55 protein-coding genes and 1 other RNA gene (1 of these 56 cut by a window edge) are annotated in these 56802 nt (G+C 42.5%); 33 read left to right on the top strand and 23 right to left on the bottom strand.

What is annotated here, in order from left to right; translation table 11 throughout:
• Positions 1-177: the 3' portion of a hypothetical protein gene (locus FPL27_RS15585; RefSeq protein WP_143962024.1), read on the top strand. 30 nt of this gene lie to the left of the window's left edge; the window shows 177 of its 207 coding nt (coding positions 31-207); its start codon lies beyond the left edge, outside the window; the stop codon is at positions 175-177.
• A 262-nt stretch (positions 178-439) separates the two neighbouring features.
• The gene (locus FPL27_RS15580; protein WP_143962023.1) at positions 440-1381 is read left to right on the top strand and encodes a fasciclin domain-containing protein; all 942 of its coding nucleotides are present in this window, start codon (positions 440-442) and stop codon (positions 1379-1381) included.
• A gap of 142 nt (positions 1382-1523) precedes the next feature.
• Here FPL27_RS15580 and ssrA read toward each other — a convergent pair.
• Positions 1524-1931: a transfer-messenger RNA gene (gene ssrA, locus FPL27_RS15575) on the bottom strand.
• 125 nt (positions 1932-2056) lie between these two features.
• Here ssrA and FPL27_RS15570 point away from each other — a divergent pair.
• From FPL27_RS15570 to FPL27_RS15560, 3 genes are all read left to right on the top strand, one after another.
• Entirely contained in the window at positions 2057-2845 is a 789-nt protein-coding gene (locus tag FPL27_RS15570; protein WP_143962022.1) for a DUF481 domain-containing protein, read from the top strand.
• A 90-nt stretch (positions 2846-2935) separates the two neighbouring features.
• Positions 2936-4081: a DNA polymerase III subunit gamma/tau gene (locus tag FPL27_RS15565; RefSeq protein ID WP_143962021.1), complete on the top strand. Its 1146-nt coding sequence runs from the start codon at positions 2936-2938 to the stop codon at positions 4079-4081.
• A 221-nt stretch (positions 4082-4302) separates the two neighbouring features.
• On the top strand, positions 4303-4641 hold the full coding sequence (locus FPL27_RS15560) for a hypothetical protein (protein ID WP_235893457.1): 339 nt from the start codon (positions 4303-4305) through the stop codon (positions 4639-4641).
• Positions 4642-4679: 38 nt separating this feature from the next.
• On the opposite strand, the gene FPL27_RS15555 is transcribed toward FPL27_RS15560, so the two are convergent.
• The 4 genes from FPL27_RS15555 to FPL27_RS15540 form a co-directional block, all read right to left on the bottom strand.
• Positions 4680-5633 (bottom strand): DUF3078 domain-containing protein, encoded by a 954-nt coding sequence (locus FPL27_RS15555; protein ID WP_143962197.1) that lies wholly within the window; start codon positions 5631-5633, stop codon positions 4680-4682.
• Between the two features lie 88 nt (positions 5634-5721).
• Entirely contained in the window at positions 5722-7305 is a 1584-nt protein-coding gene (locus FPL27_RS15550; RefSeq protein ID WP_143962019.1) for a LysM peptidoglycan-binding domain-containing protein, read from the bottom strand.
• Between the two features lie 4 nt (positions 7306-7309).
• A complete protein-coding gene (locus FPL27_RS15545) occupies positions 7310-7954 on the bottom strand; it encodes an O-methyltransferase (RefSeq protein WP_143962018.1) in 645 nt (214 codons plus the stop codon).
• A 5-nt stretch (positions 7955-7959) separates the two neighbouring features.
• On the bottom strand, positions 7960-9189 hold the full coding sequence (locus FPL27_RS15540) for a M16 family metallopeptidase (protein ID WP_143962017.1): 1230 nt from the start codon (positions 9187-9189) through the stop codon (positions 7960-7962).
• A gap of 128 nt (positions 9190-9317) precedes the next feature.
• On the opposite strand from FPL27_RS15540, the gene FPL27_RS15535 reads away from it, so the two are divergent.
• On the top strand, positions 9318-10607 hold the full coding sequence (locus FPL27_RS15535) for an aminopeptidase P family protein (protein WP_143962016.1): 1290 nt from the start codon (positions 9318-9320) through the stop codon (positions 10605-10607).
• A gap of 218 nt (positions 10608-10825) precedes the next feature.
• Here the strand turns inward: FPL27_RS15535 and FPL27_RS15530 are convergent, their stop codons facing one another.
• On the bottom strand, positions 10826-12010 hold the full coding sequence (locus FPL27_RS15530) for a dicarboxylate/amino acid:cation symporter (protein WP_143962015.1): 1185 nt from the start codon (positions 12008-12010) through the stop codon (positions 10826-10828).
• A gap of 605 nt (positions 12011-12615) precedes the next feature.
• Between FPL27_RS15530 and FPL27_RS15525 the strand changes: the two genes are divergently transcribed.
• From FPL27_RS15525 to FPL27_RS15515, 3 genes are all read left to right on the top strand, one after another.
• Positions 12616-13269, top strand: coding sequence for a DUF6266 family protein (locus FPL27_RS15525; RefSeq protein WP_143962014.1), 654 nt, complete (start codon positions 12616-12618; stop codon positions 13267-13269).
• 186 nt (positions 13270-13455) lie between these two features.
• Positions 13456-13749 (top strand): nucleotidyltransferase family protein, encoded by a 294-nt coding sequence (locus FPL27_RS15520; protein WP_143962013.1) that lies wholly within the window; start codon positions 13456-13458, stop codon positions 13747-13749.
• The gene (locus FPL27_RS15515; RefSeq protein ID WP_143962012.1) at positions 13736-14080 is read left to right on the top strand and encodes a HepT-like ribonuclease domain-containing protein; all 345 of its coding nucleotides are present in this window, start codon (positions 13736-13738) and stop codon (positions 14078-14080) included. Before FPL27_RS15520 ends, FPL27_RS15515 begins: the two co-directional genes overlap by 14 nt.
• Before the next feature lie 238 nt (positions 14081-14318).
• On the opposite strand, the gene tsf is transcribed toward FPL27_RS15515, so the two are convergent.
• The 5 genes from tsf to FPL27_RS15490 form a co-directional block, all read right to left on the bottom strand.
• Positions 14319-15143 (bottom strand): translation elongation factor Ts, encoded by an 825-nt coding sequence (gene tsf / locus FPL27_RS15510; protein WP_143962011.1) that lies wholly within the window; start codon positions 15141-15143, stop codon positions 14319-14321.
• Positions 15144-15424: 281 nt separating this feature from the next.
• Entirely contained in the window at positions 15425-16186 is a 762-nt protein-coding gene (rpsB, locus tag FPL27_RS15505; protein ID WP_143962010.1) for a 30S ribosomal protein S2, read from the bottom strand.
• Positions 16187-16234: 48 nt separating this feature from the next.
• Positions 16235-16621: a 30S ribosomal protein S9 gene (rpsI, locus tag FPL27_RS15500; protein ID WP_143962009.1), complete on the bottom strand. Its 387-nt coding sequence runs from the start codon at positions 16619-16621 to the stop codon at positions 16235-16237.
• 11 nt (positions 16622-16632) lie between these two features.
• A complete protein-coding gene (rplM, locus tag FPL27_RS15495; protein WP_143962008.1) occupies positions 16633-17076 on the bottom strand; it encodes a 50S ribosomal protein L13 in 444 nt (147 codons plus the stop codon).
• Between the two features lie 144 nt (positions 17077-17220).
• A complete protein-coding gene (locus tag FPL27_RS15490; RefSeq protein WP_143962007.1) occupies positions 17221-17934 on the bottom strand; it encodes an RluA family pseudouridine synthase in 714 nt (237 codons plus the stop codon).
• A 270-nt stretch (positions 17935-18204) separates the two neighbouring features.
• On the opposite strand from FPL27_RS15490, the gene FPL27_RS15485 reads away from it, so the two are divergent.
• Complete coding sequence (locus tag FPL27_RS15485) at positions 18205-18387, top strand: hypothetical protein (protein WP_143962006.1); 183 nt, start codon at positions 18205-18207, stop codon at positions 18385-18387.
• A gap of 309 nt (positions 18388-18696) precedes the next feature.
• Here the strand turns inward: FPL27_RS15485 and FPL27_RS15480 are convergent, their stop codons facing one another.
• The 4 genes from FPL27_RS15480 to FPL27_RS15465 all read right to left on the bottom strand — a co-directional run bounded on the left by FPL27_RS15480 (position 18697) and on the right by FPL27_RS15465 (position 22228).
• Positions 18697-19440, bottom strand: coding sequence for a PKD domain-containing protein (locus FPL27_RS15480; RefSeq protein WP_143962004.1), 744 nt, complete (start codon positions 19438-19440; stop codon positions 18697-18699).
• A gap of 91 nt (positions 19441-19531) precedes the next feature.
• On the bottom strand, positions 19532-20566 hold the full coding sequence (locus FPL27_RS15475; RefSeq protein ID WP_143962002.1) for a sensor histidine kinase: 1035 nt from the start codon (positions 20564-20566) through the stop codon (positions 19532-19534).
• 1 nt (position 20567) lies between these two features.
• The gene (locus FPL27_RS15470; protein ID WP_143961999.1) at positions 20568-21257 is read right to left on the bottom strand and encodes a response regulator transcription factor; all 690 of its coding nucleotides are present in this window, start codon (positions 21255-21257) and stop codon (positions 20568-20570) included.
• Between the two features lie 182 nt (positions 21258-21439).
• Positions 21440-22228 carry a DUF3108 domain-containing protein gene (locus FPL27_RS15465; protein WP_185974391.1) on the bottom strand — a complete coding sequence of 263 codons (789 nt, stop codon included), beginning with the start codon at positions 22226-22228 and terminating at the stop codon, positions 21440-21442.
• Between the two features lie 183 nt (positions 22229-22411).
• Here FPL27_RS15465 and recA point away from each other — a divergent pair, with 183 nt between their 5' ends.
• The 3 genes from recA to FPL27_RS15450 all read left to right on the top strand — a co-directional run bounded on the left by recA (position 22412) and on the right by FPL27_RS15450 (position 25590).
• Entirely contained in the window at positions 22412-23446 is a 1035-nt protein-coding gene (recA, locus tag FPL27_RS15460) for a recombinase RecA (RefSeq protein WP_143961997.1), read from the top strand.
• A gap of 268 nt (positions 23447-23714) precedes the next feature.
• Positions 23715-24410, top strand: a complete 696-nt coding sequence (locus tag FPL27_RS15455) for a PKD domain-containing protein (RefSeq protein ID WP_143961995.1) — start codon at positions 23715-23717, stop codon at positions 24408-24410.
• A gap of 154 nt (positions 24411-24564) precedes the next feature.
• Complete coding sequence (locus FPL27_RS15450; RefSeq protein ID WP_143961993.1) at positions 24565-25590, top strand: polysaccharide deacetylase family protein; 1026 nt, start codon at positions 24565-24567, stop codon at positions 25588-25590.
• A gap of 154 nt (positions 25591-25744) precedes the next feature.
• Here FPL27_RS15450 and FPL27_RS15445 read toward each other — a convergent pair whose 3' ends face one another.
• Both FPL27_RS15445 and FPL27_RS15440 read right to left on the bottom strand, forming a co-directional pair.
• On the bottom strand, positions 25745-27196 hold the full coding sequence (locus FPL27_RS15445; RefSeq protein WP_143961992.1) for an SLC13 family permease: 1452 nt from the start codon (positions 27194-27196) through the stop codon (positions 25745-25747).
• Positions 27197-27206: 10 nt separating this feature from the next.
• Positions 27207-28451, bottom strand: a complete 1245-nt coding sequence (locus FPL27_RS15440) for an ABC transporter permease (RefSeq protein ID WP_143961990.1) — start codon at positions 28449-28451, stop codon at positions 27207-27209.
• A 128-nt stretch (positions 28452-28579) separates the two neighbouring features.
• Here FPL27_RS15440 and queA point away from each other — a divergent pair, with 128 nt between their 5' ends.
• The 5 genes from queA (at position 28580) to FPL27_RS15415 (ending at position 33104) form a co-directional block, all read left to right on the top strand.
• Complete coding sequence (gene queA / locus FPL27_RS15435; RefSeq protein ID WP_143961987.1) at positions 28580-29629, top strand: tRNA preQ1(34) S-adenosylmethionine ribosyltransferase-isomerase QueA; 1050 nt, start codon at positions 28580-28582, stop codon at positions 29627-29629.
• A 151-nt stretch (positions 29630-29780) separates the two neighbouring features.
• Complete coding sequence (locus FPL27_RS15430) at positions 29781-30470, top strand: 2-C-methyl-D-erythritol 4-phosphate cytidylyltransferase (RefSeq protein WP_143961985.1); 690 nt, start codon at positions 29781-29783, stop codon at positions 30468-30470.
• 99 nt (positions 30471-30569) lie between these two features.
• Positions 30570-31340: a LiaF transmembrane domain-containing protein gene (locus tag FPL27_RS15425; protein WP_143961983.1), complete on the top strand. Its 771-nt coding sequence runs from the start codon at positions 30570-30572 to the stop codon at positions 31338-31340.
• Position 31341: 1 nt separating this feature from the next.
• Entirely contained in the window at positions 31342-32373 is a 1032-nt protein-coding gene (locus tag FPL27_RS15420; RefSeq protein WP_143961980.1) for a sensor histidine kinase, read from the top strand.
• On the top strand, positions 32370-33104 hold the full coding sequence (locus FPL27_RS15415) for a LytR/AlgR family response regulator transcription factor (protein ID WP_143961978.1): 735 nt from the start codon (positions 32370-32372) through the stop codon (positions 33102-33104). The genes FPL27_RS15420 and FPL27_RS15415 overlap by 4 nt, the downstream gene beginning before the upstream one ends.
• Positions 33105-33138: 34 nt before the next feature.
• On the opposite strand, the gene FPL27_RS15410 is transcribed toward FPL27_RS15415, so the two are convergent.
• Both FPL27_RS15410 and FPL27_RS15405 read right to left on the bottom strand, forming a co-directional pair.
• Positions 33139-33360 (bottom strand): DUF2795 domain-containing protein, encoded by a 222-nt coding sequence (locus tag FPL27_RS15410; protein WP_010855875.1) that lies wholly within the window; start codon positions 33358-33360, stop codon positions 33139-33141.
• An 87-nt stretch (positions 33361-33447) separates the two neighbouring features.
• Positions 33448-34686: a DUF349 domain-containing protein gene (locus FPL27_RS15405; RefSeq protein ID WP_143961975.1), complete on the bottom strand. Its 1239-nt coding sequence runs from the start codon at positions 34684-34686 to the stop codon at positions 33448-33450.
• Positions 34687-34831: 145 nt separating this feature from the next.
• Here FPL27_RS15405 and ettA point away from each other — a divergent pair, with 145 nt between their 5' ends.
• Positions 34832-36511 (top strand): energy-dependent translational throttle protein EttA, encoded by a 1680-nt coding sequence (gene ettA / locus FPL27_RS15400; RefSeq protein WP_143961974.1) that lies wholly within the window; start codon positions 34832-34834, stop codon positions 36509-36511.
• A 475-nt stretch (positions 36512-36986) separates the two neighbouring features.
• Entirely contained in the window at positions 36987-37433 is a 447-nt protein-coding gene (locus FPL27_RS15395; protein ID WP_143961972.1) for a hypothetical protein, read from the top strand.
• A 7-nt stretch (positions 37434-37440) separates the two neighbouring features.
• Here the strand turns inward: FPL27_RS15395 and FPL27_RS15390 are convergent, their stop codons facing one another.
• On the bottom strand, positions 37441-38385 hold the full coding sequence (locus tag FPL27_RS15390; RefSeq protein WP_143961970.1) for a zinc dependent phospholipase C family protein: 945 nt from the start codon (positions 38383-38385) through the stop codon (positions 37441-37443).
• A gap of 239 nt (positions 38386-38624) precedes the next feature.
• Here FPL27_RS15390 and rpsT point away from each other — a divergent pair, with 239 nt between their 5' ends.
• The 8 genes from rpsT (at position 38625) to FPL27_RS15350 (ending at position 45947) form a co-directional block, all read left to right on the top strand.
• Complete coding sequence (rpsT, locus tag FPL27_RS15385) at positions 38625-38879, top strand: 30S ribosomal protein S20 (protein WP_143961968.1); 255 nt, start codon at positions 38625-38627, stop codon at positions 38877-38879.
• A 119-nt stretch (positions 38880-38998) separates the two neighbouring features.
• The gene (gene radC / locus FPL27_RS15380; protein ID WP_143962195.1) at positions 38999-39694 is read left to right on the top strand and encodes a RadC family protein; all 696 of its coding nucleotides are present in this window, start codon (positions 38999-39001) and stop codon (positions 39692-39694) included.
• Between the two features lie 8 nt (positions 39695-39702).
• The gene (locus FPL27_RS15375) at positions 39703-40320 is read left to right on the top strand and encodes a DUF1684 domain-containing protein (protein WP_143961966.1); all 618 of its coding nucleotides are present in this window, start codon (positions 39703-39705) and stop codon (positions 40318-40320) included.
• Positions 40321-40448: 128 nt separating this feature from the next.
• Complete coding sequence (pheT, locus tag FPL27_RS15370) at positions 40449-42860, top strand: phenylalanine--tRNA ligase subunit beta (RefSeq protein WP_143961964.1); 2412 nt, start codon at positions 40449-40451, stop codon at positions 42858-42860.
• Between the two features lies 1 nt (position 42861).
• The gene (locus FPL27_RS15365; protein WP_143961962.1) at positions 42862-43146 is read left to right on the top strand and encodes a hypothetical protein; all 285 of its coding nucleotides are present in this window, start codon (positions 42862-42864) and stop codon (positions 43144-43146) included.
• Position 43147: 1 nt separating this feature from the next.
• On the top strand, positions 43148-43432 hold the full coding sequence (locus tag FPL27_RS15360) for a cell division protein ZapA (protein ID WP_143961960.1): 285 nt from the start codon (positions 43148-43150) through the stop codon (positions 43430-43432).
• Between the two features lie 70 nt (positions 43433-43502).
• Entirely contained in the window at positions 43503-45065 is a 1563-nt protein-coding gene (gene rny, locus FPL27_RS15355) for a ribonuclease Y (RefSeq protein ID WP_143961958.1), read from the top strand.
• 81 nt (positions 45066-45146) lie between these two features.
• Positions 45147-45947 (top strand): zinc-dependent peptidase, encoded by an 801-nt coding sequence (locus tag FPL27_RS15350; protein WP_235893456.1) that lies wholly within the window; start codon positions 45147-45149, stop codon positions 45945-45947.
• Positions 45948-45955: 8 nt separating this feature from the next.
• On the opposite strand, the gene FPL27_RS15345 is transcribed toward FPL27_RS15350, so the two are convergent.
• The 3 genes from FPL27_RS15345 to sucD all read right to left on the bottom strand — a co-directional run bounded on the left by FPL27_RS15345 (position 45956) and on the right by sucD (position 49625).
• A complete protein-coding gene (locus tag FPL27_RS15345; RefSeq protein ID WP_143961956.1) occupies positions 45956-47587 on the bottom strand; it encodes an ABC-F family ATP-binding cassette domain-containing protein in 1632 nt (543 codons plus the stop codon).
• Between the two features lie 231 nt (positions 47588-47818).
• Positions 47819-48631, bottom strand: a complete 813-nt coding sequence (locus tag FPL27_RS15340; RefSeq protein ID WP_143961954.1) for a glucose 1-dehydrogenase — start codon at positions 48629-48631, stop codon at positions 47819-47821.
• A 109-nt stretch (positions 48632-48740) separates the two neighbouring features.
• Positions 48741-49625: a succinate--CoA ligase subunit alpha gene (sucD, locus tag FPL27_RS15335; RefSeq protein WP_143961952.1), complete on the bottom strand. Its 885-nt coding sequence runs from the start codon at positions 49623-49625 to the stop codon at positions 48741-48743.
• 127 nt (positions 49626-49752) lie between these two features.
• Here sucD and FPL27_RS15330 point away from each other — a divergent pair, with 127 nt between their 5' ends.
• Genes FPL27_RS15330 through FPL27_RS15310 form a run of 5 tightly spaced genes read left to right on the top strand, consistent with a single transcriptional unit; the run spans position 49753 to position 56725 of the window.
• Positions 49753-53229, top strand: coding sequence for a sensor histidine kinase (locus FPL27_RS15330; RefSeq protein WP_143961949.1), 3477 nt, complete (start codon positions 49753-49755; stop codon positions 53227-53229).
• A 9-nt stretch (positions 53230-53238) separates the two neighbouring features.
• Positions 53239-54417 carry a hybrid sensor histidine kinase/response regulator gene (locus FPL27_RS15325; RefSeq protein ID WP_143961947.1) on the top strand — a complete coding sequence of 393 codons (1179 nt, stop codon included), beginning with the start codon at positions 53239-53241 and terminating at the stop codon, positions 54415-54417.
• A 1-nt stretch (position 54418) separates the two neighbouring features.
• Entirely contained in the window at positions 54419-55048 is a 630-nt protein-coding gene (locus FPL27_RS15320) for an ABC transporter ATP-binding protein (protein ID WP_143961945.1), read from the top strand.
• Complete coding sequence (locus FPL27_RS15315) at positions 55045-56268, top strand: ABC transporter permease (RefSeq protein WP_143961944.1); 1224 nt, start codon at positions 55045-55047, stop codon at positions 56266-56268. Before FPL27_RS15320 ends, FPL27_RS15315 begins: the two co-directional genes overlap by 4 nt.
• A gap of 16 nt (positions 56269-56284) precedes the next feature.
• Positions 56285-56725, top strand: a complete 441-nt coding sequence (locus FPL27_RS15310; RefSeq protein ID WP_143961942.1) for a hypothetical protein — start codon at positions 56285-56287, stop codon at positions 56723-56725.
• The last annotated feature ends 77 nt before the right edge of the window (positions 56726-56802 follow it).

Genomic DNA, 56802 nt, shown 5'->3' with positions numbered 1-56802 from the left:
GGGGTTGATTTCGAAATCAATACGGAGGCTTCCAACGAAAGAGAAGCAAAAGACATTATGTGGGAAACCATTAGAAAGAGCACAGCAATCCGTGCCATTGATGTAGAGCCCGTTGCTAACGGTAAAACGATGAGTAGTAGGTTTGTTGATGGACTTAAAAGTGCCTTGTTATTGTAAGAACTTTACTTTTTCATGATACTTTTTAATAGGCGGTTATAATTGGATTTTTTGTCACGAGAGAAAATTGCCCCGAACCTTAGAGGTTCGGGGCATTTTTTTTTTAATAAAATGGTTTTTTAAAAACGCCCTAAAAACGATCTCTGAGGGTATTTTCCATTTTTTTTATAAAAATGTTTAACTTTTTTTAATTATTATTAAACAAATGGTAGTCTTTTCGGATTTACTCTATAATATCAAGTAATTCAAAATAAAAAGAATCATGAAAGCACAGACCTTAAAAAATTTGATGTTAGCTCCTTTGCTAACTTTCGGATTGGTGGCATGTAACGACACTACCCCAACCGACCCGATGCCCGATGTAGAGCGGGATATTGTAGACATTGTATTGGAGAATAATGATTTCAATACTTTGGAGGCGGCCTTAATACAGGCTGATTTGGTGGCGACACTGCAGGGACCGGGACCGTTTACGGTATTTGCTCCTACAGATGCAGCTTTTACCGCATATCTAGGGGACAATGATTTGGAGGCTAATGACCTTTTGAATAGTCCAGCATTGGGTGATGTGCTTACTTATCATGTGGTATCAGGAGCCGTAACTTCAGGGCAACTTTCAGCAGGAGCTCAAGGAACGGTTAATGGAGCCGATTTTTATCTAAGTGAAGATCCCGAAGGCAGCTGGTGGATAAATGGAAATACAAGAATTATCGATGCTGATATTACGGCTTCAAACGGTGTGATTCACGTACTTGATTATGTGATTGTGCCGCCAAGCCAGACCATAGCTGGAATTGCAGTAGATGCAACTGAAGGGGATGACCCTGAGTTTACACAATTGGTGGGAGCATTGCAGCGTGCTGATTTGGTTGGTGCTGTAAATGATAGTGAAGCAAATTACACTGTATTTGCTCCTACCGATGCAGCTTTCCAGGCGCTATACGATGCCTTAGGCGTGAATGGATATGAGGATATCGACATTGAAACATTGACTGCGGTATTGACGGCACACGTAGTTCCTTCGAGAGCATTTTCTCAAGATTTGAGACAAGGTGATGAGTTGGCAACTTTAAATCCTGATGCAACATTGACAGTTGATTTGAGTGCTCTGACTGTAGGAGGTGCTAATCTAAATGCTGATATGTTAAATATCCTAGCGACTAACGGAGTTGTTCACGTGATCAATGATGTGATTGTCCCATAAATTATACAATTGGTTTAAAAAGATTAAAGTAGGTTAAGGGAAAGTAAAAAGGCTGCCGGAGCGTTTCGGTAGTCTTTTTTGGTTTTAATATAGACATAAAAAAACCTTGCAAATATCTCGCAAGGTTATTTTTCAATTGTTTCGGTGGAGCTGGCGAGAGTCGAACTCGCGTCCAGATAGGGAAACACCGTACCGTCTACATGCTTAGTTACCTTTTAGATTTTCGACACCGGACTGCTGGGTAACACACCTATCCAAGTGCTTAGCTATTTAATTTCGCGGCTATTTAATAGCATCATAACCACTAGCTCTGTCTTATCGACACCTCATATACTGCTCCGACAAGGCAAAAAGCAGCGAGATGATGGCCGGGGAATTCTCTTGAACTCGACCCTAAAGCCTGTAAATTATACTCTAAGAGTGATAATTAGGCAGCCATGGCGTAATTAGATTCGCCAAGTATAGTTCGTATGAATTATTCAAGGGCGTACATACTCCACCCTGCATGCGAGCCCAATCTTCACACCTACTGTCAAAACCAGTCAGCCCCATTCAATCAATAGACAAAGATAAAGGAATATTTGTTCCCAAAAAAGGTCAAAGGGTTCTCAACCCTGTCCTTTTTTCTGAAAGCAATCTTTGTTAATTTCGCTTTGAAACTAAATCAAGCCTGTTTTGAAGAAACTCATTCTACTGTTTTTATTAATCATTCCTTTTTTTGCTAAATCCCAGATATTGAACATCGAGAGACTTAGGATGGAGAAAGATACCGCCAAAGCCTTCATGATGAAAACCACTTTCGGCTTGAATGTATTTAATCGAAGTGCCGCAGCAGACGAGCCGGTTAACCTTTTTGGTTATAATCTGGACATTAACGCCATTTACTATCCCTCAAAACATGCCACAATTTTAGTGTCCAAGTTTGACTATTTAAGAATCAATGATTCTGATTTCCTTAATTTTGGATTTGTTCATGGTAGAGTAAATTGGTATAGGGATAGGAAACTGAATTATGAGACGTATGCGCAATATTCCTTTGATAATTTTCGAAGACTGGATCCCCGTTGGGTATTTGGAGGGGGGATTCGAAACAGATTAGTTGATTCTAATAAGCTCTCTTTAACGTTGGGAGTAGGTTTACTATATGAGTATGAGCGTTGGCAGCATCCAGAGAATGAACAATATGTGGAGGTAGATTTTGTCAAAAGTTCTAACTACGTGGCTTTTCGATACACGATTAATCAATATGTGGATATCAATATGGTGAACTATTATCAGGTGGGCTATGATCAGTCCATAAACAGACTGCGCAATAGGGTAAGCAGTTCCACCATCCTAAATACCAAATTCACTGAAAAACTGTCTTTTACCAACACGTTCGATGTTTCCTATGAAGACAGGCCTATCATCCCAATCACCAATGTGATCTTCTCATTTCGGACAGGTTTGTCATTAGATTTTTAAACAGGCAGACAATCAGGTAAGTATGAGTTAAAGGGTAGGAATTTAAAATTCTTTGGTCCCTGTATTAGAATAATTTTATATCTTGCGGTGATGGAAAATTTCGTAGTTTCTGCCAGAAAATATAGGCCTTCCAATTTTAAAAGTGTAGTCGGACAACAGCACATCACGACCACTCTCAAAAATGCGATCAAAAACAATCATTTAGCGCAAGCTTTCTTGTTTTGTGGTCCAAGAGGGGTGGGCAAGACTACGTGTGCCCGTATTTTGGCCAAAACTATCAACTGCGAAAGCATCACTTCTGATTTTGAAGCCTGTAATGAATGCGACTCTTGTAAAGCATTCAATTCTAGCGCCTCATTTAATGTTCACGAGCTCGATGCTGCCTCTAACAACTCTGTGGAGGATATTCGTAATCTTGTGGAGCAGGTCCGCTATGCGCCTCAAAAAGGCAATTACAAGATCTACATCATTGATGAGGTTCACATGCTTTCCACAGCGGCTTTCAATGCGTTTTTGAAAACCCTAGAAGAACCGCCAAAGTATGCCATTTTCATTTTGGCTACTACAGAAAAGCATAAAATTATCCCTACCATCCTTTCTAGATGTCAGATTTTTGACTTTAACAGGATTCAGATTCAGGATATAGGTGAGCATCTCAAGTATATTGCTTCTGAAGAATCGATTGATTATGAAGAAGAGGCCTTGAGATTGATCGCAACAAAAGCCGATGGTGCCCTTCGGGATGCCTTGTCAATTTTTGACCTTATAGTAACTTATTCGGCAGGTAATAAATTGACCTACCAGGAGACGATCGACAATCTCCATATCCTTGATTACGATTATTATTTCAAGGTGACGGATGCTTTGTTGAATGAAAGTATTTCCGAGACGCTTTTAATTTTCAATGAAATTCTGAAAAAAGGCTTTGACGGTCACAATTTTATTGTAGGTCTAAGCGAGCATTTTAGAAATTTGATGGTCTGCAAAGACCCAGCGACAGTAACCTTACTGCAGGTTTCAGAAAGTGCACAAGAACGCTATGTTCAGCAAAGTGCTGCTGCAAATCTTTCTTTTATCCTTTCAGCCTTGAATGTGTTGAACCAGTGCGACATTCATTATAAGTCTAGCAAAAACCAACGTTTGCACGTTGAATTAGCCCTGATGAAGTTGGCCAAATTGCCTCAGGCAATTAATTTGGCAGCAGTGGCACAGGAAGACGCAAAAAAAAAAGACTGAGTAAATCAGCTCCAAGCACTGCATCCAAGCCCGTAACAGATACTCAACCTACCGGAAACAAAGCCCAGGTAAAGAAAACTATTGCCATTCCTACGAGCCTTTCTGCCGTACAGCAGACTATTAAGGATCGACCCGTAGAGGTCAAGACCACTAAGACGGAAACAACCGTTCAAGACTCATCGAATCTTCGGAACCCATTTGATAAACCCACCTTACAGGGAGTGGTCAATGATATCATAGAAGAATATAAGCAAAGTGGGAAGTCCATGGAGGTGGCGGTGCTTAAGCAACCGTTGCAGTTAATTGATGAGGAGGTTACTTTCTTGCTGAGTGGAGATCTTCAAAATGATATCTTTCAAAAAGTAAAGCCAGAGCTAACTGGACTATTGAGAAGAAGACTTCAAAATTACAAAGTGGATGTATTTTCAGAAATCAAAGAGGACGCAGCGAGTTCCGGCTCAAAGCTTTACACCTCTACGGACAAGCTTAATTACTTAAGAGAAAAATCGCCAGCTTTGAAGGAGTTGCAAAAAAGATTTGGGTTGGAGACTGATTTTTAGAAATTTTAGGGTTCAACGTTCACCACAGATTTCTCCACTTAAAAATCTATTCCAATCCCGAAATTTATCAAGTTCTGCAACTGAATTGCTCTGGAGGAGGTACCGTCTTCCATTTCGATAAATACATTCTCATCGTAAATAAGAACAGTTTCTATTCGGGTGGTGATAAACCTGTTTACCCTCATGGAAAGGATGGAGTTGAAATTGACCACGGTGTTGCCCAGGGTTTCATAATTGGAAAAGAGGTTGAGATCTGCTCTCCAATTGACATTTTCCATCAACGTCAAATTGGTTGAAGAACTTATAGAAATACCAGCTTCGGCTCTGACCCGCTCCCCGGGAATAACCCCAAAAGCTCCTGCTCTACTCAAAGAATCATCCAATACCACCGTAAAACGGCCAGTGAATGGGGAAATGATGGCAGAAAACCTATCTTTCTCCCTGAAGGTCTTTTGATAATTCAGACCCGTGGAAGATTGGATGTAACCAGGGCTTAATAGATCTGAAATGACATTTCGTTGTTCCCGTTCCGAGCCGGCTGGTCTAAAATAACGGTAACCTTTCAATAATTGGGTCCTTGCATCGATCTGGGTAGAAAGATATAGCTTCGGTGTTAGTTCTCGACCATATTTACTTATGAATACGAAATTGTCGTTAGTTTTTCTTGTTGCAAATGCCCGGTCAGATTGCCGCATAAAGCCATAGTTGATCGTAAGCTTAGTATCCCAAATCCGATCATCCTTTTCATAATTGGCAAAAAGGGTAAGGCCAGTATTGAGCGCCAAAGAACTTTGCCCCCCAGCAGCCCAATTAGTAAGACTTACTTGCTGTACGCTTAGGTTGAAGTTTCCCCCCTGTTGCCAGTAAACAGGCTTCTCCTCCGGGGTTACGATCAATGAATCCCCCAATACTACAAGGGTGTCTCCGTCGATAAAAACTGTATCAGCCTTTATAACATCCTGCGCCCAGGCTACTTGTGTGCCCAAAAGCATCAGGAAAACCAATACTCCAAAGGCTTTTCCCAAAATCTTATGATCAATATGCGTCAAGGTTCAATAGTTGGTTTGCGAGGCAAAGTTATTACTTTCTTATGATTAAATCCTGACCAATACTCAAAATGCTTTCGGGTCCAAGATTATTCCAGTTTCTTAATTCGTCAACTGTTACTTCATATTTTCGGCTAATAGCAAAAAGCGTTTCGCCCGCTGTAACCTTATGAACAGTTGTGCTTGACCTTGATTCAGCCGGCTTGACTGGCTGAGTTTGGGAAGCAGGTGCTGTATGGTTTGGTGCACTTTGCTGTGGCGGTGCCTGCTGAGTTTGTTGTTGAGCCACATGCCTTGCAGGAGGATTCTGGGGGGGAGGGGAGGCAGGCCGTACGATTCGGATATCCTCGTTTCTTTTTCTGTAGTCTTGCAGTTTTAAAACCATCCCAGGTTTCAAATCCTTATCTCTGGATATTCTGTTTTTTGCTTTCAAGGAATTTAGTCTGATGCCATGCATCTGAGATATTTCCCATAAGGTTTCACCTGCTTTTACTACGTGCTCTTCAGCATGCTTAGCTTTTGATTTTTTCCTCTTTGTGTAATAATAGGAACCAGCTTCAATACGATCCCTCTTCTTAAGATCATTCACACGCCTAATTTTCCGCTCTCTTTTACCGATTCGGTCTGCAAATGCTTCAATGCTGGAATTCTGAGCAGCTTGTACAGCTTTGATGTTGTTGACTTTGATCTGGCCTGGCTGGGTAGCTTTGTTTGTGTTGCCGGTTACCCTTGGATAGGCGCTTTGGTTGTTTCGGTAAATGTCCACATCTGTTTGTCCCTGATTGCTTGCCAAGGCCGGTCTAGGAGGTGTACTACCATCGCGGACGTAAACCACGGTATATGTTCTGTCCCCTGGGATTTTCCCACTGGTCGCCCACTTATTATATTCTTTAAGGTGTGCTTCAGTTACTCCAAGTTGTCTGGCTACGGTGCTGAAATCTGTAGGACCGTTTACTCTAAATTCTTCTAGGTAAGTTCCGTTGCTTACAAGTTTGCCTACTTGATTCTCAAAAGCTATTTTATGGGCCAGGAATTTTTTAAAGTACCAATGCGTGTTTTTATCGATGTCCACAACCTTTTTTCCATGCATAGAAGTGCCGTAATAACCTTTGGCCCCTCCAAGCCCCATTAAGTAGGACACCACCGTAGTCATCCAGTTGTCTAGGTGACCATGATGTTTTTTCAAATATCTAGCTGCCCCACGGGTGGAACTGACCACATTTTTTCTTTCATCAATCTGGTTGTCAACTCTTAAAAAAACCTCTTCTGCCGTTCCCTTTTTAAATTGCCAAAACCCTACAGCATTTGAAGTAGAAACTGCATCGGGTATCAAGCTACTTTCTTGGATGACCATATATTTTACATCCATGGGCACGCCTTCTTCCCTCAAAACTCTCTCAATTGTAGGCATATATAGGTTTACCCTATCCAGCTTCATTTGAAAATAATGTTGACTCCTATAAAGAGCGTCAACATCCTGTTGGATTTCCCGCTGAGCATGGGCATTCAGGCGCAGCGTCATGTCGGCAAACTTGATCTCCCGGGGAACCTGTGGGGTTTGGGCAAAAGCCAATTGACTGAAAAGGATTAGGGCAAAAAGTAAAAGTCTTACTCTCATAATATTAAAGTTTTCTGGCCATCATGATACCATCACGTATGGGCAAAAGTACGTTTTCCACTCTGGGGTCTGCTTGGACCATTTTATTAAAATTTATTAGGGCTTGGGTATCCTTATCAATCTTTTTACCCGTGTTACCCAATATTTTTCCTGACCATAAAACATTATCGGCTAAAATAATGCCTCCCTTGTTCATCCTGTCAATGACTAAATCATAATATAGGCCATAATTTATCTTGTCGGCATCTATGAAGACCATGTCAAAATTTCCTTCAAGCTGAGGAATCAGTTCGAGTGCATTGCCTAATTGAAAATCTATCTTGTCAGTAAGACCAGCCTTTTCAAAAAAGCCGCGGACCATTTCCTCCAGTTCATCATTGATGTCTAAAGTTATCAATTTGCCTTTTTCCGACAAACCTCTAGCCATACATACGGCGGAATAGCCTGTATAGGTGCCGATTTCCAGAATAACGCTGGGATTGAGCATTTTAGTGAAAAGTTCTAAGGTTTTTCCCTGAAGTTGCCCGGAAAGCATTCTAGGCATCAATACTCGGGCATGGGTTTCCCTATCAATGTGCTTTAAAATTTCGTCCTCGGGTGAAGTATGGTCCTGGCAGTAGGCCAGCAATTCTGGGCTGATAAACTCCATGATTTTTATTTTGGTAAATAAGTAAGGTAACTGAATTCCTCTGGGGCCAACTGTTCTACAGCCAACTCCTGAAGCTCTTCGGCGGTGGTTTTTTGAATGATGTTGAAAATGGTGTCCAAGTCATCAATTTTGCCTTTATCCAGCAAGGTTTTTCCCAAGACTAACATTAGGGCCGCATGGTTTTCTTCTGCCATGGCCATTTGCCCAATAGCCTGTTCTTTGGCCATGTGAAGCTGCATGGTGCCCAGTTTTTGGTTTCTGAGTTTTTCCATTTCCTTCAAGACCAACTTTTTGGCTCGATTGGCATTTTTGGGTTCCGTACCATAAAATATTCCCAAAAACCCTGTGTCCGTATAAGCCTGATAGGTGCTTTCCACGGCATACACATAGCCATGTTTTTCCCGAAGGGCCAAATTCAAACGGCTATTCATACTTGGTCCTCCCAAGATATTATTGAGAAGGTGAAGCTTGAATCGGTCCGTATGGTATAGATCCAGTGAAGGTTTGCCAATGGCGTAAAGCGACTGTGATATGTCCTTTTTTACAGTTTTCACAGTTGGCTGATAGGTGGAGAAAGAACTCCTTTCGTAAAGTCGCTTTTTGATGGGGATTTCCAAAAGGTATTTTTCTACCTGCTTGATTACTTTGGAAAAACTAATATTGCCTACCACGGAAAAAATTATCCGGGAGGTATCCAATCTGGTGGCCAGAAAATCAAAGAAGTCCTGTTGGGTAAATGAGCTTACAGTTTCTTCTCTACCTAAAATATTTCTGCCCAAAGCATGGTTTTCGAAAATCTGTGCATCAAAATCATCTTGAATGGCATCTTCCGGACTGTCCCGATACATGGCCATTTCCTCTAGGATTACATGTCTTTCCCGCTCAATCTGCTTTTCCGGAAAAACGCTGTTGAATGTGATGTCACAAAGCAACTCAGCAGCTTTGTTGAAATGCTCCTTTAAAATAGTGCTGTAAAAGCAAATCTTCTCCTTGGTGGTATAGGCATTGAGCTCCCCGCCCACAGAGTCCAGACGATTGAGAATATGAAAGGCTTTACGCTTCTTGGTGCCCTTGAAGGCCATGTGTTCCCAGAAATGGGCAATTCCTTCCTGCTCCTTAGTTTCGTCCCGACTCCCGATGTCCAACACAAACCCACAATGAATTAATCTAGTGTAGGTGACTTGTTGATGAACTATTCGGATGCCGTTGGGCAATTCTTTTATATTATATGACATTTTGTACTTCTTACCGCGATCAATGTACAAAAATAACAGACTTTCGCGGGATATTTTCTAATTTAGAATTTAGATTGAAATCAGGTTTTTGTCCTTGTGACAAAGCTAAAAACTTAAAACCAACATTTATGAGATACCGTCCTTTAGACAAATCTTTATATATCCGGAACCGGGAAAAGCTGGTGGACATGCTTAAGCCTAATTCCTTGGCTATTTTTCACGCCAATGACATCCTGCCCACCAATGCTGACGGGACTATGCCGTTCAGACAAAATAACGATCTTTTTTACCTCAGCGGAATCGATCAAGAGGAGACCGTATTAGTTATTTGCCCAGATTTCCCCAATGAGGACATGAGGGAGATCCTTTTTATCAGAGAGACCAATGAGCATATTGCTGTCTGGGAAGGGCATAAGTATACCAAAGATGAGGCTTTTGAAGCTTCGGGTATCAAGAATATCCAATGGGTAGAGAATTTCGATGGGGTGGTTAATACCTTGGCTGCTTTGTCGGAAAACATTTACCTTAACACCAATGAGCATCTAAGGGCTTCTGCACAGGTAGAAAGTCGCGATGCCCGACAGATGAAAATGATTAAGGAGAAGTTTCCTCTCCATAATTATCATAGGGCTGCACCGCTTATGCATCAGCTAAGAGCAATCAAGGAAGATCTTGAAATTACCCAGTTGCAGGTTGCTTGCGATATCACGGAAAAGGCTTTTAGAAGAGTGCTTCAATTTGTGAAACCAGGTGTGAAAGAGTATGAGATTGAAGCGGAGTTTATGCATGAATTTTTGCGTAATGGCAGCAGAGGATTTGCCTATACGCCAATCATCGCCTCTGGTGCCAATGCCTGCGTTTTGCATTATATCGAGAACAGCCGCCCTTGTAATGATGGTGACTTGATTCTTTTTGATGTTGGCGCTGAATATGGAAATTACAATGCAGACATGAGCCGTACCATACCGGTTAACGGTAGGTTTACACAGAGGCAGCGCCAGGTTTATGATGCCGTTTTGCGGGTTCAACGTGGAGCTTTCGATATCTTAAAACCAGGTACCAATATTCAGGATTACCACAAGGAAGTGGGAAGAATCATGGAAAGTGAGTTGATAGGTCTTGGTTTGTTGGATAAAACTGATGTTCAAAATCAGGATCCAAAGCAGCCACTTTATAAAAAGTACTTTATGCACGGGACCAGTCATCATATTGGTTTGGATGTGCACGACGTTGGAACCATGTATGAGCCGATCCGTCCAGGAATGGTGTTCACCGTGGAGCCGGGTATTTACATCCAAGAGGAAGGCCTAGGGATCCGTTTGGAAAATGATATTGTGATAGAGGAAGATGGATTCTTTGATCTCATGCGCAACATCCCGATCGAGGCTGAGGAGATCGAGGATTTGATGAATCGATAATCTACAAGGGGACACGGAGTTTCGCAGAGTTTTAATTGAGTTTCGCAGAAGCCTAAGTCCAGGCCACTAAGTCCCGGAAGTAAAAAGAAGTCGCACAAAGTTTTTTTGTGCGACTTCTTTTTTGCTATTGTAGCATATTTGGTCAGGTCGTCCAATTTTTTTTCGTAGGAGAGGCTCTGTGGAACTCTTTTTAAACTCCTTTAACTCTGTGTCCCATTTTACGCCGCCACAGCCTCTTTTTTCTCCTTTTTCGTCAGCTTATCCATGATGACTGCTATGGCCCCGTCGCCAGTGATGTTGGTGGCTGTGCCGAAGCTGTCTTGGGCTAGGTAGAGGGCGATCATGAGGGAAATCAATACGTCATTGAAGCCCAGCATGGTCTGTAGCAATCCCAAAGCTGCCATTACTGCGCCACCAGGTACTCCAGGTGCAGCAATCATGGTCACGCCCAATGCCAATATAAACGGAAGAAAATCCATTAGCTGCACGTCCATACCGTTGACTACCATGATGGCTAGGGCGCAGGCTGTGATGGTGATGGTGGAGCCCGACAGGTGAATGGTGGCACAAAGCGGTACCACAAAGTCAGCAACAAAGCCTCTAACCCCGTTCTTTTTGGTTTGCTCTAAGGTTACGGGAATAGTAGCCGCCGAGGATTGCGTTCCCAAAGCTGTAAAATACGCTGTCATCATGTTGCGGATCATGGTGAAAGGGTTTCTTTTCGATATACTTCCTGCGATAAAATACTGGGTGGTAATGACCGTAAACTGCAGGAGGATGATGACGATAAAAACTTTAAAGAAAACTCCCATGATCTCACCCACCTGACCTGCAAAGGCCATGTTTGCGAATATTCCCATCACATGGAAAGGAAGAAGTGGGATGATGATGGCTGTGATCATCTTGGTGATGATTTGCTGAAACTCGTTCATGACCTTTTTAAGCCCGTTGCCTTCAATGGCAGCTATGCCTATCCCTAAGGTAAAAGCGATCAGCAAAGCTGTCATCACCCCCATAATAGGTGCCATTTCCACTACAAAAAGCGGTTCCACCAAGGAATTTTCAGGATTGTCCATGTTTCCGATGGAAAGTGAGCCCGGGGTAAGGATGTATTGGAACATACTTGAGCCAGCTCCAAAAGTCAACAAGCCCGAAAAAACTGTAAATCCATAGGCAAGCAATGCGGTAAGTCCGAGGGTTCGGCCGGCCCCTCTTCCAAGGTCACCGATGCCAGGGACGATAAAACCGATGATGATGAGTGGGATGGCAAAGCCGAGGAAGTTTCCGAAGATGCCGTTGAAGGTGGCAAGGACGGCGGTGAACATTTCGGGGAGATAAGAGCCGATAAGGATACCGACAATGATGGCTAAGATCAGGCGGGGCAAAAGGCCTATTTTCTTCATGAAGTCAAATAATAGATTTTACTGAATTGGTAAAAATAAGGGAAGTAGGGGAGGGGAGAAAGGAAAAGTTGAGAAAAGACCGAAGACCGAAGACGGAGGACAGAAGAGCCACCAAGGCGCGAGGGCGCAAAGAAAGTTGTTACACTCTAAATTCTTTGGGTCTTCAGGCCTTTGGGGTATATAAAAATTGATTTGAATTCAAATCAAAATAGAGTAAAATTGATTTGAGTTCAGATCAAAGATTAATTAACTGCCACAACTGTGGGAATGGTCAGTGACTCCTGACCTGGTGGGAATTGCCTCGAATGCACGAATTTAAATGGAGTCAGAGACTCCTGACTCAGGGTTCCAGGTCAGAGACCTGGAACAACCAAGAGTGATATCATTAGTGTAGGATTATAATATTGGGTAATATCCCATATGATTTTCAGATTTTCTTCGGATTTTAATCGGAAGGGAACTGATGATGTAATGAAATGGGATGCTGAATTGTGTAATTTTATGCAAATTTTGTTGGATAGTGCGTATTCATTTGTAAGTGGTCGGGTGTAAGAGTATTTTCGGTTGTATTTATACTATAATCAAAATAACCTAAAACACTTTATATGGGAAAAAACATAGGTTTCACAGCAGGCTTTCAGGGCAAAGTCGATGGGTTTGTTTATTACAAAGTGAATAGTGTCAGTTACGTAAGAGCTAAGCCAAATAAGAGTGGAGGGAAGCGACCTTCCTCCCAAGTTCAGAAAATCAATCAAAGCAAATTTGGAGTTGCATCAACTTTTATGAAAAAATTTGCTCCGATAGTTCGGTTTGGGTTTCAGAATGAGGTGCTGGGCATGCGCTCTGCAATAAATGTGGCTGTGGGGTATGCCCAAAGCAATGCCATAATTGGATTGACAAGTTACTATAGGATAGACCCTCAGAGGGTCTTGGTAAGTAAGGGGAATCTGGAAGGGCCAATGGAAGCCAAAGTGGCCTGGAAGGATGATGCTACCGTCTTCTTCACCTGGAAAAATAATTCTTTTATGGGCTCAGCCAAACCTATTGATAGAGTGATGTTGGTATTGGTGCACGAGAAGGAAAACTGGCAGGAGTATGTCTTGGAGGGGAATGGAAGGCTTGAAGGTGCCCAAGAACTCAAACTTCCTTATCCCGGCAAGTGGCAAGGTCAGACCTATGCCTATATTGCTTTCAGTAGGTACAGTCCGGGAAAAAAAAGGTACTGGATTTCAAATAGCGAATATTTGGGGATGATATAGAAGAAGAGAAAAGAGAAAGGGGGGGTAAAAGCCACGAATGCACGAATTTATAATGAAGTCTGAGACTCCTAACTCAGCAGTTCCAGGTCAGAGACCTGGAATAACCAGAACTTGAAGGTAATCAGGATGTAATTAGCCCCAACCATTTTTACTCGTAATCTGTTTAATAAGTAAAATTAAATTGCGATGATTTCTGAAACTCAGAGAGATGCTATCATTAGGGTGCTGCAACCGCTGGGCCCTAAATCCATCAGTGTTTTTGGTTCCTACGCCAGGAATGAAAATCACAGTGGAAGTGATCTTGATGTTTTGGTTGAATTTCAAGGCACTGTAAATCTTTTGGATATCATCGGTGCTGAAATGGAATTGACGGAAGTACTAGGTGTGCAGGTGGACCTCTTGACCAAGCAGGCTATTTCTCCTAGACTTATGGGCCATATTAATGAGAGCATCCACGAAATTTTTTATGCAGAAAAATGATTTGATTTTTTTATATCACGTCCAAGGGAGCATTCATAAGATTCAAGCCTATACAAATGGAATTTCCGAAGGGGAGTTTCTAAGCAACTCTCTTATTCATGATGCCGTAATTAGAAATTTTGAGATTATTGGGGAGGCTAGTAAGTATCTTTCCGAAGAACTAAAACGCAAGCATCCACAAGTGCAATGGAAAAGAATTGCAGGAATGAGAGATAAACTAATTCACGGTTATTTCGGCGTGGATCTGCTGGCCGTTTGGGCGGTGGTGACTGACATCCTTCCAGGTCTTGATAAAGAAATAAGCCAAATTATTAATCAGATTCGACCGTAGTGTTTGTGAAAAATACTGCCTGAATAGTTAAGGAGGGATTCAGAGACTCCTGACTCAGTGGTTCAGGTCAAATTGCCACGAATGCACTAATGTTTAATGGAGTCAGGAACCTGGAACAGCTGCAACCCATCTCTTTGCGCCTTAGAGTCTTAGTGGCTATTTTAAAACACAACCAAAAAAAACAAAACCCCGGACTTTACAGCCCGGGGTCTTTAATTATGGTATTTCCTAAAGGAAATTATCCGATAGAGATTCTCTTAAAGTCTACTACGGTCAATCCTTTGGATACGCTGTCAAGGTATTGAGCGATGGTCTTGCTGTTGTCTTTCACAAAAGACTGGCTCAACAAAGTGTTTTCTTTGTAGAACTTCTGCAATTTACCCATGGCGATTTTCTCAAGCATTTCTTCAGGCTTGCCTTCTTGTCTTGCTTGGTCTTTACCCACTTCGATTTCTCTTTCTACAGTAGAAGCGTCCACGCCGTCCTTATCAACAGCTACAGGGTTCATGGCTGCAATTTGCATAGCCACGTCTTTGCCTGCTTCTTCTACATCAGAACCGTTTACGTTAGTCAAAGCTACCAATACACCTAATTTACCGTTAGAGTGGATATATGGAACTACAGCTTCGCCTTTTACGATTTCGAAGTGGCTGATGTCGATTTTCTCACCGATTTTACCAGTCATTTCGATGATTTTTTCACCTACTGTAATAGACTCGTAAGGAAGGGCCATGATTTCTTCTTTGGAAGAAACGTTGTTTTGCTCAGCCAGATCAGCGATTGAATTGGCGAAAGCGCCGAATTCTTCATTTTTAGCAACAAAGTCAGTTTCGCAGGTCAAGGAAAGGATGATACCTTTGTCGCCGCTCACTTTAGTCACTACTACACCCTCTTTGGTTTCACGGTCAGCTCTGGAAGCAGATACTTTTTGACCTTTTTTTCTAAGGATATCTACAGCTTTGTCGAAATCGCCTTCAGCTTCGGTAAGGGCTTTTTTACAGTCCATCATACCGGCTCCGGTCATTTGTCTTAGTTTGTTTACCTCTTGTGCAGTAATAGCCATTTTTATAGGAGTTAAAATGTGATATTAAATTTCTTTATGGGCCGCTTGTTGCCATTTTCCCTAACTTTCCTGTTGGTGGGTTAGGAAGACCGAAGACCGATGACCGAAGAGGGCTTGAAGGGAGACTTTACCCACCTTTTCTATGGTCACAGGACTTACTGGCAATTAAGCGGGATTTAAGGCCTGTGGGGCAGGGCCGCCACAGGGGGTAATAACGAAAAATTGAACATAGGTAAGCTTACCGTATGTTCAATTTTTCATTATCAAATAATCATAGTGGATTACTCTTTGGTGTCAGCGTCAACGGCTCTTTTTGCCTCTTCTTCTTCGGCAAGTTTAGAATCGTCCTTGTCTTTCTTTCTTTCAGATAGACCTTCTTCGATTGCAGAACCGATAGCTTTCACTAGCAAAGAGATGGATTTATACGCATCGTCATTGGCTGGGATAGGGAAATCCACCTCGTTAGGGTTGGAGTTTGTATCTACCAATGCGAATACAGGGATACCAAGCTTTTTTGCTTCTGAGATAGCGATGTGTTCTCTTTTGATGTCCACTACAAATAGGGCCGCAGGAAGACGGGTAAGGTCGGCAATACCGCCCAATACGTTTTCAAGCTTCTCTCTTTGTCTGGAGATCATCAAACGCTCCTTCTTAGCAAGGTTTTTATAAGAGTCATCCTTTGACATTTTGTCGATGGTAGACATCTTCTTCAAAGACTTGCGGATAGTAGCAAAGTTGGTCATCATACCGCCCAACCATCTTTCGGTGATGAATGGCATGTTGAGTCTTTTTGCTTCTTCAGCTACTAAGTCTTTCGCCTGCTTTTTGGTAGCAACGAACATGATTTTCTTTCCTGATCTTACGATCTGCTTGATTGCGTTGGATGCTTCTTCAAGGCAAACGAGCGTTTTGTTTAGGTCGATGATATGGATGCCATTCTTCTCCATGAAGATGTATGGCGCCATTCTAGGATCCCACTTTCTTGTTAAGTGTCCAAAGTGAACACCAGCATCCAGTAAGTCTTTATATTCTATATTAGCCATTATTGATATATAAGTATCTTAAAATATATGTTGAAACAAGCTTCCAGATTAACGCTTGGAGAACTGGAATCTTCTTCTTGCTTTTCTTCTACCTGGCTTCTTACGTTCTACCATTCTTGGGTCACGAGTAAGGAAACCTTCCTTCTTCAATGCGCCTCTGTGCTCTTCGTTGAACTGGCAAAGGGCTCTAGAGATGGCCATACGAACAGCTTCCGCTTGTCCTTTGATACCACCGCCGTCTACATTGATATTGATGTCATAGGCATCGTTCTCGTTCACTAGAGCGAGAGGTTGCTTCACAACAATTTGATGCAGGTCGAAAGGGAAGTAAACTTCAAGAGATCTGTTGTTAACAGTGATCTCACCTTTACCAGGCTGCATGTAAATTCTTGCTACAGACGTTTTTCTTCTACCGATTGTATTGATAACTTCCATTAGGTGCAGAATTAAAATTTAACTTCTTTTGGTTGTTGCGCTTCATGAGGGTGCTCGCTTCCGGCATATACGTGCAGGTTGCCGTAAAGCTTTCTGCCCAATCTGTTTTTAGGCAACATACCTCTTACTGCTTTTTCAACTAGGATGATTGGAGATTTCTCCATCAACATCTTTGGAGTAGCAATACGCTGACCTCCTGGGTAGCCAGTGTGACGAACGTATACTTTCTCGTTCCACTTTCTTCCGGTTAGTCTAACTTTGTCTGCGTTGATGACAATCACATTGTCGCCGCAGTCTACGTGAGGGGTAAAGTTTGGTTTGTGCTTACCTCTCAAGATTTTTGCTACCTCACTTGCAAATCTACCAAGTACTTGGGACTGGGCATCCACTACGATCCAGCCTTTCTGTACAGTAGCGTCGTTTGCCGATATGGTCTTATAACTTAAAGTATCCACTGTGTAAATGTTTAATAATTAGCTTGTTAAATACATTTTTCCCTCAAAAAGGGACACAAAGATAGAAGCTTTTCAATTCTAATGCAAAAGAATTGGAAGTTTACTGCCTAATTTTCACCGAAATAGCTAAAAAAGCCTTCGGGTTTATCGTGCGGTTTTTTCCAACTGCTTGATCAATACAGCGAAATCCTTCGGGTAGGGGGCCGTCACCTCTATTCGGGTGCCGTCTGTGCCATCAAACCCAATGGCGTACGCATGTAAGGACACTCTTTGCATGATTGGAAGCTCATCGGTGCCTTTTTTCAGGTTGAATCGTCTTTTTAGGTCTGAAAGGTATAGGTTCTTGCCTCCATACGTCTCATCACCGCAGATGGGGCTCTTCAGGTGGGCAAGATGCACCCGTATCTGATGGAGTCTCCCGGTGACCGGCTTGCACTCTATTAAAGTGTGTGCATAGTAGGTCTTTAGGGTGTTGAAGTAAGTGGTGGCTTGTTTGCCTTCCTTGTTTACCTTGGCGATTCCTTTATTGGTGGCGACCAGGTTGCGGTCCACGAGCAAGTTGTCGTACTCATGTATGCCCTCTGCCACGGCATGGTAGATTTTGTCGACTTTTCTGTGTTCAAACTGTATCGCAATATTTCTATAAGCCTCCTGGTTTTTGGCTATTACCAGGCATCCCGAAGTTTCCTTGTCTAATCGATGACACACCTGGGCATCAGGGGTGTACATCTTGGCCAAATGCAGGATGTTTTGCGCTTCATGTCTATCGTCTAAGGTCGATAGATAGGGAGGCTTGTTGATTACCAGGTAATCGTCGCTTTCAAACAGGATAAGGTCCTCAAAATCTATTTTCTTCATGCAGCTCGCGCCATTCCAATTAAGGCGCAAAATTAAGGGGAAAAGAAATGGAATCAAAATTATATTTTGGAAGAGACGAGTTTAAAATGGGACACAGAGTTTAGACAGAGTTTTAAAAGGAGTTTCGCAGAGGCTGCTCTTCGCGGAGGTTCTTTACCACAGATAACACGGATTGGCAAAGATCATATAATTTCACGCGGCGACCGCAAAGGGATTCGTAACGGGCGCAGCGGGAAACATGGCTTCGAGGAGGAATAGTTTAAAAAGTCGATGGTTGATTCCGGAATCCCATCAATGATTTTTCGCCCATCTTCAGCATACTTGGTAAATTATGGAATTGAGCTTGGGCATCAAGTCGCTAATTTTGACCTTGGACTTTCCATTACCAACAATTCCGAACTGGCCCTCAACAGAACTTTTCATACTGTAATAGTAGGACTCAAGACAGTCTAAAGGATTAGATTATAGATCGATTGGATGAACATGCTTAATCCATGCTTTCAGGATTTGATGTTGAAGAAGGGGGATGGGCCTTTCTGGAGATGAAACAATAATAATAGTTAAAGAAAATAGCTCAGGAAAACACCCGAGCCATTTTTTTTAAACCATACAAACAAATGAGTACTTTATTAAAGTCTATTGTTATTAAAAGTTTTCTAGCGATAAATTGTTTTTGGGATGTTGGTTTTTCGAGGAATTTTTGTTTAAAATAATTAATCTAATGACCTCTGGAACTAAAGTATATGCTTTTACAATCCCTTCTTAAGCCGGGAATTCTACTCTAAACTTCACCTGTACTCTGGAAAACATGGGTATGCCTTCACTTCCGGGCTCTGGATAAATTGTCCCGCCTCTACTATATAGTATAGACCCTTCTTTGTCCTCCTTATTGAAAACCCATTCATCAGAAGTTGCAAATTCATTTGTTGCTATGATTCTACCGTCTTTATGGTCATAGAAATGGATGATTTTGGTTAATGGAAAGCTTTCCGTTTCCCAGGTCAAGGGAAGATCGTTTTGCTCTACATTTGGGGTTACCTCACTTTGGTAATGGATTTTATATTTCTCTTCCTCATTGTCATGATCGTATTCAACTATCCGATAAAATACATCAGCACTGCCTTGCCGGGGATCTGTAATATTTCCGCCTTGTAGCCAATGGTTTTCCAAAAAATTGAGTAACTGCACTTCGTAGATCATAAACTGACCAATTCTGACATCTTGTTGTACTACCCTTTCTTGGGCTGAAGGCCCTATGGTCAAGCTGATAGTGTATATTCCCGGTTCGTCATAAGAAATACTTGGTTCGCGCAGGTTGGAAGTTTGGCCATTGCCGAAGTCCCATTGGTAATTGGTCTCCTGGCTTACATGGGCAAACCTGATGGCTTCTCCTACAGTAAAGTATTCATCCTGTAGGGTGAATTCGGGTGCTGATGGTGTTTCTTCAGGGTTACAACCTGAAATGAGGAAAATGATGAGAAAGCTTAAAAGTAAAGAAGGTTTCATCCTATTAAAATAATTTAATGAAACGGGAAATTAAGGGATTAATTAAAACTATCCAATTAATTTAGGCCATCTTTGGGAAACTAGAAAAGATTTATGCCCCAGGCAGAGAAAAACTAAAAGTCGATCCCTTGCCAATCGTACTTTCCACTTTAATCTTACTTTTGTGGCCTTCGAGGATATGTTTGACAATGGCGAGGCCAAGACCGGTGCCGCCGCCTTCCCGGCTACGGGACTTTTCGACGCGATAGAACCTTTCGAAGATGCGCTTGAGATCTTCCTCAGGGATGCCCTTGCCATTGTCCCTGACGCTCACATGAAGCTTGTTCTTCTTTTTCTCTAATTTTATCACGACTTCCCCTCCGTCATGGTTATACTTTATGGCATTGGAAATAAGGTTTTGGCAGACACGATAGACTTTGTCCTTGTCGGCATGGGTGATGAACTTATCGTTTTTGTCAAAATAGAATCTGACTAGGACATCTCTACGATCGGCCTTATTCTCCAATTGTTCGATGACCTCAAGGATCATGTTCTTGAGATCGAAGTTCTCGAAATGGAACTTCACCACTCCATTCTCCATACGGTTGAGGGTGAGTAGATCCTGCACAAGTTTGTCTAGAGAGTTGAGGCTTTTGGCAGCCCTTTTCAAAAACTTATATCTTACTTCCTCATCCTCCACTGCTCCGTCAAGCAAGGTGTGTACATAGCCCTGGGCGGCAAAAATTGGCGTTTTCAGCTCGTGGGAGATGTCGGCAATGAATTCTTTCCGGAAAACAGCGTTTTTTTGCAGGGTCTCGATTTCCTTGTTTTTGGAAATCGCATAACTGTTGATCGTCTGGTTAATCTTGCGCAGCGGGGAGATGGATGTTCGGTAGGAGTGTTCGGAGATATCCGAAAGGTCTTTTTTCTGCACCTTTTCCAGCAGATGGTAGATATTGGAAATTTCCTTGAAAATGAGGAATTCCAAGGTGATGTAGGTCAGTATGTAAGGCAGGGAAAAGGACAACACGCCCGCTACCACCAGAAGGGTGGGCGTGGCGTCGTCCAATAAGGATAGAAAAGCAACCGTCAGGGCTGCTATGGCCAAGGCCAACAGGAAGGAAATCCCCCTGGAAGTGGTCAGCATTTTAGTTCAATTCAAATTTGTACCCTACTCCTTTTACAGTAGTGATGTAGTCGTCCCCGATTTTTTCCCTTACTTTTCGGATGTGTACGTCCACGGTACGGGCAAGTACAAAGACATCAGCTCCCCAGATGTTCTGCAAGAGATCATCTCTACTGAAGACCATATTAGGGTTTTTGGCTAGAAAATACAATAGTTCGAATTCTTTTTTGGGCAGGGTGATGGTTTTGCCGCTTTGGTCAATGGTATAGCTGGTGCGGTCAATGACCAAATCTTTAATCTTGATCTGGGAGACTTCTTTCTCCTTTTTGGATTCCCTTCTGAAAAGGGCTGCTATACGGCTAAGAAGTGCACGAGGTTTAATAGGTTTGGTGATGTAATCATCTGCTCCCACGTCGAAGGCTGCCACTTCGGAATACTCTTCCGATCGAGCAGTAAGAAATATGATGAAGGTGCTTTTTAGGTCAGGTATCTCCCTGAGCTGCCTGCAGGTTTCAACCCCGTCTTGTAGGGGCATCATGATGTCGAGAAGGATTACTTCAGGTTTGAAGCGGATGGCTGTTTTGACTGCTTTTACTCCATCAGAGGCGGTCTCTACTTCATAGCCTTCTTTTTCTAAATTGTATTTCAATAAATCAATGATATCAGGTTCGTCATCTACGACTAAGACCCTGACCTTGCTTTTTTCGCTCATTGGTGATTGATTAGTGTGTCATGTTAAACCTGCCAGTTTTGGTATCTTGGCAGGTTTTCAGGTTTGAATACAATGCTAATTTAGAAAAAAGAATGGCAATTATAATACTAAACCAAAAGCCAAGGGCTTCCTGTCTTAAGGTGCGGAGGGTTAATGTTAAAGTAATGTTAATGGAAGTTGAATTAATTATTACGCAATCCGCGGGCTTCGGTTATTTCCATGTCCAGGGCACCTACCACGAGGTTGGCTTTGATCTTCACTGGAATTTTGTTTTTGTCGTCTGTTATCCAGACTTTAATGGGATTGTCGCCACTGAATAGCTTGTTATTTGGCATTATTGGCGAAAATTTATAGGTCTCATAGGACCCGATACGAGTGTCCAGCTTTTCTTTGCCCTCGAATATTAACTTTAGGTTATATATTTCTTTATCGAAAAAACCCTTGATATTAACAGTCTCTCCCGGCTTGATCCTGGACAGGTCCATGGTCCTGAGCTGGTAGAAGCCGCTGACCATGTCTTGCACATTCGGAGGGATCTCGTAAGACTGAGTTTCGACCACATTCTTGTTTTCTCGGTCAAAAAGCTTCACGTTAGCTTTTTTGCCCCTATGATCAAAATCCACAATTTCGTGTTTTCGATAATTTCCTTCTTCTATATGTCTATAAGACCGGTGTGGGATAAGTTTGGCGGTATCCAATAGGGTTCCCCAATTGTCCTTGACCTTAAAGATTTTGAAGATGCTCAGGGTTTTACCATACACATCGATCTTATAGGCCGGTCTGTTGTTGATTTGCTGAATTTCGGGGCTGGTTACCATCTTGGCCTCTGCGGCATTGAAAAAGAGGTATTTCACCTTGAAGGTGAGCTCTTCCCCATGAGAAAAAGCCTCGTTTCTGGCCATTGACCCGGTATCGGCCCCTGTCAGCATGATCAAAGAAATAAAAAAGAGAAGTGTTATTCTTATTTGCATGTTTTTTATTTCAATTGCTCTTTCTAACTCCAATGTTAATGGAAATGGTTCGCAATGTCACGTATCTCAGTGTTAAAATTACTAAATAAGTTTCGTTCAACAATGCTTATTTTCTATTGATAATCCCCTTGCGAATGTTTACTTTCACATAATATTTATACGTCAAAAACTACAAAATCATATATGAGCGCAAACGCAGAAAAATTAAAAGCTCTTCAACTTACCATTGATAAGCTTGAAAAGACCTACGGCAAGGGTACGGTGATGAAACTTAGTGATAATCACGTACAAGATGTGCCTGCGATTTCCACCGGTTCCTTAAGCCTTGATATGGCTTTGGGTGTAGGGGGGATCCCTAGGGGAAGGATTGTTGAGATTTATGGACCGGAATCTTCCGGTAAAACGACCCTTTCCATGCACTGCATAGCCGAGGCGCAAAAGGCCGGCGGTCTTGCGGCATTCATAGATGCCGAACATGCTTTCGACAAGTCTTATGCCGAAAAGCTTGGAATCGATACTGAAAATCTCTTGATCTCTCAACCTGACAGTGGTGAGCAGGCATTGGAAATCGCTGAACACCTGATCCGTTCGGGTGCTATTGATATTATTGTGATTGACTCCGTGGCAGCATTGGTGCCAAAAGGAGAACTGGAAGGCGAAATGGGAGACAGCAAGATGGGCCTTCAGGCGCGATTGATGTCCCAAGCGCTTAGAAAACTTACTGGTGCCATTCATAAGACAGGTTGTTCCTGTATCTTCATCAACCAGTTGCGAGAGAAGATCGGGGTGATGTTTGGTAATCCAGAAACCACTACCGGTGGTAATGCCTTGAAATTCTATGCATCAGTGAGGTTGGATATTAGAAGAATCGGTCAGATCAAGGAAAGTGCTGACAACATTTTGGGTAACCGTACCAAGGTAAAAGTGGTGAAAAACAAAGTTGCACCTCCGTTCAAGGTTGTTGAATTCGACATCATGTACGGTGAAGGTATCTCCAAAGTCGGTGAAGTAATTGACCTGGGTGTGGAATTTGAAATCGTCAAAAAAGCCGGCTCATGGTTCTCTTATGAAGGTACAAAGTTGGGACAAGGCCGTGACGCGGTGAAGAATCTACTTTTGGACAATCCTGACTTGATGGAAGAATTGGAGAAAAAGATCAAGGAGAAAGCTGGTATATTGGCCGGAAAAGAAGTGAAAGAAGCTCCTGTGGAGGGGTGATTTAAATAATCTTTAATGAATGGGCACAGAGGTAGTCGAGTATTCGACTGCTCTGTGCCTTTTTTCGTTGTAAAGTTATAAGAACAACTACCTGTTCAAAGGAAAATGCGGTTAAAGGTAAGGAGGAATATTTAGCTCTATATGATAGGAGTTCTATCACCTAATTCTTTTGTTTTGGATATTTTTTTGTAACTTAATTTCCTTAAAGGATCTTTTTACTCACTGGTAGGTTTGCGAATAATAAACTGCCAGATTAAAAAAAATAGGTATGAAGTTAAAATTACTTTTCGTAGCCGTCTTCGCAGTTGGTTTTTTGTCTTGCGACACGGGTGAGAATGTACCCGCTACTCCGGCAGACTTTGAGTTTGCCCAAGAAATGTTTATGGTAAGAGAGGAAATTCGATTTGCGGATGTCCCGGCAGGGGCAGTGGAATATAACTGGGAATATGGGGAAAGAGGAATATCAGAGGTTAGATTGCCACGTTTCTCTTTTAACAACCCTGGTTCGTATCCAGTCACCTTAACAATTAAAACGCCTGGGCCTCAAACCCATACTGTAACAAAAGAAATTAAAATAGGCCAATATTACATTCATCAGTTATCGATTGAGCGGGTTCAACAGGACTACGAGCTTAGAGAAGAAGGAGATACGGAATTGTATATTGTCGTTTCCAGAAGAACGGAGGAGATAGAGGAAGTGGATAGGGTGACGGGGCTTACTGCTGATTTAAATAATCTGCCTGTCACTTTTGATTTGGATGGATTAAAATATGATGCGGGGCCAGAACACAGTATTGTAAGGATTTATGATGCTTCGAATAACTCCCTTATTGCTGTGCATGATCAATTTGGAGCTGCTTCGGCGTTTGGAGATGTGGAGCCAACAGGGGAATATGACCATGAAATTAGGTCCTCAAGTATTTTAGGGACCAGAATGTTACTGAGGTATAATGAAGGGGAATAAATTAAACCCTCATTTAATATTAATAGAAGCGCAAATCTAAGTTTGCGCTTTTTTTATTTTGGATGGGCTGATCTCTCAAAAAATGTTAATGCCGTAATAATCAGTTGTTTTAAGGAGTTGAGATAATGTGACTATAGCATTTATCATTAAGGTTATGATCAGAACATTATTTATAGCAGCGGTTGCTGTGATGATTACCTTTGGCGTGCAGTCCCAGGACAAAGAGACTTATGCCGAAAAGCTTGGGTGGGAAAAAGGGGACAGGGTGCTGATCCTCCACATCGACGATGCAGGCATGTCCTATGATTCGAACCTAGGCACCATCCGGGCGCTGGAAGAAGGCGCGGCCAATTCGGTAAGCGTGATGATGACCTGTCCCTGGGTTCCAGGGTTTGTGAAATATTTGAAGGAAAACCCCGCAGTTGACGCAGGTTTGCACCTGACCATGACTTCGGAATGGGAGGACTACAGGTGGGGGCCTTTGGTGGGCAAGCCGGCTGCTCCCGGCCTGGTGGACGAGGAAGGTGCCATGTGGCGCAACAAAAGGCTGTTGAAGGAAAATGCCTCTGGGGATGAAGTGGAAATGGAAATCAGGGCCCAGATCGAAAGGGCAAGGGAGATGGGCTTTGAGCCTACCCACCTGGATTCCCATATGGGCGCATTGTTTTCTTCTCCCAAATTCATCAAAAAATATGTGGAGCTGGGAATAGAGTACCAGATCCCAATCATGTTGCCCGGCGGCCATAGTACGGCCCTGAGTAAGCAGTTGATGGATGAAGGTTCGAAAAGCGTATTCTCCGTGCCGGTGGAAGTGCGGATGGCCAGGATGGTAGGCAAACGTGTTTGGAACAAAGGATTACCGGTATTGGATGACCTTCACAGCGTGAGCTACGGCTGGAAGTTGCCCGAGGGTGTGGAGGCTACGGACGAGAACCTTCAGAAGATGAAAACCGAGCGGTACATGGAAGACCTTCAGGAACTTCAGCCTGGAGTGACCATGGTGATCATGCACTGTACGGATACTTCAGAGAACTTCGACAAAATTTCTGCTTCTGGAGATTCCAGAAGAGGAGATCTGCTGGCCATGCGGGACCCTAAATTCAAAGAGTTTATTGAAGATGAGGGTTTTATCCTTACCACCTGGAGAGAGCTGAAGGAAAGAAGAGATAGTGTGAAGTGAATTTGAATGGATGTCAGATGTCGGATGACCGAGGTATGACATAATGACCAAGATGTGATTCGTAAAGCGCCCTTACTTTGACCGAAGCGCAGCGGAGGGGAGAAGTCTCAAATGTGCCATCATACAACACCCGATCCGTCATCCAGCATCCGATCTACAAATAAACCCAATTTACCAAGGTATAGGTAAGTAGGCAAATAATTAATACGGAGATCAGGTTGAGGATGATACCGGCTTGGATCATGTCTTTCATTTTGATAAAGCCACTTGAAAACACTATGGCATTTGGGGGAGTGGCGATGGGTAGCATGAAGGCAAAACTGGCCGAAAGAGTTACAGGAATCACCAATAAATGAGCGGGGATATTCAATCCGGAGGATATCCCAATTACTATTGGGATAAATAAGGTCGTTAGAGCTACATTACTCATCAATTCGGTCATAAATAGTGACATGAATGTCAGCCCGGCAATAAGCACCCAAAGGTGGAGCTGATCAAAGTTGCTTACTAAAATACCCACCTGCTCTACTATCCCTGATGCTTCCATGGCTTTTGCCAAGGATAATCCGCCTCCAAAAAGCAAAAGTATACCCCAGGGGAGTTTGTCCATCTGTTTCCAGGTGATCAGCTTTTGAGCGCCTTCTTTGTCAGCCGGTACCATAAACATGAGCATTCCACCTATTAAGGCGATGTTGGTGTCATTGAGAAAAGTGATGCCGAGTTGCTGGTTGATCAGACCTCGGAAAATCCAGGCGGCGGCAGTGAGGACCACGATCAAACTCACCCGCTTTTCGGCTTTTCTCATGGGGCCCAATTCCATCAGCTGTTTGTTGATCATTTCTCCCGATCCGGTAAGGTTTTTCATTCTGTTGGGAAATAGCAGATAATTCATTAAGAAAAACATCAGGGCTAGCATAGTCACTCCTAGGGGTATGCCAATGAGCAACCATTGGTTGAAGCCCATTTCTATTTGGAGAAATTGGCGCATCATGCCTACCATCACGACATTGGGAGGGGTGCCGATGATGGTCATCACTCCACCAATATTCGCCGCATAGGCAATTCCCAACAAGAGGCTCAGACAAAAGTTTTTGAAGCCTTTTTCCTCCATGAGAAAGGGATTTTGGGTCTTCATCAGTTGGATGATGGAAAGAGCTACCGGCAGCATCATTACAGCAGTGGCGGTATTGCTGATCCACATACTCAATATGAATGTGGCAAGGTAAAAGCCTAAGATTATGCCATTAGGTTTAGTGCCTGTAAGGTTTATAAGCTTCAGAGCAATTCGCTTGTGGAGCTGGTTGTGCTCCATGGCCAAAGCAATGATAAAGCCGCCCATAAAAAGAAAAATAACAGGGTCGGAATAAGGTGCTGCAGCACTGGAAATGTTAAAGATCCCTATGGCAGGAAAAAGAATGATGGGCAATAAAGAAGTCGCGGGAATAGGTACAGCCTCGGTAACCCACCAGCTTACCATCCATGCTGCTACTCCCAGCACCCGAAGCATGTTAGGCTCCTGAACCTGGAGACTGATCATATAGAAAAGTAGAAATAGTGCCGGCCCCAAAAGGAGCAGGACTGTTCTGGAAATTCTTGACCGGGACATTCAAATAATTTTAAGCCGAACGTATTGCCTCTACTGGGTCAAGCTGAGCTGCTAAGGTTGCAGGCACAATCCCCGAGACTATGCCAATGGCCGATGATAAGCCTACGCCGAGCATGATGTTTTTGAATGACATGGTGACCTCTAAAGTCCCCAGCGGTACAAATGTGAGCAGGAAGACGATAAAAATCCCCGCCATCCCGCCAAAAAGGCTCAAGAAGGTGGCCTCAAACAAAAACTGAAGCAGTATAAAGTAATTTTTAGCCCCGAGGGATTTTTGAATTCCAATGATATTGGTCCTTTCTTTCACGGAGACAAACATGATGTTAGCAATGCCAAAGCCACCGACCAGAATCGAAAAGCCTCCAATGACCCAACCGGCTATACCTATCACATCGAATATTGACCCAATGGCATTTTGTATGAATTCAGACTTGTTGAGGGCGAAATTGTCTTCTTGAGTGGGTTTAAGACCTCTTTTGCTCCTCATCAGTCCGCTCATTTCGTTTTCCAGGGCAATCAAACCGATATCCTCGTCTCGTCCTTTAGCGGCAATAGTGGGTTCTATTCCAAACTGTCCCACGTTATACATCTTGGTAAAGGCACCAAACGGGACCAAGATGGCCTCGTCTTTGGAGGGCATGTCAAACAAGCCTTCTCCTTCCTCTTTGAACAATCCTACAATGATAAACTTGTTGCCTTTGACCTTAATCTCTTTGCCTAAGGCTTCCTGTCCGGGGTAAAGAGCCCTGGCAATTTTTACCCCGACCAATGCCACGTTTCGGGCTGAATTGATCTCCAATTCGGTAAAAAAGCGGCCATTGTCAACGGGTACCTCATAAACATCTTTATAGTCGAAAACGATGCCTTCCAAGTTGGCCCCCTGGTAGGAGTTGCTACCAGCTTTGATAGTGGCGCTGGCAGAAGCGGAGATCGTGACCCCGTCAGCGTTTTTGATACGTTGCTTCAAAAACTGATATTCCTGAAAATTTGCTGTGGGACGTTGGAAGTATTTCCACCATGGGTATTCGCCGCCTCCGCCGAATGGAAACCGGTCCACTCGGATTACATTAGTACCAAGGAACGAAAAGCTCGATTTGATGTTTTTCTCCAAGGAGTCAACGAGTGTGAAAACTGCAATGATGGCAAAAATGCCAATGGTTACCCCTAAGAGGGACAAAACCGTACGGGTAAGATTGGATTTCAGGGCTTGAATCGCAAACCTGAAACTCTCCCATATAAGTTTGATTATTATCACCTTAAATTACTTTACTTGAAAAACTATTTGCCAAGATAGGTAGAAATGGGCATAAATCTTATTATATTTGCAGTTTTTACGGCAATTGTGCTTTAAAGAAAATACACGCAAACATTTCAATCCAATATATGAAATTATCAGATTTCAAATTCGACGTTCCCCGAAAACTTATAGCCTTATATCCAACCGAAAACCGTGACGAATGCAGATTGATGGTGGTCCACAGAAAGACCGGCGAGATCGAGCATAAGTTTTTCAAGGATATAATTGATTATTTTGAAGAGGGAGACGTATTTGTAACTAATAATACGAAAGTTTTTCCTGCCCGACTATATGGCAACAAGGAAAAAACCGGTGCGAAGATCGAGGTTTTCCTTTTGAGAGAGCTTAACCAGGAACTGAGGTTGTGGGATGTGTTGGTGGATCCTGCTAGAAAAATCAGAGTAGGCAACAAGCTATATTTTGGTGACAGTGATCTTGTTGCTGAGGTAATCGACAACACCACTTCCAGAGGTAGAACTATCCGTTTCCTTTTCGACGGTACCGATGAAGAGTTCTATAAGGCCATCGACGAATTGGGTGAAACCCCAATCCTGAAAGACCACATCGAACGTGCGGTTGAACCTGAGGACAGAGAGCGTTATCAGACTATCTATGCCCAGCACGTGGGTGCGGTAGCAGCCCCGACTGCTGGGATGCACTTTACTCACCATTTGTTAAAGAAATTGGAGATCAAAGGTGTGGAGGTTAGTCCTATCACCCTTCATATCGGTTTGGGTACTTTCAGGTCAGTGGACGTGGAAGACCTTACGAAGCATAAAATGGATTCAGAGAATTATGATATTCCTGAAGAGACCGTTGATTTGGTTAACCGTGCTTTGGACAGCAAAAAAAGAGTAGTATCGGTGGGAACCACATCATTAAAAACCGTCGAGTCCTCCGTGACAGCTAATGGCAGACTTAAGAAGAGTGCAGGTTGGACTGATAAGTTTATTATCCCGCCTTACGAATTTAAGATTGCTAATGCTTTGGTGACCAACTTTCACTTGCCTGAGTCTACTTTGCTAATGACTACAGCCGCGTTTGGAGGCTATGATTTGATTATGAAAGCATATCAGGAAGCTATTAAGGAGAAGTATAAATTCTTTTCCTATGGTGATGCGATGTTGATATTGTGATGATGTTGGGTGTCGGATGACAGATGTTGGATGACGGATGTCCGATGTCGGTTGTCGGATGACTGATGTTATAATATAATAGGAAAGAGCTCTTTTGGGCTCTTTTCTTTTTTTAGAAGTATCCGTAATTTAATATCCCTATTTTTGGAGCATGAAAAGATTTGCCGTAATTGTGGCAGGAGGAAGCGGCACCCGCATGGGGGCGCCTATTGCCAAACAATACCTTTCCATCGGTGAAAAGCCTGTGCTTATGCATACTTTGATGAGGTTTTATGAAACTGACACAAGCATTTCCATCATTTTGGTGTTACCTCCCAGGGATCATGATTTTTGGAAAAAGCTGTGTGAGGAGAAAGGATTTTTAATTGAACACAAACTAGTATCTGGAGGTGAAAGCAGGTTTCAGTCTGTGAAAAACGGGTTGGATGTCATCAGTGAAGCTGAGGGCTTGGTTGCTATTCATGATGGTGTTCGTCCTATTGTAACTCAAGAAATAATCGAAAATAGCTATCAGCAAGCCAGGAAATCAGGTAGTGGTATAGTAGTAGTCCCCCTTAAAGATTCCATTCGTAAAATTGAGCCCGACGGTGTATCCAAATTCGAAAACCGCGATCTGTATAGACTTGTGCAAACTCCACAGACTTTTCAGCTGGGTAAAATAAAGGAAGCCTTTAAAGTTGAGGAATCTACTGCCTTCACCGATGATGCCACCGTGTATGAATACCAAGGCTGGCCTGTGAGCTTGGTGGAGGGTGACCCGTCCAATATTAAGATTACCACTCCCGAGGATCTGGATTTTGCCGAATACATTTTAACCAAGAGGAAACTTTTTACCGAATAAATAGTGTCATTTACCGATTATGCCGAGGGCTTAGTGGAGTGATTGTAGGGGGAGAAAAATTCCTTGTGTAGTTTTGATCATAATCTTATTCTAAAAGCTATGAAAAGGACAAATAGAAGTAACAGCAACCTTACCCTAGGGATGCTTTTTTTGATAATAGGGTTGATTCTGCTCTTGAGAACCATGGGTTTTCTATTCCCATCCTGGGTGCTTACCTGGCCAATGATCTTGATAGCCATAGGTGTTATCAATTTGGTAAGGCATGAATTCCAAAGCGGGTTTGGTTTTGTAATGGTTTTAATTGGTGGGTTCTTTTTACTCAAAAGAGAAATTGGAATTCCTGTGGAGGTGGAGCCATACATCTTACCTGCCGTCTTTATCCTCATCGGGTTTTTCTTTATCCTCAATCAGAGTCGGAGGGGAGCTCTTCCCTTTTATGATTTTGAAAGTTTTGGACAAACCAAAAGAGCAGGCGTTGAGGATGCAACATATGCAAAGCCCCATCCCGATAATGTGAGTGGGCGGACCATGGAAGATTACATTAATGCTCAGGCCTTGTTTTCATCAGTAGAAAAGAGGTCCTTTACTAAGGGTTTTCTTGGTGGAAAAATCTCCGCAATCTTTGGCGGGGTGGATGTTGACTTTTCCAACGCAGACTTAGAAGGGGAGGCAATAATCAATATAGAAATAGCCTTCGGGGGTGTTAAGCTAATTATACCTCCCCATTGGGATGTAGACATTAATGTGAGCAATATTGCTGCTGGCATAGAGGATAAGAGGTCTTTTCCCCATACAAAACCTGATCCAACAAAAGTGTTAAGAATTAATGGCTCCATGATTTTTGGAGGCTTGGAACTTAGGTCTTTTTAATATGTTGAGGTTGTTGCCCAAAGACTGGAGTGGGTGGCTTACCTTCTCCGGTTTTTTGGTTTTAGTTTGGTTCGGGCTGGTTTATCTGTTACAGCACTATGGGTTGGCCTGGAGGTTTGCTATTTATGATGTTGCGCTCCATTTAGGGCTTTTGGCCTTATCTGCTGTGGTATTGGAGAATATTTTCAGATTTTATCGTCCTCAGCAGGGCAATCAGTGGTTGGTGATTTTGATCCCGGTTATTTTAAGTGGAGCTGGGTTAATGTTGGGGAGCTGGTTTCTGAAGTGGATATTTCAACATCAGGAAGCCAGAATATTTTGGAATCATATCCTTCCTGTGAGAGGGATCATCTTTCTGCTGGTCTTGATTTTTGTGAGTAGGATGTTGTTACTTGGGTCAAGATTGATGGAGGAACAGGCACTCAGGCAACACGAGGTATGGCTGGACAAAACCGCAAAGGAAGCAGAACTTTATCATTTGCGCCAACAGCTACAGCCCCATTTTCTATTCAACAGTCTTAATTCCATAAACGCCATGTTAATGTCTCAGCCTGAAAAGGCTAGGGAAATGATTCTCCAACTTTCAGATTTTTTGAGAAACACTGTCAAAAAAGATCATAAACAGTGGGGAACGGTGGAGGATGAAATAATTTACTTGAGACAATATCTTGACATAGAAAAGGTAAGATTTGGACATAGATTAGAGGTACAGGTAAAAGTGGAGGAGGATGCAAAGGTGGGGCGCTTGCCACAATTGTTGCTTCAGCCTCTGATAGAAAATGCCGTCAAGCATGGGCTTTATGGGCTTGTGGATGATGTGACTATTGAAGTAAAGGTAAAAATGGAAGGACAATACCTTACCTTTCAGGTCAGCAACCTATTCGATGGATCTCAAAAGAATTCCAAAGGGACGGGTTTTGGGTTGGATGGAGTGAAAAGAAGACTGTTCTTGATTTTTGGAAGGCACGACCTTTTGCGTACTGATATTGTGGAAGATAACTTTATAGTGACATTGAAAATACCACAACCATGAAAGTGATTTTAGTTGATGATGAGCCATTGGCCATTTCCCTTATGCAGGAATACTTGGAAAGGTATTCAGAGATAGAGGTGATCAAAACCTGTCAGAATGGTTTTGAGGGTTTGAAAGCTATTCAGGAACTAAAGCCTGACTTGGTTTTTCTCGACATACAGATGCCCAAGATTACCGGGTTGGAGATGCTGGAGCTATTGGAAAATCCTCCAGCCATAATTTTCACTACTGCATTTGATGAATATGCGGTGAAGGCATTTGAGGTAAATGCGGTGGATTATCTTTTGAAGCCTTTTTCTCAAGAAAGATTAGCTGCTTCTATTGAAAAGGCTAAAGCCAAAATGGAGAATGGAAACTCAAATAAAGAACTGAAGGATTTGGTTGACCAGAGTTTTAAGGAGAAGGTATCGAGGGTGGTGGTCAAAACAGGTAATCATATCAAGGTGATTCAAGTAGGGGAGGTGCATTATGTGGAAGCTTCCGACGATTATATCTGCATTCATACGGCGGAGGGGCAGTTTTTAAAAACCCAAACCCTAAAGTCTTTGGAAAAGAGGCTGGATGAAAACCAGTTTGTAAGAACACACCGTTCCTTTTTAGTCAATGTGCAGGAAGTGACTAAGTTAGAGCATTATGAAAAGGAAGGGTATTTGGTCGTCTTGAAGAGCGGGGCCAAAATCCCAGTCAGCAAAAGCGGTTATCCTCGCTTAAGGGCTGTCTTGGGAGGATAAAAAAAACTGTCCCGGAGAAACCAGGACAGTTCAGTTAATATTCGTCTTCGTTGAAGAAGAAGTCATCTTTAGTAGGATAATCAGGCCAGATTTCCTCAATATTTTCATAAGGCTCACCGTCGTCTTCAAGTTCTTGAAGGTTTTCTACAACTTCAAGAGGAGCTCCAGAGCGGATCGCGAAGTCAATCAATTCATCTTTGGTAGCCGGCCATGGAGCATCTTCCAAGTAAGACGCTAATTCTAATGTCCAATACATAGTCTTAATAATTTTATGTTGTCCGCCTTAACGGATTGCAAAAATATAAATTCTTTTAAGATTTTAAACTTTAACGGATAAATAGTTTTAAAGGTCTCGCAGAATATAGTTTTTAACGTCCACCTTGCGTTTGTAGGAGGCTATTTTGCGTTGAAGCATAGCGTCAAAACGGTCTTCCGAAGTGCGGAAATTTTCCGAATTGCCTTTTATTGTGTCAAGTTCACGTTGGTCCCTATTTATCAGGTCCTTCAAGAGATGGCTTTTGAGTTGGTTCTGCTCAGCCTGGTCTTTACTTTCAAAATTCTCATGCTTAGACCGGATGAGTCTTTCCAAGAAAGCCTTTTCAAAAACCACATCTGCAAAAAAGACGAAGCTATTAGCAGATTGTTGCGCATCTCTGGGTTTTTTTATTGGAAGTTTTTTCCAATCTAACTGAAGCTTTTTAGCAGCCTCCAAGTTTTCCTTGCTGGTCGGCGCTTTGGCGAGTTTCTTCATTTCGGTAGCCATACTATCCACTTTCTGGATCACCTCTCTTGGGGGGATATACGACTCGGCTTGTGCGACCCTTTTGTATTTGCTGAAAATGCGATTGTTGATCTTGGAAAACTCATCCCAAAGGGGCTGTCTTTTTTCCGCTGGGACTTTTCCCGCCGCTTTCCATTCTTTTTGGATACGCTTACTTATTTCAAAAGCCTGCTTAACATCACGGAGTTCAAACGCTTCCCGGGCCTGGTTTAGCAACGCCTCATAGTCTTTTATGTTTTCCTCTGCCTGTAGAGCCAACCCATCAAAGTAGTCTTTTCTGTTGGCAAAGAAATGCTCAACTGCTTCATTGAATTCTGCTTCGATTTCCTCCTCAAGCTCTTTTGCAACGGGTCCGGTTTTGATCCAACGTAACTTAAGGTTTTTAAACGCTTCAGTCGTTTCCTTCCAATCCGTATTGTTTTTCAAAGCTTCAGCCTCAAGAATCAGTCCTTTCTTGATTTCAAGGTTTCGGGCCCGGTTGGATTGGATGATTTCTTCCAGATATGTTTCCAGGTGATTAAGTTCTTCAATCAGGGGCACAAAATCGCCCAATGCGTCATATTGCATGAGGGAATCCCTCAGGTGTATGAGTTTCATCAGGAAGGAACCTTTGTTTTGGTTCTCTTCAATGTCCTTCTTAAGATTGGCGACCTTTTCTTTGACCAATTCAAAGCGGTCCTCAAAATATTTAATTGTGGAAGCTTCGTCTTCTTTCACCTCGCCGATGACCCTGTCTTCCTGATTTAAAAAGCCCTTAAGATAGACTTTGTCGTCTTTTATGTATCCGTATGGATGCTCCATTGTGATCTAATAGGTTGGTGGTTAGTCTTTATTCCAAAAGTGGATTTCTTGCAAATTAATTAATTCAAAAGCATTTATCCTAAGAAAGCGCTATTTTTGCCATCTTTGTTAGAATTAATTGGAACATAAGATAAAAATAAATTCTATGAGTTCAGAAAAAATCATTTTTTCAATGGCCGGGGTGTCAAAGATATACCCCCCTCAAAAGAAAGTGTTAAAAGATATATATCTATCCTTTTTCTATGGAGCCAAGATCGGGGTGCTCGGTCTCAACGGGTCTGGGAAAAGCTCCTTGCTGCGTATTATTGCGGGTACGGATAAGGAGTTTCAGGGTGAGGTGGTATGGTCGCAAGGCTATTCCGTAGGCATGTTGGAGCAGGAGCCGCAGTTGGATCCCGACAAAACGGTGAAAGAAGTGGTTGAAGAGGCAGTTGCAGAGACGGTAAACCTGCTCAAGGAATTTGAGGAGATCAATGAGAAATTCATGGATCCAGCCTTAATGGAAGATCCCGATGCCATGGATAAACTGATCCAAAAGCAGGGTGAGGTGCAGGAAAAGCTGGATGCTGCCAATGCTTGGGAACTGGATGTGATGTTGGACAAAGCCATGGATGCTTTGAGGCTTCCTCCAAGCGATGCAAATGTGAAAAACCTTTCTGGTGGTGAGAAAAGAAGGGTAGCCCTTTGTAGGTTACTGCTTCAAGAACCAGATGTTCTTTTACTTGATGAGCCTACCAACCACTTGGATGCGGAGTCTGTGCATTGGTTGGAACAACACCTGAAAAATTATAAAGGTACCGTAATCGCGGTTACTCACGATAGATACTTCCTAGACAATGTTGCCGGATGGATTTTGGAACTTGACAGGGGAGAAGGTATTCCTTGGAAGGGTAACTACTCCAGCTGGTTGGATCAAAAGCAGCAGAGATTGAAGCAGGAGGAGAAAACGGAATCCAAGCGCCAAAAAACTCTCGAAAGGGAATTAGAATGGATCCGCATGTCACCCAAAGCCAAGCAATCCAAAGGGAAAGCTCGTCTGAATGCCTACGACAAATTGGTGGGCGAGGAAGCCAAGGAAAGAGAAGCGAAGTTGGAGCTTTACATCCCACCGGGGCCACGTTTGGGTGCCAAGGTGATTGAGGTGAACAATGTTTCCAAAGCTTATGGTGACAAATTGCTATTTGACGACTTATCCTTCAACCTGCCTCAGGGTGGTATAGTTGGTATCATCGGTCCAAATGGTGCAGGTAAATCTACATTATTTAAGTTGATTACCGGTCAGGAAAAGCCAGATGCTGGACATTTTGAAGTGGGTGAAACAGTGAAACTGGCCTATGTGGATCAGGAGCATGACAGCTTGGACGCTGACAAATCTGTTTACCAGCTTATCTCTGAAGGAAGTGAGTTTGTCAAATTGGGCAACAAGGAGATGAATGCCAGAGCCTATGTAAGCAAGTTCAACTTCAACGGTGCTGACCAAGAGAAAAAGGTTGGGGTGCTGTCCGGAGGGGAGCGCAACAGGGTGCATTTGGCTATGACCTTGAAAGAGGGCGGTAACCTTCTCCTGTTGGATGAACCTACCAATGATCTTGACGTGAACACTTTGAGGTCACTTGAAGAGGCACTTGAAAACTTTGGTGGCTGTGCGGTAATCATATCTCACGACAGATGGTTCCTGGATAGAATCTGTACGCATATCCTTGCATTTGAAGGGGATTCGCAGGTGTACTGGTTTGAGGGGAACTTCTCTGATTATGAGGAGAACAAGAAAAAACGTCTTGGGGATGTGACGCCGAAGAGGATCAGGTATAAGAATTTGAAGTAGGAGAAGACGGGTGACCGGGTACGGAAGACCGAAAATAAATGAATGAAGTACACCACCCTCAATTCTTAGAGTTGGGGGTGGTTTGGTTTTTAAGTGATTGCATAAGTTATGGGTGAAAAGTTGATGCAGATTGCGATGTACAGCGTGTCCATTGTGTTTTGGTTATATTTGATAAATAGGTTTTGGTGGGGTATTGAGGTGCCGAGATTTGTTTTGCCAGTCTTGATTATACTGGCTGCTGGGTTGTTCGTTGGGCGAATGATAATGGTAAAGAGGAAGATGTGAATTCATTCTGTGAAAACTGAAGAAAAGCACAGCTTTTGTCATGTTTTGCTGTGTATTAAATAAATATGAGTGCGAAACTAACTTTTTGGCCTTTTAAATGTAGGTGTTATTACGTAAACTTTAGAGTTGATGAGAAAGGGGTTTCGGACTTTTTTCTCCACTATGCTTTTTTACCCTAATGTTATTTTTTATGAAAACCCAACTAGTTTTAATTGCCCTTGTGTCAATTGTTTTTGGTTCATGTTCTTTGGGTGAATCCAAATGTGATGAGGTGTTTGTCAGCACAGTTCCTTTGGATTACCTTAGGCGAAGTTGCACACTGACTGAGGTGGATCAAGAATCAGATGAGGTCTTGGTGGTGATTCGCAATCAAGCCGATCTCAACCGACATATTGATTGTAGTAGTCTCACCATGAATATTAATTTTGAGGAAAGCTTTCTAATCGCTGGCAGAGTGAGGTCATACAATTGTGGATACCTCACTGAGCAGAGTACCATATTGGATTGTGGTAAGTTGGTGCACAGGGTTCAAATACAATCTGAAGACTGTCCGGCTGTCACGGATGTTCCTTTTCTGGTGGTAATTCCAAGGACCCTCCTGGAATATGAGGTGGTCTTGGAGGCTGAGTTTCTATAGGTGTCCGTCAGTTTTCATGTTCTCTGGTTTGGATGGCTCTTTCGGTTGGGATAACTTCCTCCGCTGGAGTGGAGTGCTGAATCAATGAGTCCAGGTCTGGTTGGCCTGCATCTACCCAAGCGGTGTACCAAAAATCAGCTATCATCTTAATAGACCTTTTCATGTGCCTTTCGACTTGGCCATCAAGCATGTCATGGTAGGCTTTTGTAAATTCTTTGGAATAAACCCGTGTGGAAATGCCACCTCTTTCCTCATAGCTATACTTTTTATGGGTGGGAAATTTCTGCGTGAGTTCCTTTTCAAATCTAAGTACGCTGTCCAGTGCCTCATGAGCATAGATTACAGCTTGCCAGGCGGTTAATTGAGGTTGGGGTAGGTATTCGGCCTTTCCGATGAGTAGGTCATAGTCATCGGAAAGCAGTTCCGGAATCCTACTTTCCCAAAAGGCGTGAATGCCTACTTGGTCGGTAAGCTGACCGTTGTAGTTTTTGGTGGTGTGTAGGGGCACGTTGATGTCGGCAAGGTAATGGCCCAGGTCGGCAGCTATCCGGAGTATGGCAGGCTTGTTTTTGGCTTTAAATGCCTCTGTCAACTGCAGTTTTACCCGATAGGCATTCCAGGGGCCGATTCCATACTTGCGTAAGGAATCCTCGGTGTAAGTTTCGACGGCCTGATTCCAGTGTCTGGGAAGTTTGTAAACGGCGCTATCTCCAAAGGCATCGGCATCTATGAAATGCTTTTCGGCCTCGCCAATGACTGCATAGCGACGCCTGTCGGGATTCACTGCGTTTTCGGTGATATATTGGATATTTGCTTTGAAGAAGCCGACCATTTCGGGCGGTAAGGAGAATACCGCCAGTCGGTTGATTCGCTTATGAGCAAAAAATCCCCAAGCCCCTGAGTGGCTGTGGCTGAGTAGGACAAAAATCAACAGGCAGATGGCTTTTTTCATAAAAAAGAGAAGGTTAAAAAGTAATTGCTGATAAAAATACCTAGAATTAAGCGGATTTGAAAGGTTTTATTCCGTACATTTGCAACCGTTACAACGGGTAAATATTTATATCACCATGATTTTGAAGCGATACAAGGTATTAGTTTTTGAAATCCTTTTGCATTTAAAAATTAATCAGTTAAATTTGCACTCCGATTACACAAAGGGACTGTAAACAAGAAATTAAGTAATTATAAGATATGGCAAATCACAAATCCGCTCTTAAAAGAATTCGTGCCAACGAAGCTAAGCGATTGAGAAACAGATACCAGGCCAAGACGACAAGAACGTTTATCAAAAGGCTAAAAAGCACTACTGATAAGGCTGAGGCGCAAGAACTTTTCAAAAAAGTTTCTGGTATGATTGACAAATTGGCTAAGAAGAACATTATTCACAGCAATAATGCTTCTAACAAGAAGTCGAAATTGGCTAAGTTTGTAAATAGCATTGACTAAGATATTGAAAGCATTTTGCTTTTAAAGAAAGCTCCATGAAAATGGGGCTTTTTTTTGTGCCCAATAATTTCTATTTTCATGGACTTTTAAATACTGTAGGAAATATTTTTTACCCCTCCATGGAAAACTTTTCTTCTATCAAAATCTCCGCGCTAGCTGAAGATGACAGGCCGCGCGAAAAACTGTTGCTCAAAGGTAAGGCTGTACTATCGGATGCTGAATTGATAGCCATTCTCATCGGGTCAGGGACCCGGTACATGAGTGCTGTGGACCTTTCAAGGTGTATACTGGCTAGTGTGGATAATGACCTTGCGCGGTTGGCGCGCATGAGTGTGAAGGATCTACAGAAATTTAAGGGAATCGGTGAGGCCAAAGCCATCAGCATTGTAAGTGCTTTAGAGCTAGGTCGCCGCAGAAAGCAAGTGGAGCAGGTTAAAAAGCCCAAGATCAATTCCTCCGCTGATGTGTATGAGATGATGAAGCCTGACCTTCAAGATGAACCGGTGGAGCATTTTTACATTCTACTTCTCAACCGGGCAAACTTGGTGACCAGCAAACATAAAATAAGCCATGGCGGTACGAGTGCCACCATTGCAGATCCAAAGGTGATTTTCAAGCTTGCCTTGGAGCATATGGCTTGCTCTATCATTCTTGTGCACAATCACCCCTCAGGGAACACCAAGCCCTCCCAGACAGACCTTCATCTGACCAAGAAGCTCGCCGCGGTAGGCAAAAATTTAGAATTAAACATATTGGATCACGTTATATTCACCGATGTTGGCTATTTTAGCTTTGCAGATGAAGCAATGCTCTAATATAGTCTATGAATACAAGGAATATTATACTAGCTGTCGTGGCCGTAGTGCTGCTGGTAGCGGTTTTTTATGCCCTCTCTGGGGGCGAAACGCCCGAACAATATCAAGCAAAAATTGAAAAAGAAAGGGACAGACAGTTTAAGTACCTCAAGTATAACGCCGATTCGCCTTTGACCAGTGAGCAGAAAAATGATTTGGTAGAATTGGATTATTATCCCGTTGATCAGCAGTATCGAGTTAAGGGAAGAATGGTGCCTGTGGAGAATCGAAAAATGCTAGAAATTCCGCTTACGGACGGGAATGTGGAAAAGTATATCAAGCATTCCTATGTGGAATTTGAGCTTGAAGGGAGAACGCAAAGGTTGCTTTTGCTTCAATCTCCTCGCGAAACTGATCTTAGGAAATTCTTCCTGGCATTTGCTGATGATACAAGTGCAGAGGAGACTTATGGCGGGGGAAGGTATCTGGATGTCAAGCAGGAAGGCCAACGAACTGTTTTGTTGGATTTCAATTTGGCCTATAATCCATACTGTGCCTATAATCCTGATTTTGCCTGTCCTATTCCTCCGAGGGAAAACTTACTGGAAGTGCCTATCAGGGCAGGGGAGAAAAATTACACCAAATAAGCTTTCTGGCACCGCCAATTATCTTAAATTTGTCAGTTATTGGAATTGGTAACCCAATTTCCACACATCCAAAATCAAGTAGCTAATGGCCTTTTTTACGCGAAAGGCTCCAAATATTTTATTCTTCAATGAAAATTTCAATCAATAGGTTAAAAGATTTCATACTGTTACACCAAACATCTGAGGAGATTGCTGACATGCTCACCCAATCAGGCCTAGAGGTGGAGGGGATCCAGAGGTTTGACTCTGTGCCAGGTGGGCTGGAAGGGATCGTGATCGGAGAAGTTCTTACCTTTGAATCACACCCTAATGCCGATAAGCTTTCCCTTACTACGGTGGATACTGGAAGTGAAGTGGTGCCAATTGTCTGCGGTGCTCCCAATGTTGCCAAAGGGCAAAAGGTAGTCGTGGCAACTGTCGGGACGACCCTTTATCCAAAAGGTGGGGATTCATTTGTAATCAAAAAAGCCAAAATCAGAGGCGAGGCTTCCCAAGGGATGATTTGCGCCGAAGACGAATTGGGACTTGGCGAAAGCCACGCCGGCATCATGGTGCTGGATACCGATTTGCCGAATGGTACTCCTGCTGCCGAATACTTCAATATCAAGCATGATGATGTGCTTGAAATTGGTCTAACGCCGAATAGAGCTGATGCAGCCTCCCATTTGGGGGTTGCAAGGGATCTAAAAGCTATTCTTCGCTCAGAGGTATGCCTTCCGTCAGTTAAAGATTTCGGTGTGGATAACACTTCCCGCACTGTTGAGGTGGAGGTTGAAAGCTCCGAAGATTGTCCCCGATATGCGGGATTAACTATCAGCAACCTGAAAGTGGGGCCTTCACCAGATTGGCTTCAAAACTACCTGAAAGCACTCGATCTGGAACCGATCAACAACGTGGTGGACATCACCAATTATATTCTCCACGACCTTGGGCAGCCATTGCACGCATTTGATGCGGATAAGTTGGCTGGCGATAAGATCGTGGTGAAGAAACTCGCTTCAGGTACTGAATTCATCACTTTGGATGAGAAAGAAAGAAAGCTAACTGGGGATGAGTTGATGATCTGTGATGCGGAAAAAGGCCTTTGCATGGCAGGGGTTTTTGGCGGCTTAGGGTCTGGGGTGACTGAGGGGACTACTGCCATTTTCTTGGAAAGTGCCTATTTCTCTCCTGATGTGATCCGTAAAGGCAGTCAGCATCATGGGTTGAAAACAGATGCTTCTTTCAGGTTTGAGAGGGGAACTGACCCTAACATGCCCATTTATGCCTTGAAAAGAGCAGCTCTTCTTTTGAAAGAAATTGCTGGAGGAGAGATCACTTCTGAGATTGTGGATCTTTATCCAAACCCGGTTTCAGACTTTGAGGTGTCGGTAAAATATAAGAACATTACCCGCCTGATCGGCAAACACATTGACAAAGAGGAAATCAAGTCAATTCTGACTCATCTGGACATCAAGGTGGAGGATGAAACTGAGGAAAGTTTCAAGGCTATCGTGAAACCTTACAGGGTGGACGTTACCCGAGAGGCAGATATTATCGAGGAGATCTTGAGGATATATGGTTTTGAGAAGGTAGAGTTGACTGAGCATTACAGTTCTGACTTCTTGGCTGAGCATCCTGCCAAGGACAGCAATAAACTTCAGTATAGGCTATCTGAACTTTTGGGTGGATTTGGATACCAGGAGATCATTACCAATTCGCTAACCAAGCCGCAATATGTGGAGAAGTCAGGTTACCTGAATGCAGAAGCAAATGTGGAGATCCTCAATAAACTAAGCGAGGACCTTGGAGTAATGAGGCAGACGATGCTTTTCACCGGTTTGGAGGTGTTAGCCCACAACATTAATAGAAGGCAGAAGGACCTGAGGTTTTTTGAATTTGGGACTACTTACAAGAAAATTGCTGAGGGTTACCAGGAAGACCAGGTTTTGGCGCTGTTTCTGACAGGGGACAAGGCTTCTGAAAGCTGGTTGGAGCCCTCCAAAAAGGTTTCCTTCCCTGATCTTTACAGCGTTGTGGAAAGGTTGCTTGAAAAGTTGAGTCTACCTGAGCTGAACATGGAAATTGTCCATGAGTCTCCTTTTGATTATGCGCTTTCTTTATCGCTAGGGAAAAATCCTGTCGGTAAAATTGGGTTGCTCTCTGATAAGGTTTGTAGATTGGCGGAAGTTAAGCAGGAAGTTTTTTATGCCGAGCTTAACTGGGATTATTTGCTGAAGAAGGCCTCAGGTTTGAAAAAATATCAAGAGATTTCAAAGTTTCCTGAAGTGAGAAGGGATCTTTCTTTAGTGATTTCCAAGGAGGTAACTTTTGATCAGATCCGTCAGCTGGCAGTGAAGGCAGGGGGTAAACTTCTGAACCGAATCGGTGTATTTGATGTGTACCAGGGCGATAAGATTGATTCGGATAAGAAGGCTTATGCTTTGAGTTTTTACCTTCAGGACAACGAGAAGACCTTGACTGATAAAGTGATAGAGAAGACTATGGGCAGGTTGATGCAGTCTTTTGAGAATGAGATTAATGCTTTGATTAGAAAATAGAATGATTCACGAAGAACTTGACCGGCTAGAGCGGCTTGCCTACCAGGTAAGCAAAAAGATTCAACATCTTGAGGAGGAAAAAAGCCTTCTCGAGGAGAGGCTTTCTAAGGCCGAGTCCAAGTTGAAGGAGAAAGATGATGCTTTGGATCATTTTAAAAATCAAATTAAAATTAGTAAAATTGTAAATAACATACCGGTGGAAAATATGGAGTCCGCCGAATTGAGAGAACGCATCAATAATTATATAAAAGAAATTGATAAGGTAATTACCTATTTGTCTGAATAATATGAACACACTTTCCATTAAAATAAAAATAGGAGATAGGGAATATCCTATGAAAGTCAAAGTGGAAGATGAGGCCAGGATCAGGCGGGCAGGGAAGCTTATCAACGATAAATTAAAAAGATACAGAGAAGAATTTGGTCTGGATGATAGGCAGGATCTGTTGGCCATGGTGGCCTTTGACTGCATGGTGGAATCCATGGAGCTAGGGGAGACAAACGCTGAGGGCAGTGAAAAGATTGAGTCGACCTTATCCCAGATCAATGAACATTTGACATCCTTGATATAATTGTTGGAAAATTCGCTCCGTTCGGGACTTTTTTGAAAAGCCGGTAGGTCTATAAATCTAAAATATACCTATGGGAGTAACATACATTATTATAGCAGGAGTGGTCGGCCTCATAGCAGGTGGATTACTGGCAGGTTTTTTTATTAAGAGCAACAATAAGAAAATCGAGGAAGAAGCCCGAGAAAAAGCCAAAAGCACCATTCGTGAAGCTGAGCTTACCGGGGAATCCATCAAAAAGGACAAGATCCTTGAGGCAAAGGAAAAATACCTACGCTTGAAATCTGAATTTGAGGAGGAGGTAAGTAAGAAAAAGAACATCCTTATCACCAATGAGGGCAAACTTAAGCAGAGAGAGCAAATCCTTTCGAAGGAAATGGAACAGCTTAAGCGAAAAGATGCAGAGCTAGACAGCAAAAAGGAAAATCTTAATGCACAGCTTCACTCGGTTCAAGTGAAAAAAGATGAGTTGGACAGGGTGACCAACCAAAGGATCTCAGACCTTGAAAAAATTGCTTTATTGACCAAGGAAGAGGCCAGAGAGCAAATCATTGAAATGCTGAAAGACGAAGCCCAAACCAAGGCTTCCTCGCAAATCAAGGATATTCTTGATCAAGCGAAATTGACAGCTACCAAGCAGGCCAAGAAAATCGTTTTGGACACCATCCAGCGTACCGCGACCGAGCATGCAATTGAAAACTGCGTATCGGTCTTCAATATCGAAAGTGACGATATCAAGGGTAAGATCATCGGCCGTGAAGGTAGAAACATCCGTGCATTGGAATCTGCTACTGGGGTTGAAATTGTGGTGGATGACACTCCAGAAGCGATCATCATTTCTGGTTTTGACCCAGTAAGAAGAGAAGTGGCAAGACTATCACTTCACAGATTGGTGCAGGATGGAAGGATCCACCCGGCGAGAATTGAGGAAGTGGTTGCCAAGACAGAGAAAAATATTGAAGAGGAAATTGTAGAGATAGGTGAAAGAACCTGTATTGAACTAGGAGTTCATGGCTTGCATCCTGAGTTGATCAGAATGGTAGGTAGGATGAGGTTCCGTTCTTCATACGGTCAAAACCTCCTGCAACACTCCAAGGAAGTAGCCAAGCTTTGTGCGACGATGGCTGCGGAAATGGGCTTGAACGCCAAGTTGGCTAAAAGAGCAGGATTGCTTCATGACATCGGAAAAGTTTATCCTGAAGAGGCTGAGCTTCCTCACGCTATCTTGGGTATGGAATTAGCCAAGAAATATAAAGAGCATCCAGAGGTAATTAATGCCATAGGTGCTCACCACGATGAGATTGAGATGACATCGATGATCTCGCCTATCGTACAGGCATCAGATGCCATATCAGGCTCTAGACCTGGCGCAAGAAGGGAAATCATGGATAGCTATATAAAGAGGCTTAAAGACCTTGAAGATCTTGCTTTGAGCTTTGATGGAGTGAACAAATGTTTCGCTATGCAGGCCGGTAGAGAGTTAAGAGTTTTGGTGGATGCAGAGAATGTAGACGATAGCACAGCGGGTAAACTATCCTTCGATATTTCCCAAAAAATCGAGAAGGAGATGCAATATCCTGGACAAATAAAAATTACAGTTATACGCGAAATGAGAGCAGTTAATTACGCCAAGTAATAATTGTTCAAAAACAAAAACCTCCTGTTGTAAGTTTTCAATAGGAGGTTTTTTTTGTTTTACACTTTTAGCATCAGCTGTATGGCATTACTTCTAAGCAAAAGGAATTCGTTAAGTTTGCTCTGGTATCAGTTTGCTGTAATGTCAGGATTGAAGGGGCTCAGCAGAGAGGAAACCAAAGTATTGGAAGACTATTTCCCGTATTATCAACAGCTTTCAGAAGGGTTTCAAAAGGAATTCCGTCAACGCTTAGCCCTGTTCATTTGCAATAAATGCTTTTATGCCAGAGGAGACCTGAAGGCGGTGAGTATGGAAATGAAGGTGCTTATAAGTGCCACGGCTGTAAAGTTGCTGTTTGGATTCCCAAAGCATATATTACTGAGACATTTCGATAAGATTGTAATCTACCCTGACCGCTATCTTTCTACCCAGACACGCCAATATCATAACGGGGAGGTCAATCCTCGTTATGGAGTGATAGTTATATCATGGAAAAGTTTTATGAAGGGATTTGCTTTGCCCAACGATGGGGTAAATCTTGGAATCCATGAATTTGCCCATGCTCTCAAGATTGAAAATCAAATCAAGTACAATGGAGAGCACAGCTTTTTGGATAAGGTTTGGTGGAAAAGGTATATTGAGCTGGCCGCAGAGGAAGTTCAAAAAGTAAAACAAGGAGGCAATTCATTTTTCAGATTGCAGGCTAGTGAAAATATCCACGAGTTTTTTGCAGTATCTGTGGAGGCGTTTTTTGAAAAAGCTTCAGAATTCAAGCTTTACCACCCCGATTTATATGAAAGCCTGGTGAATTTGCTTCACCAGGATCCCATAGTACTTTTTGCCGGAGGAATTGTAAAAGAATTTGCCTTGGCAAAAGCTTGACAGTATGCTTATTTTTCTACCTCTCTGAGGTTTTCCATCTTTTTATAGGCCAAGAACCCATTGATATCCTCAAAGTGTTCTCTTACTCGTTTATTGCCAAATTCATACACCTTGGTAACAAGGCCATCCAAGAAATCTCTGTCGTGAGAAACCAAAATCAATGTGCCATCAAAGGCTTTCAGGGCATCTTTGATGATATCCTTGGTTTTCATATCCAAGTGGTTGGTCGGTTCATCGAGTATAAGTAGATTGACCGGTTCAAGTAGAAGTTTGATCATGGCTAGACGAGTTTTCTCACCACCGGAAAGCACCTTCACCTTCTTCATGGAATTGTCACCACCAAACATGAAAGCTCCCAATAAATCTTTGATTTTGGAGCGGATATCACCTACAGCGATTCGGTCGATGGTGTCGAAAACAGTCATATTTTCATCCAAAAGAGAAGCTTGGTTTTGCGCAAAGTAGCCGATTTTGGTGTTGTGGCCTAGTTCTAGTCGTCCTTCAAAGTCGATTTCACCCATGAGGGCTTTGATCATGGTAGACTTACCCTCACCGTTTTTCCCCACAAAGGCGATCTTTTGGCCTCTTTCGATGGTCATGGAAGCATTTTTGAAAACCACATGGTCATCGTAGGACTTAGATAGCTCCTCGACAATAACAGGGTATTTGCCTGATCTTGGAGATGGTGGGAAACGGAGTTTCAGTGCAGAGTTGTCTACTTCGTCAACCTCTACTATGTCCAGCTTTTCCAGCATCTTAACTCTGGATTGAACCTGAAGGGTTTTTGAATAGGTGCCTTTAAAGCGCTCGATGAATTGCGTGGTTTCTGCAATCATCTTTTGTTGCTCTTCGTATGCTTTCTGTTGTTGTTCCCTTCTTTCCTTCCTCAGTTCAAGATAATGGCTGTATTTGGCTTTATAATCATAGATACGGCCCATAGTGACTTCAATGGTCCTATTGGTAATGTTGTCTACAAAAGCTCTATCGTGAGAGATTACGATAACTGCCTTGGCTTTCTCAGTCAAAAACTCTTCAAGCCACTGAATGGACTCGATGTCCAAGTGGTTGGTAGGCTCATCCAAAAGTATAAGATCAGGCTTTTGCAACAAGATTTTCGCCAGCTCAATTCTCATTCTCCAGCCCCCACTAAATTCAGAGGTTGGTCGTTGGAAATCTTCTCTTTCGAACCCGAGACCCAAAAGTACTTTTTCTACCTCAGCTTCATAATTTACTTCTTCGATCGAGTAGAATTTCTCGCTGAGTTCAGATACCTTTTCGATGATTTTGTAGTATTCCTCCGAGTCGTAGTCTGTCCTTACAGTCAATTCTTCATTTAAAGCATCGATTTCCTGTTTCATGCCAAGGTAGCTGGCAAATGCTTTTGAAGTTTCGTCAAAAACGGTTGCCTCATCCTGGGTAAGGAGATGCTGAGGCAAGTAGGAAATTACAAAATCCTTTGGTGCGGATACTCCCCCTGATGAGGGTTTGCCTACGCCAGCGATGATTTTCAAAAGAGTGGATTTGCCCGCCCCGTTTTTGCCCATGAGGGCTATCTTGTCGTTTTCGTTGATGCTGAAGGAAATATTGCTAAATAGGGCGGAACCGCCATGCTGTACGGTTAAGGAATCTACTGAAATCATATCTTTGAATTTGAAGGCGCAAAGATAGTAAGCCTTTGGAAATAAACAGCAAAGGTGCAGAGGGCTTAAATAAAATTAAGATTAAAATGGGCACAGAGCTTCTCAGAGTTTTAGCACTGAGTTTCACGAAGCTTCAATGCAGAAGTTAATAGGCTTCCCACATTAATGCCACCGTAATCCTCAGTGAAAACTCGGTGCTACTCTGTCATGTAAGCAAATTCAGGATTTTATTTATTGCTCTTCCTGAAAAGATGGATAGAGCGTCATGCCACCATCCACATAAAGGCTGGTGCCGGTGATGTAGTCGGCTTGGTCGGAACTTAGCCAGACCGCAGCAGAGGAAATGTCCTCCGTTTCACCGATTCTACCGTAAGGGATTTTTTTGAGCATCTTCTTCTTGCCTTCCTCATCCTTCCATTCATGTTCGTTGATGGGGGTTTTGATGGCGCCGGGGGAAATGCTGTTGACGCGGATTTTTTTTGGGGCAAGTTCCTGGGCCATGGATTTCATCATCATCTTGATTCCACCCTTAGCAGTTGCGTAATTGACCCTGCCAGACCAGGGGATAGTGTCATGTACTGAGCTGATGAAAATGATTTTGCCGCATGCTTTGGATACCTCCTCCTTGATTCCTTGGTCTTGGAAAACTTTTGCCGCCTGTTTGGCACATAAAAAAGCGCCGGTGAGATTTGTTTGTATAACTTTTTCCCAGTCCTCTAATGACATTTCCAATAAAGGTTTGTCTTCTTGTATACCAGCATTGTTGACCAAAATATGGAGGTCTCCGAAGGTTTTTTTGGTTTCCTCAAAGATCCTTTGAACGTCTTCTTCCTTGCCCACGTCACCTTTGATGATAATTGCTTTACTGCCCTTTTCAACAACGGCTTTTTGGGTTTCCTTTGCCCCGTCTTCATCGCCATGAAAATTAATGACGACATTAGCTCCAGCTGCACCAAGCGCAATGGCAATCCCTTGCCCAATGCCTGAGCTGCCTCCAGTTACTATAGCTGTTTGGTTTCTTAGAAGTAGGTTTTGATCTATCATGTTCCGGTGGTTTTTTTGTGTGGTTAAAGTTATAATTACACTTGCCTTAGGAACATAAATAAAGGGGAACTGTTTGGCTCCCCTTTTACTATAACTTTGATGATAACTCTTATTGAGCTTCTACACCCAAAGCTTTGGCCATTACGGCACCTATTTCTGCAGGAGAGTCGGCTACGTGGATGCCGTTTTCTCTCATGATTCTCATTTTAGCTTCAGCTGTATCGTCAGCCCCACCGATGATGGCACCGGCATGGCCCATTCTACGGCCTGGAGGTGCTGTCTGGCCTGCGATGAATCCAACAACTGGTTTTTGGTTACCATTTTCTCTAATCCACTTTGCGGCTTCGGCTTCATAGTTACCGCCGATTTCACCGATCATTACGATTGCCTCAGTTTCAGGGTCGTTCATAAGTAATTGAACTGCCTCTTTTGTAGAAGTACCGATGATAGGGTCTCCGCCGATTCCGATGGCAGTAGAAACGCCCATACCAGCTTTTGCTACTTGGTCAGCAGCTTCGTAAGTCAAAGTTCCTGATTTGGAGACAATCCCTATACGTCCTTGCTTGAAGACAAAGCCTGGCATGATACCTACTTTTGCCTCACCTGGAGTAATCACACCTGGACAGTTTGGCCCGATAAGTGTTGCTCCTCTTTGCTGTATGTAAGGCTTTGCTTTCATCATGTCCTTAACAGGAATTCCTTCGGTAATGGCAATGATTACTTTAATACCTGCATCAGCTGCTTCCATGATGGCGTCTGCTGCAAATGCAGGGGGAACAAAAATAATGGAGGTGTCTGCTCCAGTGTTTTGTACAGCTTCCTCTACAGAATTGAAAACTGGTCTTTCCAAATGGGTGCTGCCTCCTTTACCTGGAGTCACGCCGCCCACTACATTGGTGCCGTAATCAATCATCTGCTGGGCATGGAATGACCCTTCAGAGCCGGTAAACCCTTGCACAATTACTTTTGAATTCTTATTTACTAAAACACTCATGTCGCGATTTTTAAAGTTTGATACAAAAATAAGACAATAAGACCTTTCACAAAAGAATTATCAAACATTCTCAATTTAATTTATTCTAATCATTGTTTTTTATAAATTAGTAGAATACTACAATTATATGCGTAAGCTTTTCCTTTCTTTTGTTTTATGTTTGCTTGCTTTTGTAGGTTTTTCTCAGTCCTTTCAAGAAAATAGAAAGATAAAAGGCTTGGATTTACCTACGAATAGAGTATTTAATATTATCCAAGATGAACGGGGGAAAGTGTGGTTTGCCACCGATAGGGGTGTTTTTTATACTAATGGATTGGTAACTCATTACCTTCCAGATTCCATTCATCAAAAGTTAAATCGTCGAGTAGATCTGTTCCAGACCTCGGAAAATACCATTTTTATTCACAAATCCACTTCCCCTTCAGAATTGTGGAGATATGAGGAGGATTCTTGGACGCGTATCCCCTTACCTGAAGAAGTCCTAAACAGTGGAAGATATAGGGAGTACAGCAAAATCCAAACCTCAAAAACGTCTCAAGGTGAAAAGTTGTTTTTTATGGAACGTGGAATAATAGCTGTTCTGGATTTGGAATCACTAAATTGGACTGTTGAAAATGTGGATTACGAAGAGTATGGGGATTTTCTTTCGGTTTTCTGTGAGGAGGGAGTATGCAAATTGTATTTCCAAGAAGTTGTATTGGATTATGATGGGGGAATTCAGGAAGTTAATCCAAATTATAGTGAAGTACTGGAAGGTCCTATATATAAAGTAAACTTAAATGAAGAGACTGGAGAATATTATTACTTAGGGGAAAATGTGCTTGCCAAAGGTGCAGCGCTAGGTGAGGTGAGTAACAGATTACACTCAGGCTTCAGTGAGCGTCCTTTTGGAAGGGTTGACTATTTTGATTTAAGGTTAAAGGATGGATATGCATTCTATCACTTCAACTCCCAGCTATTCCGGTTGGGATTAAATTCTGCCAGACCCTCGGGTAATCTTCCTTTGAGGGTTTCGATAGAAAAGGGCAGGACATACTTTATTCATTCATTTTTATTGGACAGGGAAGGCTCACTTTGGCTGGGAAGCAGAAGAGGGGTCACTCAGATTCCATCATTAGCTTTCCGGAATTTTAATACGAACCATGGACTTTTAGATGATGAGGTGACGGCTATCCAAAGACTTGGAAGTGGGAATTACCTTTTAGGTTTCCCAAATGGTGTTCAACATTACAGAGAAGGGGAATTGATTACTTTGAGCTCATTTCCTAAACTTCGCGGCGGGTCAGTTAATAGAGTGAATAACTTTTGCAAACTGGATTCTGATTTTTATTTCTCTGGAGGAGGACGCGGTGTGGGTAGAGTAAACACTAGGACTTGGGAGGTAACATATTTTGAGGCCCCTACAAAAGAGCCTGTTCAATTTATTAAGGTAATTGATGAGGAGCTTTACGTACTAGCGGGGTCGAGTCTTTTCAAAGCCAAGCTTCAAGGAAATAGGTTGCAATACGAGGATATATTCTCTTCTGTATTTGAAGATATCATTGACAAAAGATTTTATGTCCGAAAAATTGGGGAGCTTTCAGATGGAAGAATTGTATACTTGCAAAGCAGGGATGAGGGAATCCAAGAAGGGCTGATTGAAAGACAGCATTATATTAGAGTAGGTGGATATGATTATTTGGAAACCAGTGAAGGCTTGCTGTTAGCTACCGATGAAGGTATCAAGATATATAACAACGGAAACCTCGAAATGTATAGGTTCCATGACGGGCAAACTTTTGATAGACCTGCCTATTCGATTTTAAAAGATGGACAAGGAGGACTTTGGATTGGGAGTGATCGAGGGGTTTATTTCATTGACTCCAGTAGGATATTAAATTTTGACCAGAACAGTGGTCTTGCTGGGGATGAGGTAAACAGAGGTGCATTCACTAAAGGTTACGATGGGAGAATTTTTGTAGGTACAGAAAGCGGGCTGTCGATTATTGTTCCAAACGAATTACAAAAGGTGGAAAGCCCCAAGGTTACATTAGGAAGAACCGTAGTTTTGGCAGCCGAAGGTGAAGATATAGATTTTCAAAGTATACCATATAATTACAACAATGTCCAAATCTTTTATGAAGCCATCTCATTTTTGCCCCAGATGGGGTTGGAGGTTCATTACCGATTAAAGGGGCTTTCTGATGATTGGGTGACTATCCGGGACCCCAAAACCTCCCACATTACTTTCAATAATCTACCTGGAGGTACATATTCGCTTGAGCTGAAAGCTAGCCTCAATGGACAGTTTGAATCTGATACAGTGGTTTCAGAACCATTTAGAATCGATGAACCCTATTATCTCAAGCCGATTTTTATTTTTCTGGTTTTGGTACTATTCCTGGCTTTGGGTTTTATTCTCAATACTTTGCTTAACCAGTTTAGGAATGAGATGCTTTTGAGAAAAACCATTTCCCAAAAGATTTCTGAAATCCAAATTGCTGAGGAACAATTCCGAAACGTATGGACCAGTTCAAGGGATGGGTTATGTTTGACCTTAGCAGGTGGCCAGATAGTAACTGTGAATCCTGCGATGGCGAAATTGTGTGGAATTCGAGAGAAGAATCTGAAAGGGAAAAACATGTCGGTCATGTTTACTAATCCTGCATATTTTGATAAACAAGGGGCTGAAATCTATAAGAATCTCCAGACCAACGGGGAGAATGGGTTTCTGAAGGAAATGACGGTGCCGTTTGTCGGTGGAAGCAGGACTATAGAGCTTTTTTCTACCCTTTTGGACATCAAGCACAAACAAAAACCAATGATTTTGAATGTGTTTAGGGACATTACTGAAAAGAAGAACAACGAACTGGCGTTGCAGCACGCCAAGGATAGGGCAGAGGAGACCAACCGTCTAAAGTCCAGATTCCTATCCAATATGAGCCATGAAATTCGGACGCCTTTGAATGGTATTTTAGGAAGCACTGAGAATATGATTTATACCCACAGAAATAATCCAGAGTTACTTTCTCAACTGGAGATTATCCTGGAAAGCGGGGAACGTCTGCTCAAGACAATCAACAGTATCCTCGACATGTCCAAAATTGAGGCAAATAAGCGGGAGATTCACTTCAAGGAAACAAATGTAAATGATTTCATTTCCAAAACTTTGATGCCACATAAGGCTTTGGCCATGAAAAAAGGATTGCTGCTTACTGCCAAATTTGAAACTAAGTCATTTATTGCACCTATAGATAGAGACTCCATAGAGTTGATAATTAATCATCTAGTGGGTAATGCTATTAAATATTCCGAAACTGGTTTAATCCAGATTAAGGTGAAAAATATCGAAAATGCTCTGTTTATAAGGGTTCAAGACCAAGGTATCGGGATGAGTGAGGAATTTTTATTAAAAGTTTTTCAACCGTTTCAGCAAGAAAGTGGGGGATATGCACGTAAATTTGAGGGGACTGGACTTGGGCTTTCGATTACCAAAAGCTTGGTTGATTTGTTAAAAGGACATATCTTACTGAAGAGTACCCAGGGGATTGGGACTATGGTGACGGTGGTGCTGCCTTTGGAGGCAGATGTCGTCGTTGAGAACTCATCCGATAAATTTTCCTAAAATTTAATAATGAATCCTTTGAATATTCTAATAACTGAGGACGATACCGTCTCCGCATTGTTGCTCAAAAAGGCACTGGAAAAAAATAACCATAAAATTCTAGCCATCGCAGATTCCGGAGAGGAGGCTTTGGAGATCTTGGAGGAAAACACCGCCGACATGGTCATGATGGACATCAACCTTGCCGGGGAACTTGATGGAATCAGAACCACTGAGATTATCAATGAGAAATACGCCATTCCCGTGGTGTATCTAACTGCCAGTTCCGATGAGGAAACCTTGCAAAAAGTGGTAGGTACTAACCCAAGTGCCTATGTGATTAAGCCTTTTAACATAAGAGAATTAAACATGGTGATTGAACTTGCCATATTTAAGGACCGGAAAGAAAAGGAACTTCAAAAGCTGAATGAACTCTTGGAAGAAAAGGTGAAAATACGAACTGCCGAGTTGAATGAAGCCAATAAAGAATTACAAAGGTCTCTAGAAAAGGAAAGGGAGATTAATGAGTTAAAATCTAGAATTGTATTGAATGTTTCCCATGGGTTCAAAACTCCTTTGACATCCATCTTGAGCTCAGCCCAGTTGTTGCAAAAATATGCCCAAAAGGACCATCCTTTTAAGGCCAAGATGGTCAAGCATGCTGACAAAATAGAAGCATCAGTAAGAAACCTAAATAATCTTTTAACAAACGTGTTATTTTTTGGCAAAGCTGATGAAAATAAAATCGCTTACAAGCCGGGGAAACTTTACACATCTGCATTCTTCAATGAAGTGATTGATGTGGTGCAAGCCGGGGTTGAAAATAAGGTCACCATCGCAGCCAAAATAGAAAAGCTGCCTAAAACCATCTATTGTGATCAAGATTTGTTATACCAAATCTTTGAAAACCTGCTAAGTAATGCTGCCAAGTATTCCAAGGATAATGGAGAAGTGAAATTCAATGTTTGGATGGATGAAAATATTTTACATGCCAGCATCAAAGATGCAGGTATAGGAATCCCTGCAAAAGAACAGGCCCAACTTTTTGACCGATTCTTTAGAGCAGGAAACGTGGGAATTATTGAAGGGTCCGGGTTGGGGTTATCAATTGTCAAAAAAAGTGTGGATGTGCTCAAAGGAGAAGTTACCTTTGAAAGTGAAGTCAAAAAAGGCACCACATTTTTTGTAAGAATTCCATTGGAAAAGTAATATGCTGCATACAAGAAATATTCGCTTTCAATATAACTCCCAGAACTCCTTTCAAATCCCAGATGTAAATTTAGCGAAAGGGGAGAACCTATTGATTCTTGGACATTCTGGAAGTGGGAAAACAACTTTATTAAATATTATAGGTGGTTTGCTAGAGCCTCATAGTGGAGATGTAAGACTGGGGAGTACTGAGCTTTATAAGTTGAAAGGGGCTGAACTGGATAAATTTAGGGGCAAAAATATTGGGATGATTTTTCAGAAACCCCATATTTTGGCGCCCCTCACTGTCAAGGAAAATCTTGAATTAGCCAATTATCTTGCGGGTGCAAAGCCATACAACATTGATGGGATATTGGAGGATTTGAATATTCTTGATAAGAAAAACTCCAAAATAAGCCAGTTGAGTGAAGGGGAAGCCCAACGGGTATCTATCGCAAGGGCCCTAGTCAATCAGCCCCAGGTTATCCTTGCCGATGAACCTACCGCTTCTCTTGATGATGTCAATGCCGAGAGGGTAATTCAACTTCTTAAAGGCCAAGCTCAAAAACTAAACGCGATTCTCGTCGTGGTTACCCATGACCAAAGAGTCAAAAATCATTTTAAAAATCAGATTACGGTAGGAAAGCAATGAATATCTTTAAGCTTAGCTGGAAATATCTCATTTTCAAACCTCTAAATACCACCCTCAACATTTTATTGCTTGCCCTTGGGCTATCGGTAATCACAGTATTATTGCTGATGCAAAATCAGTTTGAGTCAAAGATGACTCGTGGTGCGGAAGGTGTGGACTTAGTTGTGGGAGCGAAAGGTAGTCCTTTGCAACTTGTACTTTCAAGTGTGTATCATATTGACTTTCCGACCGGAAATATTTCTTTAAAAGATGCCCGAGGTTTGACTAGAAATAGGTTAGTCAAAGCAGCTATTCCAATGGGGCTAGGGGATAATTATGAAGGATTTCGGATTGTAGGTACCAATCATGATTATCTAGACCTTTATAAAGCAGAGCTTTCCGAAGGCAGTTTATGGACTAAACCTTTTGAGGTGGTGTTAGGCCATGAGGTAGCGAAGAAGCTGAATTTGAAATTAGGAAGTGAGTTTGCCGGTTCACACGGGATTGCTACTGCCAGTCATGACCATGATGAGCATGATTATGTAGTTGTAGGGATTCTGGAGGAAAGTGGAAATGTGTTAGATAATTTGGTTTTGACCAGTCTGGAGTCGGTGTGGTATTCTCATGCCGAGGACCATGACCATGCTTCTATGGAGGCAGATGTGATTACAAGTGGATTGCCTGAAACCGATGATGAGGGATTGGAAATTACAACCATGTTGATTCAATATAGAAACCCCATGGCAGCAATCCAATTGCCAAGATTCATTAATAGCAGGACAAATATGCATGCAGCCTCCCCGGCTTTTGAGCTTAATCGACTATTTGAATTGCTTGGAGTGGGGGTGACGATGGTGCAGGGATTGGCAATTGCCATCATTATCATAGCTGGTTTGAGTATCTTCATAGCGCTTTATAATTCCATGAAGGAGCGGAAATACGACTTAGCAGTGATGCGGACATTAGGTGCTTCCCGAGGGCAGTTGTTTTTCCATATTGTGCTGGAAGGAATTATATTGACGTTCATCAGTGCATGTGTGGGAGTATTGCTCGGGCACTTTTTTGTCCACGTACTCGTTAGTCTCAACGAACAAGGGGCAATAGCGGGGATTTCAGCTTGGACCTTTATTGAAGAAGAGTTGTATATTTGGGCCTATGCTGTGGGCGTGGGGATAGTGGCCTCAATAATTCCTGCATGGAATGCCTATAGGACAGGTATTGCAACACAATTGACGAAATAGCATTAATTATAAAAAAATGATTTTAGTGAAAAGATTCTTGTTGACATTAATTGCAGTTGCAGCGGTGCAGGTTGCCTTTGCCCAGGAAGTGAACGTGTGGAAAGACCTTTCTAATGTTAGCTATAAGATAGGTGAAGATGATTTCGGTGAGCTATATGTTCCTGATTTCAGTGATAAAATTAAAAGCTTGGAAGGCACCGAAGTGACTGCTGATGGCTACATTATTCCTTTTGAGGGGATGTTTAAGCCGGAGCATATTATTCTTTCATCACTACCTTTGGCGGAATGCTTCTTTTGCGGAGCTGGCGGACCGGAGACTGTCATGGAAGTAATGCTCAAGGACCCCATTAAATACACGTCAAAACGGGTACAGGTCAAGGGTACACTTGTACTCAATGAAAAAGATCCCGAAAAATTGATGTATATTCTTAAAGATGCGCAGTTGATTTCTAAATGAAAAAGGTTGTTTGATGTCGGATGAAAAATATGTAAAGAAAGCTCCGATTTATTCGGAGCTTTCTTTTTCTAGTATGC

The sequence above is a fragment of the Litoribacter populi genome, from assembly GCF_007483685.1.
Classification (GTDB): Bacteria; Bacteroidota; Bacteroidia; order Cytophagales; family Cyclobacteriaceae; genus Litoribacter; species Litoribacter populi.
This window is presented reverse-complemented; position numbering and strand designations above follow the sequence as displayed.

Excerpts from the sequence above, each read along its gene's own strand:
- FPL27_RS15580 (WP_143962023.1), top strand. The coding sequence starts at position 440 with ATGAAAGCACAGACCTTAAAAAATTTGATGTTAGCTCCTTTGCTAACT.
- FPL27_RS15565 (WP_143962021.1), top strand. The coding sequence starts at position 2,936 with ATGGAAAATTTCGTAGTTTCTGCCAGAAAATATAGGCCTTCCAATTTT.
- FPL27_RS15555 (WP_143962197.1), bottom strand. The coding sequence starts at position 5,633 with ATGCTTTTGGGCACACAAGTAGCCTGGGCGCAGGATGTTATAAAGGCT.
- FPL27_RS15550 (WP_143962019.1), bottom strand. The coding sequence starts at position 7,305 with ATGAGAGTAAGACTTTTACTTTTTGCCCTAATCCTTTTCAGTCAATTG.
- FPL27_RS15545 (WP_143962018.1), bottom strand. The coding sequence starts at position 7,954 with ATGGAGTTTATCAGCCCAGAATTGCTGGCCTACTGCCAGGACCATACT.
- FPL27_RS15540 (WP_143962017.1), bottom strand. The coding sequence starts at position 9,189 with ATGTCATATAATATAAAAGAATTGCCCAACGGCATCCGAATAGTTCAT.
- FPL27_RS15535 (WP_143962016.1), top strand. The coding sequence starts at position 9,318 with ATGAGATACCGTCCTTTAGACAAATCTTTATATATCCGGAACCGGGAA.
- FPL27_RS15530 (WP_143962015.1), bottom strand. The coding sequence starts at position 12,010 with ATGAAGAAAATAGGCCTTTTGCCCCGCCTGATCTTAGCCATCATTGTC.
- FPL27_RS15525 (WP_143962014.1), top strand. The coding sequence starts at position 12,616 with ATGGGAAAAAACATAGGTTTCACAGCAGGCTTTCAGGGCAAAGTCGAT.
- FPL27_RS15520 (WP_143962013.1), top strand. The coding sequence starts at position 13,456 with ATGATTTCTGAAACTCAGAGAGATGCTATCATTAGGGTGCTGCAACCG.
- FPL27_RS15515 (WP_143962012.1), top strand. The coding sequence starts at position 13,736 with ATGCAGAAAAATGATTTGATTTTTTTATATCACGTCCAAGGGAGCATT.
- tsf (WP_143962011.1), bottom strand. The coding sequence starts at position 15,143 with ATGGCTATTACTGCACAAGAGGTAAACAAACTAAGACAAATGACCGGA.
- rpsB (WP_143962010.1), bottom strand. The coding sequence starts at position 16,186 with ATGGCTAATATAGAATATAAAGACTTACTGGATGCTGGTGTTCACTTT.
- rpsI (WP_143962009.1), bottom strand. The coding sequence starts at position 16,621 with ATGGAAGTTATCAATACAATCGGTAGAAGAAAAACGTCTGTAGCAAGA.
- FPL27_RS15490 (WP_143962007.1), bottom strand. The coding sequence starts at position 17,934 with ATGAAGAAAATAGATTTTGAGGACCTTATCCTGTTTGAAAGCGACGAT.
- FPL27_RS15485 (WP_143962006.1), top strand. The coding sequence starts at position 18,205 with ATGGTTGATTCCGGAATCCCATCAATGATTTTTCGCCCATCTTCAGCA.
- FPL27_RS15480 (WP_143962004.1), bottom strand. The coding sequence starts at position 19,440 with ATGAAACCTTCTTTACTTTTAAGCTTTCTCATCATTTTCCTCATTTCA.
- FPL27_RS15475 (WP_143962002.1), bottom strand. The coding sequence starts at position 20,566 with ATGCTGACCACTTCCAGGGGGATTTCCTTCCTGTTGGCCTTGGCCATA.
- FPL27_RS15470 (WP_143961999.1), bottom strand. The coding sequence starts at position 21,257 with ATGAGCGAAAAAAGCAAGGTCAGGGTCTTAGTCGTAGATGACGAACCT.
- FPL27_RS15465 (WP_185974391.1), bottom strand. The coding sequence starts at position 22,228 with ATGCAAATAAGAATAACACTTCTCTTTTTTATTTCTTTGATCATGCTG.
- recA (WP_143961997.1), top strand. The coding sequence starts at position 22,412 with ATGAGCGCAAACGCAGAAAAATTAAAAGCTCTTCAACTTACCATTGAT.
- FPL27_RS15455 (WP_143961995.1), top strand. The coding sequence starts at position 23,715 with ATGAAGTTAAAATTACTTTTCGTAGCCGTCTTCGCAGTTGGTTTTTTG.
- FPL27_RS15450 (WP_143961993.1), top strand. The coding sequence starts at position 24,565 with ATGATCAGAACATTATTTATAGCAGCGGTTGCTGTGATGATTACCTTT.
- FPL27_RS15445 (WP_143961992.1), bottom strand. The coding sequence starts at position 27,196 with ATGTCCCGGTCAAGAATTTCCAGAACAGTCCTGCTCCTTTTGGGGCCG.
- queA (WP_143961987.1), top strand. The coding sequence starts at position 28,580 with ATGAAATTATCAGATTTCAAATTCGACGTTCCCCGAAAACTTATAGCC.
- FPL27_RS15430 (WP_143961985.1), top strand. The coding sequence starts at position 29,781 with ATGAAAAGATTTGCCGTAATTGTGGCAGGAGGAAGCGGCACCCGCATG.
- FPL27_RS15425 (WP_143961983.1), top strand. The coding sequence starts at position 30,570 with ATGAAAAGGACAAATAGAAGTAACAGCAACCTTACCCTAGGGATGCTT.
- FPL27_RS15420 (WP_143961980.1), top strand. The coding sequence starts at position 31,342 with ATGTTGAGGTTGTTGCCCAAAGACTGGAGTGGGTGGCTTACCTTCTCC.
- FPL27_RS15415 (WP_143961978.1), top strand. The coding sequence starts at position 32,370 with ATGAAAGTGATTTTAGTTGATGATGAGCCATTGGCCATTTCCCTTATG.
- FPL27_RS15410 (WP_010855875.1), bottom strand. The coding sequence starts at position 33,360 with ATGTATTGGACATTAGAATTAGCGTCTTACTTGGAAGATGCTCCATGG.
- FPL27_RS15405 (WP_143961975.1), bottom strand. The coding sequence starts at position 34,686 with ATGGAGCATCCATACGGATACATAAAAGACGACAAAGTCTATCTTAAG.
- ettA (WP_143961974.1), top strand. The coding sequence starts at position 34,832 with ATGAGTTCAGAAAAAATCATTTTTTCAATGGCCGGGGTGTCAAAGATA.
- FPL27_RS15395 (WP_143961972.1), top strand. The coding sequence starts at position 36,987 with ATGAAAACCCAACTAGTTTTAATTGCCCTTGTGTCAATTGTTTTTGGT.
- FPL27_RS15390 (WP_143961970.1), bottom strand. The coding sequence starts at position 38,385 with ATGAAAAAAGCCATCTGCCTGTTGATTTTTGTCCTACTCAGCCACAGC.
- rpsT (WP_143961968.1), top strand. The coding sequence starts at position 38,625 with ATGGCAAATCACAAATCCGCTCTTAAAAGAATTCGTGCCAACGAAGCT.
- radC (WP_143962195.1), top strand. The coding sequence starts at position 38,999 with ATGGAAAACTTTTCTTCTATCAAAATCTCCGCGCTAGCTGAAGATGAC.
- FPL27_RS15375 (WP_143961966.1), top strand. The coding sequence starts at position 39,703 with ATGAATACAAGGAATATTATACTAGCTGTCGTGGCCGTAGTGCTGCTG.
- pheT (WP_143961964.1), top strand. The coding sequence starts at position 40,449 with ATGAAAATTTCAATCAATAGGTTAAAAGATTTCATACTGTTACACCAA.
- FPL27_RS15365 (WP_143961962.1), top strand. The coding sequence starts at position 42,862 with ATGATTCACGAAGAACTTGACCGGCTAGAGCGGCTTGCCTACCAGGTA.
- FPL27_RS15360 (WP_143961960.1), top strand. The coding sequence starts at position 43,148 with ATGAACACACTTTCCATTAAAATAAAAATAGGAGATAGGGAATATCCT.
- rny (WP_143961958.1), top strand. The coding sequence starts at position 43,503 with ATGGGAGTAACATACATTATTATAGCAGGAGTGGTCGGCCTCATAGCA.
- FPL27_RS15350 (WP_235893456.1), top strand. The coding sequence starts at position 45,147 with ATGGCATTACTTCTAAGCAAAAGGAATTCGTTAAGTTTGCTCTGGTAT.
- FPL27_RS15345 (WP_143961956.1), bottom strand. The coding sequence starts at position 47,587 with ATGATTTCAGTAGATTCCTTAACCGTACAGCATGGCGGTTCCGCCCTA.
- FPL27_RS15340 (WP_143961954.1), bottom strand. The coding sequence starts at position 48,631 with ATGATAGATCAAAACCTACTTCTAAGAAACCAAACAGCTATAGTAACT.
- sucD (WP_143961952.1), bottom strand. The coding sequence starts at position 49,625 with ATGAGTGTTTTAGTAAATAAGAATTCAAAAGTAATTGTGCAAGGGTTT.
- FPL27_RS15330 (WP_143961949.1), top strand. The coding sequence starts at position 49,753 with ATGCGTAAGCTTTTCCTTTCTTTTGTTTTATGTTTGCTTGCTTTTGTA.
- FPL27_RS15325 (WP_143961947.1), top strand. The coding sequence starts at position 53,239 with ATGAATCCTTTGAATATTCTAATAACTGAGGACGATACCGTCTCCGCA.
- FPL27_RS15320 (WP_143961945.1), top strand. The coding sequence starts at position 54,419 with ATGCTGCATACAAGAAATATTCGCTTTCAATATAACTCCCAGAACTCC.
- FPL27_RS15315 (WP_143961944.1), top strand. The coding sequence starts at position 55,045 with ATGAATATCTTTAAGCTTAGCTGGAAATATCTCATTTTCAAACCTCTA.
- FPL27_RS15310 (WP_143961942.1), top strand. The coding sequence starts at position 56,285 with ATGATTTTAGTGAAAAGATTCTTGTTGACATTAATTGCAGTTGCAGCG.